At 56.8% G+C, this 57,671-nt stretch carries 38 protein-coding genes (2 of these 38 running past the window's edge); 16 read left to right on the top strand and 22 right to left on the bottom strand.

All coding sequences use genetic code 11. The features are described 5' to 3' along the window. The 6 genes from BCS36_RS09720 to BCS36_RS09695 all read right to left on the bottom strand — a co-directional run. Positions 1-80, bottom strand: the start of a protein-coding gene (locus tag BCS36_RS09720) for a sel1 repeat family protein (protein ID WP_291302696.1). 1,003 nt of this gene lie to the left of the window's left edge; the window shows 80 of its 1,083 coding nt (coding positions 1-80); it begins with the start codon at positions 78-80; the stop codon falls past the left edge of the window. A 2-nt stretch (positions 81-82) separates the two neighbouring features. Then, positions 83-2,710, bottom strand: coding sequence for a putative virulence factor (locus BCS36_RS09715; protein WP_291302695.1), 2,628 nt, complete (start codon positions 2,708-2,710; stop codon positions 83-85). Positions 2,711-2,725: 15 nt separating this feature from the next. Continuing rightward, a complete protein-coding gene (locus BCS36_RS09710) occupies positions 2,726-5,836 on the bottom strand; it encodes a virulence factor SrfB (protein ID WP_291302694.1) in 3,111 nt (1,036 codons plus the stop codon). Positions 5,837-5,838: 2 nt separating this feature from the next. Next, complete coding sequence (locus BCS36_RS09705) at positions 5,839-7,182, bottom strand: SrfA family protein (RefSeq protein ID WP_291302693.1); 1,344 nt, start codon at positions 7,180-7,182, stop codon at positions 5,839-5,841. Continuing rightward, positions 7,179-8,384 carry a serine protease gene (locus BCS36_RS09700; protein WP_291302692.1) on the bottom strand — a complete coding sequence of 402 codons (1,206 nt, stop codon included), beginning with the start codon at positions 8,382-8,384 and terminating at the stop codon, positions 7,179-7,181. The genes BCS36_RS09705 and BCS36_RS09700 overlap by 4 nt, the downstream gene beginning before the upstream one ends. A gap of 77 nt (positions 8,385-8,461) precedes the next feature. Next, entirely contained in the window at positions 8,462-9,259 is a 798-nt protein-coding gene (locus tag BCS36_RS09695; RefSeq protein WP_291302691.1) for a glycine zipper domain-containing protein, read from the bottom strand. A 451-nt stretch (positions 9,260-9,710) separates the two neighbouring features. On the opposite strand from BCS36_RS09695, the gene BCS36_RS09690 reads away from it, so the two are divergent. After that, positions 9,711-9,914 carry a dual CXXC motif small (seleno)protein gene (locus BCS36_RS09690; protein ID WP_291302690.1) on the top strand — a complete coding sequence of 68 codons (204 nt, stop codon included), beginning with the start codon at positions 9,711-9,713 and terminating at the stop codon, positions 9,912-9,914. Positions 9,915-10,050: 136 nt separating this feature from the next. Here BCS36_RS09690 and BCS36_RS09685 read toward each other — a convergent pair whose 3' ends face one another. Next, positions 10,051-11,271 carry an aminoacetone oxidase family FAD-binding enzyme gene (locus BCS36_RS09685; RefSeq protein ID WP_291302689.1) on the bottom strand — a complete coding sequence of 407 codons (1,221 nt, stop codon included), beginning with the start codon at positions 11,269-11,271 and terminating at the stop codon, positions 10,051-10,053. A gap of 348 nt (positions 11,272-11,619) precedes the next feature. On the opposite strand from BCS36_RS09685, the gene BCS36_RS09680 reads away from it, so the two are divergent. Next, positions 11,620-12,510 carry a YheT family hydrolase gene (locus BCS36_RS09680; RefSeq protein WP_367209377.1) on the top strand — a complete coding sequence of 297 codons (891 nt, stop codon included), beginning with the start codon at positions 11,620-11,622 and terminating at the stop codon, positions 12,508-12,510. A gap of 288 nt (positions 12,511-12,798) precedes the next feature. On the opposite strand, the gene hrpB is transcribed toward BCS36_RS09680, so the two are convergent. Further along, positions 12,799-15,540 (bottom strand): ATP-dependent helicase HrpB, encoded by a 2,742-nt coding sequence (gene hrpB, locus BCS36_RS09675; protein ID WP_291302687.1) that lies wholly within the window; start codon positions 15,538-15,540, stop codon positions 12,799-12,801. A gap of 110 nt (positions 15,541-15,650) precedes the next feature. Between hrpB and BCS36_RS09670 the strand changes: the two genes are divergently transcribed. From BCS36_RS09670 to BCS36_RS09640, 7 genes are all read left to right on the top strand, one after another. Continuing rightward, positions 15,651-16,781, top strand: coding sequence for a sigma-54-dependent Fis family transcriptional regulator (locus BCS36_RS09670; RefSeq protein WP_291302686.1), 1,131 nt, complete (start codon positions 15,651-15,653; stop codon positions 16,779-16,781). A 62-nt stretch (positions 16,782-16,843) separates the two neighbouring features. After that, positions 16,844-20,542, top strand: a complete 3,699-nt coding sequence (locus tag BCS36_RS09665) for a tetratricopeptide repeat protein (RefSeq protein ID WP_291302685.1) — start codon at positions 16,844-16,846, stop codon at positions 20,540-20,542. 89 nt (positions 20,543-20,631) lie between these two features. Then, a complete protein-coding gene (locus tag BCS36_RS09660) occupies positions 20,632-21,507 on the top strand; it encodes a DUF4851 domain-containing protein (RefSeq protein ID WP_291302684.1) in 876 nt (291 codons plus the stop codon). 336 nt (positions 21,508-21,843) lie between these two features. Beyond that, positions 21,844-22,242 carry a MucR family transcriptional regulator gene (locus BCS36_RS09655; protein WP_291302683.1) on the top strand — a complete coding sequence of 133 codons (399 nt, stop codon included), beginning with the start codon at positions 21,844-21,846 and terminating at the stop codon, positions 22,240-22,242. Positions 22,243-22,670: 428 nt separating this feature from the next. Continuing rightward, entirely contained in the window at positions 22,671-23,621 is a 951-nt protein-coding gene (gene bioB / locus BCS36_RS09650) for a biotin synthase BioB (RefSeq protein WP_291302682.1), read from the top strand. After that, positions 23,605-25,728, top strand: coding sequence for an adenosylmethionine--8-amino-7-oxononanoate transaminase (gene bioA / locus BCS36_RS09645; RefSeq protein WP_291302681.1), 2,124 nt, complete (start codon positions 23,605-23,607; stop codon positions 25,726-25,728). The genes bioB and bioA overlap by 17 nt, the downstream gene beginning before the upstream one ends. Continuing rightward, positions 25,725-27,080, top strand: a complete 1,356-nt coding sequence (locus BCS36_RS09640; protein ID WP_291302680.1) for a sodium:solute symporter — start codon at positions 25,725-25,727, stop codon at positions 27,078-27,080. Before bioA ends, BCS36_RS09640 begins: the two co-directional genes overlap by 4 nt. Here BCS36_RS09640 and BCS36_RS09635 read toward each other — a convergent pair. Both BCS36_RS09635 and BCS36_RS09630 read right to left on the bottom strand, forming a co-directional pair. Then, entirely contained in the window at positions 27,001-27,243 is a 243-nt protein-coding gene (locus BCS36_RS09635) for a hypothetical protein (protein WP_291302679.1), read from the bottom strand. The genes BCS36_RS09640 and BCS36_RS09635 overlap by 80 nt on opposite strands. Then, positions 27,237-27,620 (bottom strand): hypothetical protein, encoded by a 384-nt coding sequence (locus BCS36_RS09630; protein WP_291302678.1) that lies wholly within the window; start codon positions 27,618-27,620, stop codon positions 27,237-27,239. The genes BCS36_RS09635 and BCS36_RS09630 overlap by 7 nt, the downstream gene beginning before the upstream one ends. 352 nt (positions 27,621-27,972) lie before the next feature. Between BCS36_RS09630 and BCS36_RS09625 the strand changes: the two genes are divergently transcribed. The 4 genes from BCS36_RS09625 (at position 27,973) to pbpC (ending at position 39,647) form a co-directional block, all read left to right on the top strand. Next, entirely contained in the window at positions 27,973-29,748 is a 1,776-nt protein-coding gene (locus tag BCS36_RS09625; protein WP_291302677.1) for a formate--tetrahydrofolate ligase, read from the top strand. A 1,038-nt stretch (positions 29,749-30,786) separates the two neighbouring features. Beyond that, entirely contained in the window at positions 30,787-31,344 is a 558-nt protein-coding gene (locus tag BCS36_RS09620; protein WP_291302676.1) for a YqiA/YcfP family alpha/beta fold hydrolase, read from the top strand. A gap of 38 nt (positions 31,345-31,382) precedes the next feature. Continuing rightward, positions 31,383-37,067, top strand: a complete 5,685-nt coding sequence (locus BCS36_RS09615; protein ID WP_291302675.1) for an alpha-2-macroglobulin — start codon at positions 31,383-31,385, stop codon at positions 37,065-37,067. Between the two features lie 198 nt (positions 37,068-37,265). Then, positions 37,266-39,647, top strand: a complete 2,382-nt coding sequence (gene pbpC, locus BCS36_RS09610) for a penicillin-binding protein 1C (RefSeq protein ID WP_291302674.1) — start codon at positions 37,266-37,268, stop codon at positions 39,645-39,647. Between the two features lie 298 nt (positions 39,648-39,945). Here pbpC and brnQ read toward each other — a convergent pair whose 3' ends face one another. The 7 genes from brnQ to BCS36_RS09575 form a co-directional block, all read right to left on the bottom strand. Then, a complete protein-coding gene (gene brnQ, locus BCS36_RS09605) occupies positions 39,946-41,244 on the bottom strand; it encodes a branched-chain amino acid transport system II carrier protein (protein ID WP_291302673.1) in 1,299 nt (432 codons plus the stop codon). 524 nt (positions 41,245-41,768) lie between these two features. Next, complete coding sequence (locus BCS36_RS09600) at positions 41,769-43,214, bottom strand: sodium:solute symporter family protein (RefSeq protein ID WP_291302672.1); 1,446 nt, start codon at positions 43,212-43,214, stop codon at positions 41,769-41,771. A 359-nt stretch (positions 43,215-43,573) separates the two neighbouring features. Beyond that, positions 43,574-44,149, bottom strand: a complete 576-nt coding sequence (locus BCS36_RS09595; RefSeq protein ID WP_291302711.1) for a TetR/AcrR family transcriptional regulator — start codon at positions 44,147-44,149, stop codon at positions 43,574-43,576. 130 nt (positions 44,150-44,279) lie between these two features. Further along, a complete protein-coding gene (locus BCS36_RS09590) occupies positions 44,280-46,715 on the bottom strand; it encodes a Lon protease family protein (protein WP_291302671.1) in 2,436 nt (811 codons plus the stop codon). Positions 46,716-46,730: 15 nt separating this feature from the next. Then, positions 46,731-47,663 (bottom strand): hydroxymethylbilane synthase, encoded by a 933-nt coding sequence (hemC, locus tag BCS36_RS09585; RefSeq protein ID WP_291302670.1) that lies wholly within the window; start codon positions 47,661-47,663, stop codon positions 46,731-46,733. 12 nt (positions 47,664-47,675) lie between these two features. Then, entirely contained in the window at positions 47,676-47,912 is a 237-nt protein-coding gene (locus tag BCS36_RS09580; RefSeq protein ID WP_291302669.1) for a zinc ribbon domain-containing protein, read from the bottom strand. Between the two features lie 2 nt (positions 47,913-47,914). Next, positions 47,915-48,547 (bottom strand): D-sedoheptulose 7-phosphate isomerase, encoded by a 633-nt coding sequence (locus BCS36_RS09575; protein WP_291302668.1) that lies wholly within the window; start codon positions 48,545-48,547, stop codon positions 47,915-47,917. A gap of 150 nt (positions 48,548-48,697) precedes the next feature. Between BCS36_RS09575 and BCS36_RS09570 the strand changes: the two genes are divergently transcribed. Genes BCS36_RS09570 through gatB form a run of 3 tightly spaced genes read left to right on the top strand, consistent with a single transcriptional unit; the run spans position 48,698 to position 52,745 of the window. Then, positions 48,698-49,540: an NAD(+)/NADH kinase gene (locus tag BCS36_RS09570; protein WP_291302667.1), complete on the top strand. Its 843-nt coding sequence runs from the start codon at positions 48,698-48,700 to the stop codon at positions 49,538-49,540. Beyond that, on the top strand, positions 49,537-51,282 hold the full coding sequence (locus BCS36_RS09565) for an ARMT1-like domain-containing protein (protein ID WP_291302666.1): 1,746 nt from the start codon (positions 49,537-49,539) through the stop codon (positions 51,280-51,282). Before BCS36_RS09570 ends, BCS36_RS09565 begins: the two co-directional genes overlap by 4 nt. Before the next feature lie 26 nt (positions 51,283-51,308). Further along, positions 51,309-52,745 (top strand): Asp-tRNA(Asn)/Glu-tRNA(Gln) amidotransferase subunit GatB, encoded by a 1,437-nt coding sequence (gatB, locus tag BCS36_RS09560; protein WP_291302665.1) that lies wholly within the window; start codon positions 51,309-51,311, stop codon positions 52,743-52,745. Between the two features lie 312 nt (positions 52,746-53,057). Here the strand turns inward: gatB and pgl are convergent, their stop codons facing one another. The 5 genes from pgl to BCS36_RS09535 form a co-directional block, all read right to left on the bottom strand. Then, positions 53,058-53,807 carry a 6-phosphogluconolactonase gene (gene pgl / locus BCS36_RS09555; RefSeq protein ID WP_291302664.1) on the bottom strand — a complete coding sequence of 250 codons (750 nt, stop codon included), beginning with the start codon at positions 53,805-53,807 and terminating at the stop codon, positions 53,058-53,060. A 283-nt stretch (positions 53,808-54,090) separates the two neighbouring features. Next, positions 54,091-55,149 (bottom strand): translation initiation factor IF-2, encoded by a 1,059-nt coding sequence (locus BCS36_RS09550; protein WP_291302663.1) that lies wholly within the window; start codon positions 55,147-55,149, stop codon positions 54,091-54,093. A gap of 3 nt (positions 55,150-55,152) precedes the next feature. Next, positions 55,153-55,911 (bottom strand): class I SAM-dependent methyltransferase, encoded by a 759-nt coding sequence (locus BCS36_RS09545; protein ID WP_291302662.1) that lies wholly within the window; start codon positions 55,909-55,911, stop codon positions 55,153-55,155. A gap of 200 nt (positions 55,912-56,111) precedes the next feature. Next, positions 56,112-56,492, bottom strand: coding sequence for a Rid family detoxifying hydrolase (locus tag BCS36_RS09540; protein WP_291302661.1), 381 nt, complete (start codon positions 56,490-56,492; stop codon positions 56,112-56,114). A 13-nt stretch (positions 56,493-56,505) separates the two neighbouring features. Then, a protein-coding gene (locus tag BCS36_RS09535) for an aromatic amino acid transport family protein (protein ID WP_291302660.1) crosses the window boundary here: on the bottom strand, positions 56,506-57,671 show its 3' portion. It continues 64 nt past the right edge of the window; the window shows 1,166 of its 1,230 coding nt (coding positions 65-1,230); the start codon falls outside the window, past its right edge; it ends in the stop codon at positions 56,506-56,508.

Below are 57,671 nucleotides of genomic sequence, written 5' to 3'. Positions count from 1 at the left end.
GATACCTCACCCGCACCTTCAAATTCAATAATGCCGTAGCCGGGGCCACGTACGGGGTCCACTGCGATACTGGCGCGCATAGTTATCCCTTGAAAACCTGCAAAATATCACGCAGGCGGTTATTTTGTTCCGGGTCAAGAGTCTGTTGGCCGTCAAAATCCACATTGGCCATGATGCTGTAGGCCAGGGCGCGCAGCCAGTCCGTATACCAGAAGCGGTCATACGGGGCTTCCTGCTCGGCTATGTGCGGCTCGCCGGAGATGGCTGGCGGGGGATCAAACAGGCTGATGCTTTTGCCGCCAAAAAGAATGGTGCGCTGGCTCTGGCTTTTGAAGCGCGGGTCAAAACCCAGCCAGTCCACAAAGGCGTTGATAGCGTCAGCGGCCAGACTGACCTGCTTCCAGATCAGACGCTCACGGGCGATATTGCTGTAGGACATGCTGCGCCGCAGGCTTTCCTCAAGATTTTCGCGCAAGCGGCAGCGCGAAGCGGCCAGAATAATTTCATGGCACAACTGATCCAGCTCCAGCGCCGGCAAGCCAAGCTGGGCGCGTGCTTCGCCAGAAGCGCCAAGATCACGCAAGCGGCCTATCCAGTGCTCCATTACGAGCGACGCGAACACGCCAGCCATGTCTCTGGCCTGTGCCTCGTCATTTTCCTGCGCCGGAGGCGTGCTTTCCGTGCTTTCGCCAAAAATGTCGCCCAGAATGTCGTCAGCCGAAACGCGGGTTCCCACCACTTGCAGGCTTGCCACAGTCTGGCCCTGTTCCGGTATTTGCCGGGCGTTAAGGCAAAGTTCGTAAAGATCGTAGTCACGCACCTGCAAGCGGCGCAGAAACTCGCCAAAAAGCTGTTTCTCGGCCAGTTTGGCAAGAAGTGTGACAAGACTGCGCGAAAGCTGCTCCTTCTGGCGGCGCAACTCCTCGCGATCGTCTGTGCGGTAAAAGGGAGAAAGGCGCGTAACGATCTGCTCTTTTCTTTCATCAAGGCTTACGCGGATCTGTTGGCGTTTCAGCTCCGGATTGCAGAGGGGGCGCAGGCTGTCGCGCAACAGGCTGACGCCGCCGTCGTTGAGCGTCATGGCTGCCTGCCACACCTTGTCGGGCGAAGCCACATGGCGCTCCACCAGGGGAGACTGCAAGAATGACTGGCGAACTTCTTCAACAAAAGCCCGTTGATCCTGACGTACCCCGATTTCACGCCCGCCATCGTAATCAAAGATGGCCTCGCAGGTGAAGTTGGGGTTACGCAGCAAAAAGACGTTGTTGAAGGGGTGGATGCCGTCCCAGTTTTCAACCCAGTCATGTACCTGACCGAAAAACTTGACCAAAGAAGATTCAAGCCGGGTGGTCCAGCGTGTTTCCACAGAGGGCGAGCCCTTCTTTTTCTCAAACTCCATATCCATCTTTGTCAGCACAAAGAACAGGGCTGGCGCTTTGCCCGCGCGGCTTGAAGGCTTTTCGCCGTGTGTGGAGCAAATCCATTCGTAAACGGCATGGGGCAGGTCATGAACTTCCTGCGGGCCAGGCGCAATGCACAGAAGCATGCTGGTCAGTTCTTTTTCCTCGCGGTAGCGCTCGAAAAGATAGGCCACCTTGCCGCGCAGAAAAAGCTCCTTGAGCATTTCTTCCTTGCTGTCCAGCGCCGCGCGCAGATCGGTAAATTTGTAGCGCGAGCGGTAGCCGGGGAAGTCCAGCAGGTCTGTGTGGTCAAAAAAATCATCGGGTTTTTCACGCATGAAGATGGTGATTTCTGCCGTCAGGGCGGTGATCACGGCTCGTGGCAAATTGACCCTGACGCCATTGGGAGCAAGAATCGGCAGCGAGTCGTCCGTCGGGTGCTTCAAACCCTGCAGGCGCTCCACGTCAATGATGCTCCGTTCTCGCGGGATAAGGGCGTCAAGAGGGCAATTCACCTCTGCGGCATTGCCAAGGCTGTGGAGCGCGCCGCACAATTGCAGATAGACTGACTGAAACTCGTCAACCTCGTCCCACACAAGGCCGAACAGACGGGCGCGCCCTTCGAGGCCCAGGCGTGGAGCCAGAGCCGCAGCCCGCGCCCAATAGCCGTTCTGAAGCATCTGCACGCGCGGCCGGGAGCTGAAGTTCTTGTTCACGTAATCCCGCAGGTCTTCAACATCGTCAACGTCAAGGCTGCCTTCAACGGGCGCGGCGGGAGCGCTCGCTTCCAGCTGGTCAAGAGTTTTCACCAGCGCTTCGGCGCTGGGGGCGTCCTGATGGTCGCAGTCGGCATAGTACGTATTGGCCAGCACGCGGGCCACGTCCGTTTCAGACAGCAGGCGCAGGCGAATGGGAAACTCCGGCGTAAGCCCTTCTGGCTGCGTTGTGGTAAAGCGCGTCACAAGCCCAGTGGATTCCTTGCCGCCTTCTGGATTGATTTTTTTGAGAAAATCCTGACTTTCACCGCAAAAATCGGCCAGCAAAACTCCGTTGGCATCACTTGCCAGAGCGGAGATAAGGTAGGATTTTCCCGACTGGCTCGGCCCGAAGACGCCCGCGCACATCTTGCGTTCCGCGGCCTGACTGCATTTGCTGAAAAAACGACCCGCGTGGCGCATATCCTTGAGCAGGGACGCTTTTTCGCCGCCCACCATGTCGGCGTTATCCTGAAGCCAGGTTCCGGCCTTGCGGGCGGTATCCGCCAGTTGGCGACATTGCCGGGCGAGGTCCATATCTTGCTGCATAACCATAATATATTGCCTCACTTAACCGGCATCAGTCACAATGCCTGTGTCCAGCCAGTACCCTTCATCCAGTTTCAGCGTTTGCAAGCGTATCTCAAGATCACGTCTGTCAACGCCACGGCCTTGATTATCCACAATGGAAATGATGCTGAATTCGCCCTCGCTGCGGTCTTTTTCATCATCCGTTCGAGGGGCATCATCCCACACGTCATCAACGGTGAGGCGAACTTCCACTTCATAGGGCAGTCGGCCTGAAGCCCTGGCGCGCGCGTCCTCATTGGAAAAGGTCAGCAGATGATAGCGGGTGGTGGGCCAGCGCTCGGCATCCAGCTGCCGGTACCCGATGGACAGAGGCCCGCTGAAGGCCACCTTGCGTATTTGCTCCGTGCCCTCATTGCTGTCCACATCAACGGTAAACCAGACCTTGGGTTTTTTGAGCTGGCTGTTGATGTCCATCTCGCCAATGTAGCGGGCCGTTGAGGTAAGATGCAGCGCGCCGGAATCAAAGGAGAATCCCTCAAGGTGTCCGTCTGCCAGAGCGCAAAGGATGGCCCCCACGACCACAGTGGTCTTGGGGTCGGTGATGCGGCCCTGCGCGTCAGCAAAGGGATACCACGATCCGGCGTGGTAACTGCGCATGGGAATTATCCTGTCTGGCGGAACGGGCAGTTTGGCAAGAACGGACGCCACCACGCCGCTCCAGGAGCTTGGCCGCCCGGTGAGCAGCAGAACGTCGCAGTCATACATGTGCACGACCTCGCACAGGGCAGACAGCGTGGGGCCCAGAGTGGAGCGTATGGTCACGTCCACGGCAGCCGGACTGACCGTAATGGGCACGTTCAGAATGTCAAAGTTCTGGATGAGGGGGGCTCCCCTGCGGACCATGCTTTCCACCGCTTTCAGAATGGCTGGCTGCGGCCGGGGGGCAAGGGCCGCGGGTTCAAAACCCGCGACGTCTTCGTTGTTGTCGCCTGTACCGGGAGCGCCATTGGCTGATTCCAGCGGGTCAGGTTCAAAAAAGTCACGTATGGCGCAGGTGTAGCTGGCATGACGGATATCGGGATTTTCGCAGGCGCCCAGCAGGCCCAGGGCCACAGGCACGGCAATTTGCCGTACCAGGCGAACGCGGGTGTTGCGGTCTTCCTGGGACATGCCGATGGAGTCTCGCCCGAAAAGCTGCCCAAGGAGGGCGCGGGGCTCGGCCAGGCCCTGCTGGACCAAAGCTTGGCCGATGGCCGGGATCACATGGTTGGCCACCACCTCGCGCAGAACTTCATCCCCAGCGATGTTAAAGCCGTCCCTGAATTCCGTATGCGGCACTATGCGCGCCGTATCACCCTCGCCGCTTGCCAGTTCATAGGTGGTTATGGACAGGTCCGTCGTGCCGCCACCAATGTCAATGGAAGCCATGCGGACGCAGGGGTGCCCCTGGCACGAGGCGCGGGGTCTGCCCAAAAGGCGGAAAAGATGGTGGGCGTCGCCGTGCTGTTTGACGGCCAGTTCATTATACAGCAGCACAAGCTGCGAACAGCTGGCTTCATCCCAGTCACAGCGGACTTGCGGACTCTGGCGGTAGTCGCCGCTCTGTCCGCGCGTCAGCGCCTTGGGCGTGTACCATTGCCCCCAGCCCAGACCTGTCCAGATGACGCGCACGGCCCATACAACCCAACGCCGGAATATTCGTTTTTCCGCCACAGGCATGGCTGTGGGCACGGTAAAAATGAGTCTGCGCAAACGGCGGGGCAGGTTGGGCAGTTCACGGCGCGCCCGGGTTGCGGGGGAGTTTATGGTCACAAGGGCCTGGGTGAGAATTTCGCCAAGCATGAAGAGCATGAGCGACGAGCGCGTGAACAGGGATTCAAAAATGGGTTCAGCCTGCTGTTTTTGCAGCGCGGGACTTTTTTTGAACAGAGGATCGTCAAAACAGGCCAGCGGCGTGCCCAGCGGATTGAGCTGCCGTGGAAAAAGCCCGCGACTGACCATGGGTTCAGCCTTGCCGCCGGTATTGTACCGCCAGCTTTGTTGCCAGGGGCGCTCATCCCACAGGTAACGCTTGGGGCTGGACATGCCCGTGGTGCCTTCGGCGCAGACGGCCTGGGTCGCCAGGCGCGCGGCTTCGGGGCCGATACGCACGGCGGACGGCCAGGCAAAGGCCGGGGTCTGCCTGCCGGAACGCCGCGAAAGGGCATCGTTGCCAAAGGCGGCATCCACAAATTCCACCCGTGTTTCAAAGGGTTCAGAATAAATGTTTTCCGGATGGCTCAGGTCGCGCAATTCCAGAAGATAGCTGTCGTTGAGGTTGGTCACACGTTGCGGCAGGGTTTCCACCAGTATGCCAGTGGTGCGGGAATTGCCGATGTCGAGCACAAGATCCACATCCACAGGGGTATCGCGGTCAGGGTTGATGACCTGCGCCGCAAGATCATTGAGGGCTATGCGGACGACATCAAGCCAGGTGAGATAGTTGGCAAGATGTTCGAGCACATAGGGAGTGTCGTCCTTCCAGGAGCCTCGCCCCCGGTGCTGCGACTGCCGCCAGAGGTCGAAGATGCCGCAGAGCCATTCGTCCACCCAGGCCTCATTGAGAAACCATGAGTTGTCGCGAACAAGGTGGGCCAGCATAAAATGCCCGTGGGCGGCTACATCCTGAGGCGACAGGGCGTGATAGCGGTCCCCTTCAGCAGGGCGCTGCTCCACATTGGTGTCAAAGGCCAGCACAATGCGCAGCTGATCCGGGTGCCGTTCGGACTGCATGACGCGGGCGCGCGCCCAGTTGGACGGGCCGCATTCAAAGCGTTTGCCGCCATCAGGCCATGCCTGGTCAAGGGTGCGCAGAAAGGGAATGGGCAGCCAGTGGCCGTCCCATGCGGTCACGGCGCGGCGGGCTTCAACGCTGTAGTCCTCGTCGCAGGGCTGGCCCGTCAGTTGGTCGATAAACCCGTTCTCCGTCTCGCTCAGGCAGCGCAAATAGTGGGCATACCGCCCGTTGGCGTCGCCCTGATTCTTTTTTTCCTCACGGAAATACCGCCGCAGTCGGCGGATGGACTCCTCACGCAGTGAAAAGTCCAGAAACTGCGGGCAGCCCCCGGGAATGATGCTTACAGGGGAAAGGTAGCTCGGTATGCCATTCATGCTTATTTCCTTCTGAAGCGGGCGTCCCACTTGTTGTTGCCCGCGCCTTGCTCTCTGCCTTTGCACTGCGTGGTGTTTTCGCTGCCGGTGCACTCCACCTTCTGAGGAACATAGACGCCGCCGCGCGGACATTTGGCCTGTCCGGATTCAAAATTCAGCCCGTTGCCCTGGAAGCGGGCCGAGGCGGGGCCGCTGCACACCTGACCGTTTCGCTCACGCACAAAACGGCGGCCATTGCCCTTTTTGTCAAAGCAGTACTCCGCAATGATAGGCTCATTGGAAGGATGGGAATACAGACCTGTCTCGCTGGTCCAGCAGCCTTCAAGGAAGCTCAGATCGTTTTTCTTGGCCGCATCTTCAGGGATGGTCAGATCCTCATTCTTTTTCTTGGGCTTTTCCGGCTCTTTGGGAGGCTCCACCGGCTTGGGTTCCGGTTTGGTTTCCGGTTTTTGCTGTTTCGGTTGTTCCTTGGGTTTTTCGGGCTGCGGGGGAGCTACCGGGGTTTCCCCAAGGAAAGGTTCCACCATTTCTGGTTCCGGCGCAGGCTCCACGGGTTCCGGCTTCTTTTCTTCCACCGGGGGAGTCACAGGTTTCACGGGTTTGCACAGCGCGGCCCGTTCCTGAAGCTGGTTCCACAAAAGGGCCAGTTCGTCATCCAGGGAGGCTGCGCGTTGTTCTTCAGCGGCGAGCTTCTGGCGGTCTACAGGCATGCAGCCAGCAGGCAGGGGCGAAGGCAGAAAACCCAGTGCCGCGCCCAGAAGCCAGAGCAGAAGCAAAAGCAGTAATAGCGGCAGCAGCCAGGGCAGGCAGCCGCCCCTCACAGGGGCAGCAACTGGAATGACCGGGGCTGCAGGCGACGGGGAAGGTATGGCCGCGCCAAGACGCGTCAGGTCCTGGGGCAAAGCTCCCGGACTGCCGGGGGCAAAGCCCCAGTTGATCAGTACTGGCTGGCCGTTCACAGACCAGACGTCTTCATCTGAAGGGTGCTGCAAAGCCTGTTGCAGCAACTGCCCTGAAAGGGCCTGACGGGCCTGGACGTCGGCAGTAAGATTCTGCGCCAGGGCGGCGATATCCCGGGCAAGAGCCGCAGCCTTGAGGCGGAGGGCATTGGCTTCAGTATCCGCAAGGTCTTTGAGGGGAACCGCCTGACCCTGTCCCTCGGCATACCAGTCTACGGTATTGCCCTCGGCGTCGTGCTGCGGCTCGGCCAGCAGGGCTGCGTGCTCTGGCCCGAGCTTTTGCAGTAAAATGGCTTTAAGCTGGGCGTGGCAGTCTGTGGCCAGGATTCCCTGGCTGGCAAGCGCCCGCATGGGCCCGCGCTGGCTTACGGCTATGCGTATGCTCATGGCTTGCCTCCCTGCGCGCCCTTGACCCCGTCAGACGCTGTTTGCGCCTGATCGGACTTTTGCGCGGGTTTTACCCCATCGGCTTGAACGGCGGGTTTTGATGCCCCTTGATCTCCGTCAGACGGCGCAGCCATGGTGAAGGACACTCCGGCTGCCTTTAAAAATTCTGCCAGACTGGTGCTTACAATAGCCAGACTGGACTGCCTGTAGGATTCTTCGTCCAGTTTGATGAAGGTATTGATGCCCACAACCTCGCCCTTATCGTTAACAAGCGGGCCGCCGCTGTTGCCCTGAGACACCGTCGCCGTATGGACGATAAGGGCTGGCTTGCGCTCAAGAATGACGCTGACCACGCCGTCGGTGTAAACCACTTCGGGGGCCGCCGCTGCGTTGCCCTTGAGCAGGGCCAAAAACTGGGGATCGTCATTGGTTACTGCGCCAGGGAAACCCCACGCGCTGACTCTTTCAGTGCGCCAGACTTCGTTGGTCAGCGCCAGCGGAGTGACGGCAGGCCCGTCCTCTACCTCAAGTACGGCAAAATCGCGGCCATTGCTCTGAACTGCTCTCAAGACACGGGCAGGAAGGGGAGCGCCTGTGGCCTTGTTCACCACAACAGCCTTCTGGGCAGAGCCCACCACATGTGCATTGGTCACCACATGCCCCGGCGAGACAAAAAAACCGGAACCCATCGACAGACCTTCTTCACGCAAAGCCAGCACAAGAACAGTAGCCTGCTCCATAAGGGCGGCAAAGCCCTGAGGCGTTTTTGCCGGCTGTGAAGCCTGCGGAGTCGCGGGGGCGGTACGTGCCGCCGGTTCGGAAACTTCGGGCGAAACGCTGCCAGCTCTTGCAGCGCCATCAGCCAGAGGAGGCCATGCAATGCCGGGCGGTGGCGAGAGAAGGGGCAACTTTCGCTGCACTTCGCAGGGTTCTTCTTTAAGAAGCTGGCGCAAGCGCGCGATAAAGTCTTCGCGGGACTGGTTCTGCTTTTGCAACTCGGCGGTTTGGGACGCTATTTGTTCTTTAAGATTCTCCGCCGCTTGCCATTCTTTCCAGAAAAGCCAGGCAGCCAGAAGCAGGAGGCCCAAAAAGAATAATAGTCCCCAAAACAGGGGACGGCGATACCAGGGCACTGCGGAGGACGGTTGCCTTCCGTTTTGCGTTTCCTGCTCCGGGGCAGCGGGACTGGGCGTTTGACTCATGGTGACTCCGCGGCGTATCGCCGCAAAAATATTCACGCGCCCTGCCCGAAAAAGGGCAGGGCAACGCGAACGGGCGACTAACCAAGCAGGTTGTTGACGGTTTGTTCGTAGCTGTTCATGCGGGCGTCCACATCGGTACGCGTATTTTCAAGCTCTTTGCGCGAAGACTTCCATTCCGATGCCTGCGGGCTCAACGTGGCCTGCTTGGCGACAGGTTTGGACTTTTTGGAGCCAGATGCAGATGAAGAGGCGACCGGCTGTTCCGTGGTGGTTTCGCCAGCCAGAACGCGCTCGTATTCACTGTCTTTTTGCGCCATGGCAGTCGACGTGTCCTTGAGAATGAACGCCGTTTCTTCAAGACCACTGCGGATTTCATTGTAGCGATCCTGAAGGTCAAAGCGGGTGAGCTGGCCAGCCTTGAACTGATCGACCGCCAGCTTGAACTGCTGGTCGTAGCACTTGGCAGCCAGTTTGGCGGCGGCTGTGGCGCGGTTCATGCTGGCAGCCTCGGCGCCCATCTGGCGGTTGTATTGCGCCAGATAGGCAGCGTCACGCTGTCTTTCCTGCGACTTGCCGTAGATGTTGCCGCCAACAGCGCCAGCGGCGCCACCAGCCACAGCGCCAGCCAGCGCCCCCTCCACCTTGCCTGTGGCGAGCCCGCCGATGAGCGCGCCAAGCAGCGCGCCGCCAGCAGCGCCAGCAGCCGTGCTTTTGCCGGTGCTGTTCTCGTCCTGGCGCAATTGGGCTACAGGTTCATAGCACTGGGGATAGTAGTTTACCTTGGTTTTCTGCTCGCCGTAACGGCTGGTGCAGCCAGAAAAAAGCAGGCTGCCCGCAAGAAGCAAGATAAGAGGAAGATATACGCGCCGCTGCATGCCACGGCCTCCTGATTAGAGTTGAGGAAAGTCATCACTTCTTTAATGATACTGCAAATTCATGCAAAACAGCAAGTCCCGGCGGGGCAGGAGGTTGTGGGGGTGGGCGGACAGCCACGCAACCCCGTGGCCTTTGATGGTAAACTGCAGGGGGTATCAGAAGGGATTGGGCTTGCGAAGATTCATTCTCAAAATGTATCGCATGCTGGTTCCGGCGTTTGCGCGCCGGTTATCACCCCGCATCCATCACTTCCGTATTTTCTGTCATCATGGTTGCTGTGCTGGCGAGCCGTTACGCACAACATATTTGACAAGGGCCAGGCAGTGGTTAAACATCACGTTCGGCGTGTTTGGGGCTGAGTTGTTTAACGGTTCGTAAATATTGCCGACGGGTTCATTTGGACAGGCGCACTGCAGCCTTTTTTTGCAACATGCTACCTTGTGAGTCATCATGGCTTTTTCAGCTTCCCGCGATGCCAAAACTACCATTGCCTGCCCCAACTGTGCAGACAAACTTCATATCACGCGTACCTGCCATGAAGTGTTTATGCGCTGCCCATCCTGCAAGGCTGAATTTCCCTTGCAGGGATATATCAAACAGGCTGACGACGCCATGGAAAGCTTTTTGGAAAACGTATACTGCAACAGAATCTGAAATCAGCTTTGTTCTAGACCAGATTAACTTTGAAATGCTTCACATTTCAAAGTTGTCATTCGGCCGAAAAATGTGATTTTCGGCTGAATCCACGCCACGTTGTGGCGCGCTGCACTCTTGTACAGCGCTAGAGCATTTAAATTTTTTCAAAGTTAACATGCTCAAAATGCGGGTTGGTACTTTGCGGGCCGACTCCGGCCACCGCTCTGCCTGCGGCCACGCCGCTGGCCCAGGCCCAATGCAGGTTGTACCCCCCAAGCAGACCGGCCACGTCAAGGATTTCTCCCGTAATATGCAAATTGGGGCAGCAACGGCTGGCCATGGTCTGCGGGTCTACCTCACTGACGGGTACGCCGCCAAGACAGACTTCTGCTTTTTTCAGCCCGGCCACTCCTGCGGGCAGGATCCTGTGCCTGTGAACAGCTTCTTCCAGTGAAGCGCGGACAGCGCGTGACAGTTCTGCCGCCTTGCGTCGTGCGCTTTCCTGCGGCAACAGGGCATCGACCAGCCGTTGCGGCAGCAGCCGGGTCAGCAAGGCCCGCGGGGTCTGCCTGCCCGACTCGTGATCATCCAGAAGCGCCTTGAATTTTTGCGCAGGGAGAAAGTCGACGCAAACCTCCATGCCTTCTTCCCAGTACAGGGACGCCTTGAGCGCGGCTGGCCCGCTCAATCCTTCATGGGTGAAGAGGAGATGGTCCTGCCACTGCTGTTTCCCTACAAAGATGCACACCGGCAGGCTGATGCCAGTGAGGGCCGTCAGGGGATGGTTTTGAGGCAGAATCAGCGGGCTCAGGGCCGGACGTGGCGGCACCATGCTGTGCCCGAGGCTCTGGGCCAGTCTGTACCCCTGGCCGCTGCCGCCAACCTGCGGCCACGCCGGGCTGCCCATGGCAAGGATGACATTTTTTGCCTGCCAGACGCCCAAAGCCGTTTGCACTTCAAACATGCCGTCAACAAGGGTGACAGATTCCACAGAGTTCTTGCATTCCACGCGGCATCCGCGCTGACGGCAATCTTCCAGCAGAGCATTAACCAGTCTCTGCGCGGGAACCGTCAAAAAAAGTTGCCCGTGTTCCCGCTCTTCAAACGGTAAATGCCATTGGCGTACAAGGCGCATCATGTGCGCGGAAGTAAACGACCGCAGGGCAGGAGCGCAAAAATCACTGTCAGGCGCGCCACAGCAGCGATAACTTGCCGTATCAACCCGGCGATTGGTGAAATTGGCCTTGCCGCCGCCGCTGACGGCCAACTTGCGGCCAGGCACCGCCCCGCGTTCGATCACGACCACCTTCAGGCCACGCCCGGCAGCTTCTCTGGCGCACATGAGCCCGGAGGCGCCTGCCCCCAGAATCAGCACGTCTGCGGCGTTCTTGCCAGAGTGGCGGCTGCGCCCGCTATCAGCGTGCGGGTTACGCAGGGGTGTGGGAAGCGTGGATTTTGTTTCGCCGCTGAAATTTGACAGCGCTTTTCGGGGAGCGTTATGTAACTGGTTTGTCTGCATGGAGTAAAAGTATACGAGTCGGCAAGGTCTGCCAAGGCGTCTCATGCAGGGCCTGCCCCAGGCTGACAAGAAAAATGTTCACGGATAGAGAGGATCATGCCCCTACTTCCCCCAACTTACGCTTGCCCCTGGTTTATGACCAATGCCCATGTCAACACCATGTGGCCGTCGCTTTTCCGACCGCAGCCCCCGGCTTCTGCCAATATGTCGCGACAACGCATTGATACGCCTGACGGTGACTTTTTGGACATTGATCTGCATCCGGCCTCTGACGCGCCAGGTCGAAAATTCGGCATGGGTAAGGCCGTTGCCATTGTGTCGCACGGTCTTGAGGGCAACAGCCGCCGTAAGTACGTCCTTGGCATGGCTGCAGCGCTGCGGGCTTTGGATTTTGACGTACTGGCCTGGAACATGCGCTCCTGCTCTGGCGAGCCCAACCGCACGTCCCGCCTGTACCACATGGGGGAAATTGAAGACCTTTCCACGGTTGTGCGCTTTGCCGAGACCTTCAACCGTCCCTTGCTGCTGGCGGGTTTCAGCATGGGAGGCAACCAGATATGCCGCTACCTGGGGGGGGATACGGCGTCTTCACAGGTCAAGGCGGCGGTAGCCATTTCGGTGCCGTGCGACCTGTCAGCTGCTGCGCCGATTATGGATGGCCCTGCCTGCCGCATATATATGTGGTATTTTTTACGGACACTGCGCGAAAAAGTGCGCTACAAGGCCGCCCGTTTTTCTGGATATCCGTCTGTGGAAGGGCTGGAGTCCATTCGCACGTTTGCCGAGTTTGACAGGCGTTTTACCGCCCCAACATTCGGTTTTTCTTCTGCGGAAGATTATTGGAAAAAAAACACTGTGTTGCCTGACCTGCCGCGCATACGAGTTCCCACCTATCTTTTGCTGTCTGCGGACGACCCTTTCTGTGCGCCATCCTGCTACCCGTGGGACACGGCGCGGGCAAGCCGAGACCTGTTTCTTGAAGTTTCAGCGCACGGCGGGCATGTGGGTTTTGTCCAGGCTGGCGGCATGTACTACAGCGAACGGCGCGCGCAGGATTTTGTCCGTGGGCTGGTGGAGCAGGGCGTCTTCAACTGAAAATCCTGGGTCTAGCTGTACGTGCCCATGCCCCTAACCCGGCGGGAGTTTTTCAACAGGCCCGGCTGCGCCGCGACGCCTGAAGCAGCATGCCTTTGCAACAAGGCCGTGGCAGTCTTAAAGGTTGCAACGCGCCTGTTACTGAGCGCGATTGCCAACGCAGCGACAAAAATTGCCAAAGTTGCAACGTGCACGCTACTGCTGTTGCCAGCAGAGGTACATCGAGCCGCCGTTTTCACGCAAGGCCAGCTCAGGCAGCCGCCAAAGCAATGGTAACGGGAACCTGTTCTACCCCTTGCCTTTTGCCGCCAGTTTTTTCTTGGTCAGGCCAGTGGCCGTGGCTGTAAAAGGGTCTTCTGGCCAGGGATGGCGCGGGTATCGGCCACGCATTTCGCTGCGCACAGCGGGGTAGCCGTTGCGCCAGAAATGCGCTAGATCGCGGGTGATCTGCAACGGCCGCCCTGCGGGAGAGTTCAGGCGCAGGAGCAGGGGCACGCGCCCTTGGGCTATGGTCGGGGTATCCTTGCAGCCAAACATTTCCTGCAACTTTACGTCCAGGGTCGGGCCGCCTTCCTCGTCATATACAATGGGCTTTTGCGCGCCGGAAGGAACCTGCCAGTGCGTAGGCGCGAGGGTTTCAAGCTGTCGCCGCAAATGCCCCGGCAGCAATCCACGCAGGGCGTCGAAAAATGCGGAAGCTGACAGGCCCGCCAGGGACGCGCACCCTTTCAAAGCAGGAGCAAGCCAGTCTTCAAGGTTGTCCAGCAAGGCGGCATCGTCCACGAGCGGCCAAGGGTCGCCGTCCAACTGCCGCAACAGGCTCACGCGGGCGCGCCACTGGCGGCTTTGGTCGTCCCAGGGCAAGCAGTCCAGCCCCTGATCGCGCACGTACGTGCACAAAGCCGCTGCAGCCTGCTCCGGCTTCGGGCGTGGCAGGGGCGTATCCTCAAGCAGCAGGGCCCCCAGCATCCGTTGATGGCGGGCCGATACCTGGCCAGAGTCGCTGACGCGCACCGTGTCTTTCTCAATAATTTGCTGAGCAAAAAGCCTGTTGACAGCTTCTGAATCAAGGGCCGCAGCCAGACGAACGCGGCCATGCGGCAGCGCGCCATCCACATGCGCGACCGCCAAAAAATCCTGACGGGCCAGCGTGTCTGCTTGCGAGAGAAGGGCCGATCGCCCGTTGCGCATGCGGTAGGCAGCCATGGGCGAGCCCCCGCGATTCACGGTGTTGAGACTGCCTGCCTGAAGCATGGCCACCTGTTCCGGCCAGGCGACGGCAACCAGCATACCCACTGACTCCATATCCGAAAGGGCGGCAGCAAATAATGTCTCGGTAACTTCAGTCAGGCGGCCATCAGCGGAGGTAGCCGCAGAGCCGGACTCGCAAGCCCCTATGTAACGGGTCAGGCGAAGGCTTTGGCGGCGAATGCGTTGGCGAAGCCCCTGCTGTCCCCGATCATCTCTGTCCCGGCGTGGCTCCCGGCTGCCTGTCTGGCGGCTATCTGGCTGGCGGCACAGCCAATCAAGGCGGCGCGTCAGATCAGAGTCCTGCCTGTTCTCAGGAGAGCGCTTCTGGCCGTCAGGCGCGGCAGCCAGCGGATCCCTTTCTTCCAGCAATGCCGCGAGACAGCATGCCAATGGACCATGACCGTGCGATGCGCCCCATAGCAGCATGCGAGCGGTTCTGGGAGCGAGAGGCAATTGGGCCATGCGCCGTCCCACATCTGTCGGCTTTCCTGCGCAGTCGAGCGCCTCCAAAGATTCAAGGCACTGACGCGCCACGGCAAAGTGCGCCGGGGGCGGCACATCCAGCCATGCCATTGCGGCCGGGTCAGAAACTCCCCATACTGACAACTGCAAGAGCAGGCCCGTAAGGTCGGCATCCAATATTTCCGGGCGGATATGCGGACGCATGCCTTTTTCTGCTTCAGCGGGCCATAGGCGGCAGCAGATGCCGGGTTCTGTTCTTCCGGCGCGTCCGGCGCGCTGAGCGGCCCCTGCCAGAGATACGCGCTCCGTCACCAGTCTGGACATGCCGCTGGCCGGGTCAAACCGTGATAGCCGAGCCAGCCCCGCATCAACCACCATGCGGACGCCCTCAATGGTCAGCGATGTTTCGGCAATGGAGGTTGCCAGCACCACTTTACGTTTTTGCGCAGGGGCTGGCGCTATAGCTTCATTCTGGCTGGCGGACGACAGGTTTCCGTATAGAGGGCAGAGCAGAACATCCGGCGGCAGGCGGTCTTCCAGCAGGTTCATGACCTGTCGGATTTCACCTGCACCCGGCAGAAAGGCCAGTAAACTCCCCTTTTCTTCACGCAGCAGTGCAAGAATCAGATGGGCCATATGCTGCCACAGGGCAGACGCGCCCGTCAGACCAGCTGCAGCCCCGTTTATTCTTCCGGATCGGGCAGGCAGGGGGATGTGCCGCATCTCCACAGGATACGCGCGCGTTTGGCATTGAATTGCCGGGCAATGCCCCATCAGGCCGGAAACGGCCTGAACATCAAGCGTGGCGGACATAACCAGAACGCGCAAATCAGGACGCAAAACCGCCTGGCTTTCAAGGCAAAGCGCCAACCCGGTGTCTGCAGTAAGCGAACGTTCATGAAATTCGTCAAAAATGATGCAGCCAGCATGGGGCAGGTCGGGATTTTTCTGCAACAGGCGGGTAAGCACGCCTTCGGTGACTACTTCAATGCGCGTATGACGGCTTACACGGCTTTCATCACGCATGCGCAGCCCGATGGTGCGCCCAACTTCTTCATTGAGAAGAGAGGCCATGTACTGCGCAAGTGCCCGGGCCGCGACTCTGCGCGGTTCAAGCATAATGATGCTGCGGCCTTCAAGCCATGGCGCGCCAAGAAGCCATAGTGGAACGCGGCTGCTTTTGCCAGCGCCGGGGCTGGCGCTGAGAACAAGGTTGCAGCCCGCATCCAGCGCGGCAAGAAGCGCCTGACGCTCTGTATCAAGGGGGCAGGGCGGCAGAACAGGTAGGTGAGCGACGTGGGCGGCAGGTTCAGTCATTCGGTGCTGCGTACTGTATAAGAACGTAAAGTTCAAACAGCTTTTTTACTGGCAATCCTTCTCGCGTCAGTGTATTGACACAGGAAAGGATGACCGGCGGAGAAGAACTCATGGAGTTAAACAAAAGCGGCATTATCGGGCAGAGTACAAGTCTGGCCGAAGTATTTAAAGTTCTGGGCAAGGTTGCGCCCACAGACAGCACCGTGCTTGTAACCGGGGAATCGGGAACAGGCAAGGAGTTGCTGGTGCGTGCCCTGCATTCCAACAGCTGCCGGCATGATAAACCCTTTGTGCCCATCAACTGTGGGGCCATCCCCAAAGAATTGCTGGAAAGTGAGCTTTTCGGGCATGAAAAGGGCGCTTTTACCCATGCAATCCGCTCCCGCCCAGGCCGTTTTGAAGTCGCGGACGGGGGCACCATCTTTCTTGATGAAATAGGCGAGATGGACCTGAGCCTTCAGGTCAAAATTCTGCGCGTACTCCAGGAAAAAGAAATAGAGCGCGTTGGCGGCAGCGGCTGCAAGAAAGTTGACGTGCGTATTGTGGCTGCCACCAATCGTGACCTTGAGGTTGAGGTCGCCGCCGGGCGCTTTCGCGAAGACCTGTACTATCGCCTTAACGTCATTCCCCTGCACTTGCCGCCCTTGCGCGAAAGGGGCGGGGACGTGCTGGTGCTGGCCAAATATTTTCTGAACCTTTTTTGCTCCAAAAAAAAGCGTCCTACCCTCGTGCTTTCGCCCGACGCGCGCCGCGTGCTGGCTGCGTACGCCTGGCCCGGCAATGTGCGTGAACTTGAAAATTTTATGGAACGCCTGAGCATTCTTGTTGACGGCGATAGTGTTCGTCCAGAGGATTTGCCCAGAAAAATACTTGATCATGTTGGCGATATTGCAGCATTGCCTGAAGTTGACGAATGCGTTGAAGAAGTGGAAACCGTGGCGCACGAAGAATCCCGCCATGCCGTACCTGCTTCAAGCCAAGCTGCGCCGGTAATGGAAAATGATGTTCCAGATTCGCACTCTGCGCAGGTTGCCCCGCACAAGCCAGGGAGCTTTGTCTGGCCCGACCTGGCAGTGCTTGAGGCCCAGGCATTGAATCTTAAAGATTTTCTTGACGCTGTGGAAAGTCGTCTGATTGATGAAGCGTTGGGACGGGCTGAAGGCGTCAAAAACCAGGCCGCTGAGCTGCTTGGCATAAAGCGCACGACCCTTATTGAAAAGTTGAAGAAACGTAATGCATGACGGCGCATTTTTTGCATAATGCATGGCGGTTCCAGGTGCTTCAAACTTTCCGTGAAGTGTACGTGAATAAAAAGATACCCGCTGGCATAAGCCAACCTCATCTTCCTTTTAGCGAAGGTTTTGTCGTCAATCTGCGCCGTGTTCTGTGCTGGTTCGGGCGATCTTTTTGTGTTTTTCTTCTGGGGGTCGGAATCATCGGACTGAGCCCCTTTAACGCACACGCCCTTTCGTGGAGCTGGTCAGCGGCTGAAAATGGCGCTGAAAGGCTGCACCTGCAACTGGATGCTCCGGATCAGGTCAGCAGTCTGGCCCGTTCAGGCGGCAATTCCTTAACGCTTTACTTGAATTCTGATACGCACTCTGCGCCTGCTTTCAATCCTGACGGCCCAGTGCCTGCCCAGGGGGCTTTGCTTGAAAATGTCGGTCTTGTTGACGGCCACCTGCGTATTCTGCTTTCTTCCCGCACCGTGCGGCATGCTGTGCACCGCACAGCGCCCGACAAGCTGGATATAGAATTTTTTGCCGCCGGAATGGGGGTATCAGCCCCGTCGGATAAAGCCGCCAGTCTGGCAAGGGAAAAAAACTCCCAGGCCGCAGGCGCGGCCCAGCCCTCCGCGTCAGATGGGTTTGCTCATGACAAAGACTCCTTGGGCGTCCTTCATGACAAGGCGTTTGGCACAGCTTCAGGCACGCAAGCGTCAGCCTTTGCTACTGCTGGAACTACTGCAACTGCTGCAATTGGCCGCTTTGACAAAGCTTTTGTTGCAAAGCCGTCAGGCAGCCTGGCGGACGGCCTTGGCGAGACCTTACGGCGCACGCTTGGCAGTGAATCAACCCCGCCATTTTCGCAGTTGGCGCAGCTGAGCGAAAGCGCGTCTTCAAAAAAATCATCCCCATCCCGCCTTGAAGAATTTTCTGACAGGATCTGGGACTTCTTGGGATTTTCCGAAGCGTACGCGGCGCAGCAATCCGTTGATCCGACGGCTGCGGCCCCGGCCGACGCAGCCTCCGTGGCCCCGCAAAAGCTTGGAGAGCGGGGGAGCATGGTTGACCGGCAAACGGTGTTCGGTCAGATCAACACCGGGGGGCCTGAAAACTGGCCGGAAGACAAAGCGCTTTCCACTGTGACGGAGTCTCTGCACAATGCTGAACCCGCACGCGGCGACCAGCCCCAAGGCGAACCCGCCGTGCCCGCGCCGCAAACTACCGGTGCTGTTGCACGGCAAGAAAATGGAACTGATGGGTTAGCTGCCCATAATGAAGCGGCAGCCAATACTTCAGCAGGAGGCAAACTGCCTTCCGCCACTGATGTCCCCTCGTCAGGGGCTGCGCCAGCTTCAGGAGCGCCCGCTGAACCACAGAAAGGTGAAGCGCTGAAGGCTGAGCCACAAAAAGTTGAGCCGCAGAGGGAGGGACTGGCGCAAAAGAACGAACAGGCGCAGCCTGAAGCCGCAGGCGGCACTCCGTCTGCAACCGCTGCTGTTCAGCCGTCAGCTGCGCCAACTTCAACCCCTGCGCAGCCTGTGGAAAAAACGCCGCAGCCCGGTCCTGCCAAACAGGACAGTCCGTCTGGCTCTGTCGAGGTGTCCGGCAAGGTGAGCGAACAAACTCTGGGCCTGCCCTCGGGTCAGCATGCGCCCAAAGCCCCCGCCAAAGAGGCGGAAGAGCGCCCCGTCATTTACGTGGACGAACAGGGCAATCCAGTATCAAAGCCCATCAAGCCTGAAGTTGTGATGGAGGAAGCCGAGCGGCTCCTTCGCGAACGCAAGTATGTTGAGGCATTGCCGCAGCTTGAAAAGCTTAAGAGTCTCCCCGGAATCAGCCCGGAGATGCTTGAAAAAACACTCTACTATATAAGTGATTGCGCGTGGGCGCGCTATGCGGATAATCCGCTTGCGGGATATGAAGCCATTGTGTCCGCCACCAGTGAGGCAATGAACGCCAACCTGCGGTCTCCGCGCGTGCCCGAAGCCTTGCTGCGCCTGGGCCTGGCAAATGTTAACGTGGGCAATCTTGTGGATGCAGGCGGGTACGTTGTAGCCCTGTTGCGCCGCTATCCTGACTATCCTGGCGTTGCGCAGGGGTTCACCGCGTTGGGCAAGGCCCAATTGAAGCGCGGCCTCAATGAACGCGCGGAGCAGTCTTTTTCCATCGTTCTGGATAAGTACCCGGAATCTTCCTACTTGCAGGAAGCTTCCGTGGGGCTGGCCGAGGCCTTAAGCAATCAGAAAAAATTTCAGAATGCCCAGCTCATACTTGACTTCATAAGCAAGCGCTGGCCCCGGTACTATATAGACCAGCCAACGTTTTTACTTTTGCAGGCAGCCACGGACAAGGCCCTGGGTAAAATGCCTGCAGCCCTCAACCTGTACTGGCTTTACTACAATCTTGTGCCCGGTAATTCCGGCAATGACGTTCTTTTGCTGGAACTGGGCGATATTTACGCCCGGCAGGGCGTCTGGCCCACGGCGGAATTTGTTTACCGCTATGTCGAACGTCAGTATGCCGGGACGTCACCCGCAGCTCTGGCCAAGCTCCGCCTGGCAGAGAAGGGCATTTATGATTCGCCCATTTCTTATGCCGAGATGAGCACGGTGTTTGCCAAGGCAAGCAGTGGGGCATTGTGGAAGATATATCATGAGTTGGCCGCGAGCTCCAAAACGACGCCAGAGGCTGTACTGGCCCGTCTCAAAGAAGCCATGTGGCTGTATTGGGATAAAAAGTACACCGAAGCAATGGGCAAGGCCGCCGATTTTATCGACGCCTATCCTGACAATGCCAATGTCCCCGAAGCCCGTGACCTTATCTGGGAGGCCTTTCAGAAAGAACTGGCCAACTCCCTGGCCGAGAACAATTACGGGCGCATTCTGATACTTTGGAACGGATTTCCGCTTGTGCGCGAACGCTACGGCGCTCCTGACCCGCGCATGCGCTATGTTTTGGCCCAGGGACTGCTTGAGCGTGGAGATGAAGCGGCCGCACTGGCTATGCTGGCGGATTTTTTGAAAAGTCCTATGGATCCCAACTACGGCGAAGCGGCTTTTACGGAATTTTTCAACCGGTACCTCAAAGCTGGCGCATGGGATAAGGTGCTTGATCTTGGCAAACTCGTTTCCACTTGGCCCATGAACAAGCAGTTGCGTAACCAGCTTGACTACGCCATGGCCCTTTCTGCCCAAAATCTCAATCTTTCCGGCCCGGCGCTGGCCATGTGGGCACAACTGGCAGACAGGCCGGATATTCCACTGTATCAACGCGCCTACGCGACGTACTTTTTGGCGCGTGACGCTGAGGAACGAAAGGACATCAAGAACGCTTACGCGCTCAACCGCAAGGTCGTGGAGCTCTTTACCCAGTTGCAGGACGAACGTTCGGACAAGGCTGATCCGCAGCGCATCAAGGACGCTCTGGCCGCGCTTATGGACATCAGCGAAGTTGCCAATCGAGTTCCTGAAGCGCTGGAATGGGTCGAGCGCTATAATGCCTACGCGCCCCCGCAGTCGCCGGAATACCCCGGCTTGAGATTCCGCGAGGCGCGACTCTACCGCAAGCTTGGCGATTCCGCGCGTGCGCAGGCCCTGCTGGAAGATATTGTGCGCAACTATCCCACATCGCCGTTTGCGCAGGCTGCTGCCAGCGAACTGCGAACTTTTGAGGTTTCGCGCGACCTGCAGAATTTTCTGCCAGGCGCGGCCGCAGCGCCACAGGGATCCGCTACGCCACAGGGCACGGCTGCGCCACAAGGCGCTTCCGGACAATAAGAAGTTTTGCGCGAGCCCCGGCGCAACAGTATTTGTAGTTTTACAAATTATACCATTTTATTATGGTTTATTGCCAGATCTGGCGCCTCATGCAGGCGGTTATTGCCCCTTCGCATGCGTTGCCAGGTCTTGGCTCATGGCATATTGTCGTAATAGATATTGTTATTGCGCGTCTTGTTTATGTAAATCTGACAGGAAATGCCGTGTTAAAGGGGATACGTATGAAAATATTGCGTCGCGTTTGTTTTATGGCGCTTCTGGCGACTCTTCTCGCCGGTTGCAATGCGGCCTTGCAGCGCGGGATGGTCGGGCCGATGTATGTGTCAACAGCGCGCCCGGCGATCAGTCTGACGGCCAAGGATATGCCTTTGCTTGAAGGCGGCCAGGGGCAATGCAACCTTACCTGGACAAGCGTTATGGGCGGACTGCCCGTGTCTGTTTGGCTGGCCGCCTACGGTCAGGGCACGCCGCAATCACCGCTTGCAATTGTGGCGCAGGCGGAATTGCCGCAGCGCTGGTACTGGAACAGCGATTCCACGCCGCCGTTCAGCGTGGATCACGCAACCGAGATAATCGGCGACACCGAGTTTTCAGCCAGCACCTTTATAGTCAACAGTTCGCGCGATCCCTTTTCGCTTCTGGCCGGTGTGCAACCTGACACTCCTCCGGTGCGCTGGCTTGTGCGCAGTTTTAGTTCCCGGGTCAACTTCAACCTCGGCAAGGTTATTTTGGAGTACCGCGAGCCTCTTCCAGAACAGATGGCTTTTCTCGATGTGCTGACCATTGCACAGACGGACCAGTTGAAAGCCTTTGAGCAACGTGCCAGAAATGCCTTTGTTGTCGGCGGAGTACCTGAAAATTTGACCGGACTTACCGACCCTTACCTGAAAAAAGTCCTTTGGCAGTTCATGGATCAACGGTTTTTAGGAACTGTATCACAGTACGATAGTTTTAGGGCCAACTGATTTATTATTAATAATCAGTTCTCGTTATCTTGAAATCTTCTGGCAACGGCCTTCCAAAACTCACGTTCTGGAAGGCCGTTGCACATTGAATACTGCCAAGTTGTATGAAATTTTTGCCATTACTGCGCCAAAATAGCCAACATATTTAAAATGCCTACATTAAAGTTTGTTTAATGATTTTTTTAATACGTATTAGTACATTGACGAAATAATAAGCCCTGTGTATGTTCGGCCAATTGGGACTGTGGATTTAACAACTCGATCTGTTTTAAATATAAACGCGCCCCCCACTGTTGCGCGTTTGGCGGATCATAAAGATGACCATAAGGGGTAATTATGGACGACTATTTGAAAGAAGCTCTGGAGATCACCAGGGCGCAGGCCGGTGTGCGTGTGATGAGCGAGGAAGAAATCGCTACTTTCATTCAGAGGGTGGCTCTTGGCATTCGCGCCGTGGCCGAAGGTGAAACGCCGGTTGAAATGGACAGCCTTGAAATGGCTCAAGAAGCCCGTAAGTCTGTCAAGGAAAAGTCCGTTACCTGCCTCGAGTGTGGCAAAAGCTTCAAAATTCTCACCAAACGCCACCTCGCTGGCCACAGCATGAGCACTGCGGAATATCGCGAAAAATGGGGCTTCAAGAAAGACGCCCCGCTGGTCTGCAAAGCCCTTCAGCGCGAACGTCGCAAAAAGATGAAAGACATGAAGCTGTGGGAAAAAAGACGTAAAGTCCAATAATGCACAGGCCCGCCGCGCAGGCGGGCTTTTTGCATTTGGGCGCCGCAACCATAATCTGAAGTGCCTTGTGAAGCGATCTGTCATGTGCGCGCGCAGGCATCTGCAAGAAGACACGGGCGTCCCCCTCGGCCGTTTCTGCAGGGTCTGCGGTTGAGAACCATATTGCCAGTTATTGGCGCATGCACATACCGTAACGGGCTTGACCTGCATTTTGGGAGTGATTTTTTTACAGCTGATCTGCTTGAAGGAACGCCTGCCATTTGTGATGGCGCTTTTTTGAAGCGGCTACGAATCCATTTTCATGAAAACATTGCAGACAATTCCTGGCGCAGATGTTTCTGCGCCAGGATGCCCTGCTTTTTGTGAAACGGCAGGCAGGAAGAGTAGCCGCCGCCTGGTTATGGTTTTTCAGGTTTCAGGATCAAGGTATGACTGTATATTACACGGCGAACACTCCTGCGGAGGCGTTGGAGCTTTTATCGCTTACAGACGAACAGCTTTTTGCCAGCGCCTCCCATCTTCGTACAGTAACATTCGGCAACAAGGTTACGCTCTGCGCCATTATCAATGCACGAAGCGGAAACTGCGGCATGGACTGCAGGTTTTGCTCGCAAAGCAGGCACAACCATACCCCTATCGATGTATTTTCCCTGCTGCCGGATGAGGATTTGCGCGCCCGCATCCTGGCGTTGGCTGAACAGCCTGTTGCCCGCATCGGCATTGTGACCAGCGGGGGCGCGCTGAGTGGTGAAGAGTTTGAGCGCCTGGCTGGCGTACTGCAATCATTGCCCGAGGGTGCGCGTAAACGGGTTTGTGCCTCGCTTGGCAGACTTGACGCTGACCAGCTGGCCCTGCTGGCTGACATCGGGCTTGACCGGTACCACCACAATCTTGAAACCTCACGTGAATTTTATCCAAGCATTTGCACCACGCAAACCTGGAACCAACGTAAGGATACTGTCTCTCGCGTGCAAAAGGCGGGCATGACGACCTGTACCGGCGGCTTGTTCGGCCTTGGCGAAAGCTGGCGTGACCGCATCGATTTTGCCTTCAGCCTTAAAGAAATGAACGTGGGCAATGTGCCCATAAACTTCCTGCATCCGCATCCCGAGACGCCCCTTGCCGGACAGGCGCCGCTATCAGCGCGCGAAGCCCTGCGCATCATTGCTCTTTTCAGGCACATCCTGCCCAAAGCAACACTGCGCGTGTGCGGCGGCAGGCCTTTGGTGCTTGGCCAGCGGCAGAAAGATATTTTTTATGCCGGAGCCAACGCGCTCATGACTGGCGACTATCTTACTACCCATGGCAGAGGATTGGCCGATGATCTTGCAATGATTGCTGATCTTGGGCTGGAGGTTGACTGTGTTCCCCTTTGCTGATCCGGATGTGTTCGAGCAGGGAGCACGACCGCTGCGTGGTCTTTTTGTGGCTGGCTCCGGCACGGATGTGGGCAAGACCGTATGCATGGGCGCGTTGCTGCGCTGCCTGCGACAGGAAAACGTGGCCGTTCAGGCAGTCAAGCCTGTGCAAACCGGCGTGCGGGCAGATGAAGCTGCGAGCTCGCCCTTGTCCGACGCTTTCGTCTACGCCAAAGCCATGCAGGGCATTAAAGCCATGCCTGGGTTGCAACCATCAGCGGTTCTTCACTGTTTCGCATTGCCAGCCTCGCCGCACCTTGCGGCCGCCAAAGAAAACAGGCGGCTGAGTTGCCGAAGCCTGCGTGCGGATATCCTTGCTCACTGGCGGGCTGTTCCGGCCAGGGCGCTTCTGTTGGAAGGTGCGGGAGGATTGCGCGTTCCCCTCAATGAAGATGAGGATATGCTTGATCTGATGTCCATGCTGGGCTTGCCCGTTCTGCTGGCTGGCGGCAACTATCTTGGCGGACTTAACCATATTTTGCTTTCAGTTGAAGCTCTGCGGCATCACGGACTTCATCTGGCTGGTATTGCCCTGACACCCGCCGCTGACCCTGCCATGAACTGCCCAGGAGTGGATGTGTCGGGCCTGCTGGCAGACAATGCCCGTATTTTGCAAAAAAAGCTTGAACGTATGGGCTGTGATGCGCCTGTAGTTGATCTGCCGCGCCTTGAAAAGCTGGACTGGTCGGGATGGGAAAGGCTGACAGAGCTGCTGAGGCCCATAGCGCTGCAAGTGGGCCAGTGCTGGTCTGAAAATGGCCAAGACGCTTCTGGGCTTCTGGAAGAAGAACGCCTCATGCAGCGAGACAGAAAAACGGTCTGGCATCCCTATGCCTCGGCCACGGATGTTCCGCCCCTTAACGCTGCCAGCCGTACCTTTGCCAATCGCATTGTACTTGCTGACGGGAAAGATCTTATTGACGGCATGTCGTCCTGGTGGGCGGCCATCCACGGGTATAATCATCCACGCCTGCTTGATGCCCTGCACTCACAGGCTGGACGCATGCCCCACGTCATGTTCGGCGGCCTCACGCATGAACCGGCCGTGGGCCTGGCAGAACGCTTGCTTGAGCTTATGCCCGCGGGATTGGAAAGGATTTTTTTTGCTGATTCCGGTTCGGTTGCCGTTGAAGTGGCCCTGAAAATGGCCCTGCAGTATCAGCAGAGCAGGGGAGAAATTCAGCGTACCCGTTTTTTGGCCCCACGCGGGGGCTACCATGGCGACACGATAGGGGCCATGTCTGTCTGCGACCCGGTTACAGGCATGCACAGCCTTTTTTCGGGCATATTGCCTGAACAGCTTTTCATGGAGCGCCCTTCGTGCCGCTTTGACCAGCCTTTTGACCCCGCATGCCTTGATGATGCCCGCCGGATGCTCACGGAGCACGGCGAGGAGCTTGCCGCAGTTATCCTTGAACCTGTGGTGCAGGGGGCGGGCGGCATGTGGTTTTACCATCCAGATTATCTGCGCGAACTGGCGCGATTGTGCCGGGAAGCCGACACGCTTTTGATTTTTGATGAAATTGCTACAGGCTTTGGCCGTACGGGCAAGATGTTTGCCGCTGAGTGGGCCGAAGTGAGCCCCGATATTCTTTGTTGCGGCAAGGGGCTTACCGGGGGAATGCTCACGCTGGCGGCCACTGCGTGCAGCAGGCAGGTTGCTGAAGGTATATGTCGGGATGGCGGCGTTTTTATGCACGGGCCTACCTTTATGGCCAATGCCCTGGCTTGCGCCGTGGCCGGAGCCAGCCTCGACATGCTTGCGTCTGGCGGCTGGCGAAAGCAGGTGGATGATATTGAGCTTGCCTTGTGCGAGGGATTGGCGGGCTGTAAGGGGCTGCCGGATGTCGCCGATGTGCGAGTGCTCGGGGCCATAGGTGTGGTTGAAATGCACGAGCCCGTGAACACGCGCGCCCTGCAGAAGTTTTTTGTCGAGCACGGGGTGTGGCTGCGCCCCTTCAACCGTCTTATCTATCTCATGCCGCCATATGTGACTCCCGTAGAAGATGTGGCGCGGCTGTGCGCCGCCGTTGAAAAGGCTTTGCACCTGGGAGTGTATTTGCCGTGATTTTTCTGCTGGCGTACGTTGTCGTTCTGTTTTTGCACGCATGGCTTATGGCACGGCGCCGCCCCGACAAGGATACCTATTTTGTTAATGGACGGAGCAGCTCCACCGGTTTGGTGGCCTTGTCCATTGTGGCATCCTGCGTGGGCGGTTCCGCCACTATGGGAATGGCCGGGCTGGCCTGGCAGGTGGGGGTTCCCGCCATCTGGTGGCTTATGTCGGGCTCGCTCGGGCTGGTTTTGCTGAGCCTTTTTCTGGCCCGCAAGGTGCGTCGCAGCGGGGCCATGACCATGCCGGAAATGCTCACCACATTTTTGGGGGCTCCCAGCCGTTCCCTGGCCTCTGTCATCATTGTAACGGCGTGGCTGGCCATTCTTGCGGCGCAGTTCAGCGCACTGGCCACAATTATTGCCCCGCTGGCGAATATTGATAAAAATACGGCCATGTTCGTGGGGGCGGCTGTGCTGGTGGGGCACACACTGGCTGGCGGCCAGGCATCGGTAATGAAAACCGACATCTGGCAGTTCGGGATTTTGTTGTTTTCTCTCGCCATCGCACTGCTGCTGGCGCTTCACCTTGGAGGCGGGCAGGCGCTTTCTACCGTGCAGCTGGAAGTGTTCAATGCGCAGTTTCCCATTTCAAAGCTGCGCTATTTTCTTCTCATTCTTGGCGGAAGTTACGTGGTCTGCCCTATGCTTTTCGGGCGCATGCTCACGGCTCGTAATGAGCGGGCGGCCCGCAACGGCGGGCTCGTGGCAGCGGCAGGGCTCACGCTCACCGCAGCCTTGATTGTGGCTCTGGGCATTGCCTGCCGTGACCTTGTACCTGCCGGAACAGCCCCCGAACAGGTGCTGACCACAGCCTTGCTGACCCACCTGCCTTCATGGGCGGCCACACTCATTCTGCTCGGCATTTTCAGCGCCATTTTTTCCGCCGCTGATTCCTGCCTGATCACCGCCGCCTCGGTATGCAGTAACGACATTTTGCGCAAGCCCGGAGTAATAACGTGCCGCCTGTGCCTGATCCTGCTGGGGGTTATGGGACTTGTCCTGGCGCTGCCGGGCAAGGGCATTCTTGCCCTGCTGCTTATGGCCAACGATATCTACGTGTGCGGCGTGGTGATCCCTGTTTTTATCGGCATGCTCCTGCATGGCAAGGTGCATTTTCGCCCCTGGGGAATGGCGTTGGCCATTATCGGAGGCGGGGGGCTTGGGCTTACAGCCGCGCTTACCGGCGTCAGCGACTGGAGCTTTGCCGGCCTGGCTTTCTCACTGGTTATGAGTCTTGCGGCTGCCCGCCGTTTTCCCCGCCCTGTACAGACGGCGGCATCGGCACAGGCAGACCCCGGAATATGAGCCTTGTGGCTGTGGCATCGGCCAATTCCGCGATGTCCATAAGCTTTTCAAGCAGTTCAAGAAGGTAAAAACGGTCATGCTCGCAGCCGTCTTTGAAGTCCTGTTCCAGTTGGCCTGAATTTATGTAGGTTTCCAGATCTTCCAGGTCTTTGACAGTCAGCATGAGCACTCCTTCGCGGCTTGTTTCATTCTGGTCAGGCAACGTTCTGTGAGGGTATCAGCCAGGGTGAGCACTCGCTCTATTTCTTCTTTGGTGATAGAGTCAAAATGAATGCCGGCAGTCACACACACTACGCAGTTGAGTTCATCCGCCAAACGGCGGGCCATACGGGCAGCCAACACGTCTTCGCGGTGCCCGGACACGGCAAGCAGACCATCCGTTTTTTTCCCATCCGCAGCATCAGTTGAAGGATGTGGACTGGCAAGGGCGACAGCCCCGATATGGGCATCGCCGCCACTACATATGACCTGCAGATCCTGCCCTTGACGCAGCACGCTCAGGGTGACGGCAAGTCTGCCGTGTTTTGCGGTCAGGCGCATGTGTTCCCTCGCTAATGGTAGCAATCTTGGTTATGGCGGGGCCAACATAGCGCAGGGGGCAGCCCCTCGCAAGCAGCGCATCGAACAGTTAATGGTGTTTTTGGGCATGACGACACGCAGTTGCCGATCAAGGCGTGTTTGCGATTTAATGTGCGCTGATCTCTGTTAAGTGGTTAAAACTTGAATGTTGCGTTGTTTTTTTACAAAAAATATCGTACTGTCGTTATATTTAAAACAGAAGAGAGCCGGGCACGCAGCTGAACAACGTTCCTTTCGTCTATCTTCTTTGGTTTGAAGCTCTTTGTGCCGATCATAACATTATGAACTCAGAAAACCATATTTTGGAGATGCCATGACTCTAGATCCCACCAAGCACCCTGATTGGAAAATCGCTCAAGATGCGGAAAGTCGCATGAAAACCATTGAGGCCCTGGCATCCGATCTGGGTCTTGAAGGCCCAGAATTGCTGCCCTACGGGCACTATATGGGCAAGGTTGAGCAACAGGCTGTGCTGCGTCGTCTGGAAAATCGCCCCAACGGCAAATACATTGATGTCACGGCCATCACGCCCACTCCTCTTGGTGAGGGAAAATCCACTACAACAATCGGTCTGGTGCAAGGTCTTGCCAGGCGCGGCCAGCGCTCTTCGGCGGCCATTCGTCAGCCCTCCGGCGGCCCCACAATGGGTATGAAGGGGTCTGCTGCCGGGGGCGGGCTGTCGCAGTGCATTCCCCTGACGCCGTATTCCCTCAACTTTACGGGCGACCTTCATGCCGTGGGCGCAGCACACAACCTGAGCATGACCGCGCTTACCGCCCGCATGCAGCATGAACGCAATTATGACGACGCCACGCTTGAAAAACTTTCAGGAATGGCCCGCCTGAATATCGATCCCACGCGCGTCAACACGGGCTGGGTTATGGATTTTTGCGTTCAGGCGCTGCGAAATATCATTATCGGCATTGAGGACGACGGACGCCGCAATGACGGCTTCATGATGCGTTCGCATTTTGATATCACCGTGGCTTCTGAAGTCATGTGCATTCTGTCCATAGCCCGCGACCTTGCCGACTTGCGTGAACGCATGGGGCGTATGGTTCTTGCGCACGACCGCAACGGCAAGCCTGTGACCACAAGCGACCTGGGCGTCGCCGGGGCCATGACCGCGTGGCTTGTGGAAGCGGTGAAGCCCAACCTCATCCAGACCATTGAAGGGCAGCCGGTATTTGTGCATACCGGGCCTTTTGCCAATATCGCCCTTGGGCAAAGTTCGGTCATTGCGGACAGGGTTGCCCTCAAGCTCAGCGACTACCATGTGACCGAATCAGGCTTCGCTTCTGAAATGGGCTATGAGAAGTTCTGGAACCTCAAGTGCCACTACAGTGGTCTTACCCCGGATGCTGCTGTGGTCGTGGCCACGGTGCGTGCCCTCAAAAATCATGGCGGCGCGCCGCAGCCCAAGCCGGGACAGCCCTTGCCCGAAGCCTACACTCGTGAAGATGTGGGGCTTGTGGAGGCTGGTTGCGCCAATCTGCTGCACCATCTTGGCGTTGTTCGCCGCTCTGGCGTGCCTGCGGTGGTCTGCATCAACAAGTTCCATACTGACACCAAAGCGGAAGTGGACGCCATCCGGCGCATATGCGAACAGGCTGGAGCCCGTGTAGCCCTCTCCGAACATTGGGAGAAGGGCGGAAGCGGCGCGCTTGAACTTGCTGACGCCGTTATGGACGCCTGCAGGGAAAAGAATGAATTCCGCCCCTTGTATGACTGGAAGCAGCCCATAGCCGCGCGTATTGAAAGCATCGCGCGTGAAGTTTACGGGGCTGACGGCGTGGAATTTGAGTCTCTTGCGTTACAGCGGCTCAAGAGCTTGCAGGAGCGCCCGGACGCCGACAATCTTGGCGTGTGCATGGTGAAGACCCAGTACTCCCTGTCTGACAACCCTGCACTCAAGGGCGTGCCCACAGGTTGGAAATTGAACGTGCGCGATGTCCTCTTCTTCGGCGGCGCTGGACTTGTGGCCCCTGTGGCTGGGGATATCAGCCTGATGCCTGGCACCGGGTCCAAACCTTCTTTCCGCAACATTGATGTTGATGTGGAAACTGGCAAGGTAACTGGCTTGTTTTAGGGAAACGCTGAGTTATTTCGTTTGACGGCGTTGCTTCACTTTTTTGAAACAGTCGAGGACGGAAGAGTCCACTCCTGCTTCAAAAAAAGATCGCGCCTTGCCAAACGAAATAACTGCGCGTTTCCAGGAGGCTCTTTAATCAGTGCTTCCCTAGCAAAAAAGCATAGGCTTTTTATTCCATATCTGATCCGCCGTTAGTGTGCCGCTTGCCAGCTGTACGCTAACGGCGGAAATTTTTTGACGTATCGCGCTCGTTCTTGCAAGACATGTTTTTGTATGCAAGTTTATAAGCTTGCATGTAAAATTGACATGTATGCAAGCAGAGTATAGCGTTGTAACGTATGAACTGAATGTTCAGACAAAATTGAGCGCTTACGCCACAAAAGCATCAGTCACCAGTGTGGCAAAAGCCTGCTCTGATTGCCGCATCTATGCCTTCTTGCAGCATTTTTGTTTTCCATACAACTGTATCCGGCTGTTTCTTGTCCAGGCCAATTCTGAAAAGTGTTCTGACGCAGCCGTAAATGTTCTACGAGAGAGCAAATCTCCCGTATGGTTGCCAGTATGGTCACTGCGTTGCCAATCCTGGCGGCAACCAGACTGACTTCATTTTGAAATTGCTCTGGTGGTTGCCTGAGCAGCCGCTCGACGTGAAGGCGCACGCAGGACTTCAGCCGTGCGCGCAACAATACGGCGAATTCCTGCCAGCTCTCTTGATAATGTAACACGTGAAATGCTCGCGTGCGGCAGGCAAAAGCCTGTATACGAGCATTTCGTGGCAAGGATTTTCAGCAAAGTCCCTCGGAGCAGTTAACTCATTTCATTTGTATACTGCTCCAACCTTCATTCGCCCGCACGACTGCCTTTGCTAGCATGTTCCTCTGTGCCGCAACGGGCAAGGTTCCTGCGTCGCTATGACCGCCGCAATGACAGCGCCGCTGGATGGTTGGGAGTAGCGTTGCCGGTAGCCGTAGCGTGTGCGCCTCAAAACCTGGCCAATGGATATTTTCAAAAGCAAACCGCTCTTGGAGAAAGTGAATGATAGCATATATTCACGGCTTTAATTCCAGTCCCGCAAGCAATACCTTTGGCATGCTGCGTAAGGTTTTTCCTGACGCGCATGCGCTGGAATATCCTTCAAGCGGCTTTTTTCCTGAAAATCTGGCGCGCCTGCAAAAGCAGGCACGGGATATCATAGATGCCTCATCTCCTTTCGTTCTTGTAGGCGCGTCTCTTGGCGGATTTTACGCCTCCCAGCTGTCCGCGCTGCTGCTTTGCAACTGCGTTCTTATCAACCCGGTAGTTCGGCCTGCCCAGTCATTGCGGCAGTTTTTGGGGCCAAACACCTATTTTTACGGGGGACAGCACTGGGAATTCACGCCCGAAATGTGCGACAGCTATTCCATTTTTGCCGATGCGCGCTCTGCTCCCGTTAAGCGTATGGTGGTTCTGGGGCTGGCCGACACCCTGCTGGATCCCGAAGAGGCGCGCGCCTACTGGAAAAATTACGCATTTATTCATGAAACCAACGATGGCCATAGCCTGACGGCACTGGATGAGACAATCGTGCGAACACTGCGCGATTGGCAACAGTAACGTACATATTCGGCCGCCTAGTAACACGCGGAGACACCATGCTTCATAAATTCATTGTATACAGCATTGCAGTGTGCATGCTTATAACAAGTCTTGCTGGCGCTGCTATTGCAGGTCCGGCATACCGTATAGCCCAGCCCAGCCGGCCTGAAGCCGACAGCTGGAAACGGACAGACGGGTTTTCCATAAGTTTTGAAGTCGATGTTGAACGCTGCAAAAAACAGTACGGGTCGGACTGGTCCCGCCAGTGCTCCGGCCCGCCTGCCGGTCAGGAAGGGCGCCTGGTGGAAGGTGTGCGCATGACTCCGGATGTGCCCGGGCAGTGGCGCTGGAACTATGGTTCCACCATGTATTTTCAGCCTGAAAAATCATTGAATCCCCAGACCACATACACCATCTCGCTTGATAAGGTATCGTTGCCGTCCCGGTTCGAGGTTAACCGTCAGGTTCGCTACACAACGCAGCCGCAGGCCGTACGGATTGGCAAGGAGACCTTCTGGGTTGACCCATCCCCCAAGGGGGCGCACGCCGTTTCTGTTCCGGTCTATTTTATGTGGCCGGTCAATCCCCAAAGTATGGAAGGCAATATAACCCTGCGTCCCAGCGATGCGAAGAGTGGCCTGGCTCTTGGCGCTCCGCGTTTTGTATGGAACGAACGCCGCGATGAGGTTGTGGTCTCTGCCGCTGTTACAAGCCTGCCCAAGGATAACGCTGCTGCCGTCATATCTGTTAAGGCTCTGCCTGGATTTATTGAAAAAAACAACATGCGTATTGTGAAAGCTTCTGCCGGTAAAGCATCGGGAAATACCGAGGCGCTGCTTTATGTCACCGGGCGCGACCGCATTATGAACGTCAGTGATATCGGCGTGCGGGTTGCGTATGACAAAGGGCTGGACAAGGAATACCATCTGGTGGTGAAAACCAGCCTGCGCGTGCTGCCTTCAGAGGTGCTGCGCTATCTGGATGTCGTCCAGTTGCCGCGCACAATAACGCCAGAGGCAGGGCAGGAAGCCAATTGGGCAAAGATGCCCGCCATCAGCGCTGCGGATATCGCTAATGGTGAAAAGCTGCAGCCGCAGCTGGTTCAGGCTGCTGACGAACCCACAGATCAGGTTGTCCTGCGTGTAAAAGCCGTAAGCGGGCGGGGTCTGATGGCCGCTGTAAAGCCCGGCCTCACGTCCACAGGCGGGCTTTCACTGTCGGATGCGCGGCGCTTTATCCTTACAGTTCCCGGTATGGGAGCAGAGCTGTCTTTTTTGCAGCCTGGCAACATCCTCGCGCTCAGCGGCGATAAAAAACTTGATATTTACGCTCTGGGCCTGACGGAAATTGACTGGCGCGCCGAGCGTGTGCGTGAACCCTTTATGGCCCTTTTAGCCAAGGATAGCAGCTTTGAAGAACCGGAGGCTGACTTTACGGTTCTGAGTGATGTGGTCCAGGGGCATATCAATGTGCGCAAGGGCGAGCGTGGGGACATGCCTGGTCAGGCGTTTTTTGGCGTCCTGGATCTGGCCCCGCTGCTGCAAGGGCAGGGTGGTCTGCGTCACGGTCTCATGCGCATGGTGCTCACAGGGCGCAATGGCGAGAAGCAAGTGGCTGAAGCCTCACGCCTGCTGCTGGTCACCGATATGGGACTCAGTGTAAAAACAGCTTCTGACGGAACCCGGGCGGTGTTTGTGCAGAACATTGCCACAGGCAAACCCGTGTCCAATGCCGAGGTGCGCCTGCTGGGGGCCAATGGTTTGCCCGTATGCAGCGCTGTGAGCAATGCCCAGGGGCGTGCCGACCTGCCCTCCACGGTGGGGCTTGAGAGGGAAAAACGCCCGGTGGCCCTTGTGGCCCTTGCGCCTGCCCAAAGCGGGGGGCAGGACATGGCCTGGCTTTCTCTTGACGATGGCTCCCGTACTGTGGATTACAGCAATTTTTCCGTGTCGGGCCGTCATGCCGCCAGTAATGGCCTGAGCGCTTCGGTTTTCAGCCAGCGCGGATTATACCTGCCGGGGGAAACTCTGCACTTTGGCTGCGTGATACGCAGGTTTGACTGGCAGGCCCTGCCCGAAAACCTGCCGCTGGAAGCCGTGCTGACAAGTCCTGCCGGAACGGAAGTCATGCGCCGCTCCTTTACTGTTGGCCCCGAAGGGCTTCTGAATTTCAACTGGGCCAGTTCCGAAGACGCCGCCGTCGGCCAATACCGTTTGGACATCCGTCTTGCCTCGGACAAGCCCGGTTATGGCGGCCCTGTTCTGGGCAGCACGACTACGCGGGTTGAGGAATTTCAGCCCGACACCCTGGCTCTTGCCGCCAGTTTTGAATCCAGTGCGCCAAAGGGCTGGATACGTACTGGCGAAAACATGCCTCTCGCAATGGTGCTGGCACGGCTGGACAATCTTTACGGTGAACCTGCCGCCAGCCACCGCATTCATACGGCCTTTCATGCGCGAAAAGGGCTGCTGCGCTTTCCGGGATATGAAGACTATGCCTTCTATGACGCCTTGTCCGCGAGTGTGCAGGATCAGTACATGGATCTGCCCGACGTGTTCACCGACAGCAAGGGGCTTGCCAAGCTGGCTTTGCCCTTGGGCAAACTGCAAGGCAGCACGTTTTACGGCACAGTGCTGATTGAAGGCTTTGAACCCACAGGCGGCAGGGCCGTCACACGGCAGCTGTCAGCCCTGTTTTCGCCGTTGGAGGTAGCCCTTGGCTACAAGCCCGAGGGGCAGGCCAACAATCTTGATTACGTGCCGCAGAATGCCAAGGCTTCATTGCGTTTTCTGGCCGTCAACAACGACCTTGCGCCCACCGCCCTGCGTGACGCCGAGATCGTGTTTTCTGCCCGGCGCTATGTGAACAGCCTTGTGACGGATTCCCGCGGTGAATACCGCTATGACGCCACCCCCGTTGATACGGAGATCACGCGCCAGACTGTAAACCTTGACGCCAAGGGGCTGGTCTGGCCCCTGCCCACAGCCGAAGCGGGAGACTATCTGGTCACAGTACGCCAGAACAACGGCCATGTGCTGGCTCTTATTCCGTTCTCCGTTGCGGGCACGCGCCTTGCTGAACCTTCTGACCTTTCCCCCCGTTCTCTGGCCAAGGGCAATTTGCGCCTGAAGCTTGAAAAGGAGCAGTACGCTCCCGGCGATACCATCAAGATGAGCCTTTCCACGCCGTATTCCGGTACAGGGCTTATAACCATTGAAAGGGAAAATGTGCTGACCCACGCATGGTTCACGGCTCAGGCCGGTGAAAGCGTGCAGGAAATACGCATTCCTGAGGGATTTGAAGGGCGCGGCTACGTTAACGTTTCCTTTGTGCGGTCCCTTGGTTCTGAAGCCATATACATGAATCCCCATTCCTTTGGCGTCGCGCCCTTTACCGCTGGCGTCAGTCAGAGAAATATGGGGCTTAAGCTCAATGCCCCCGCACGTGTGCTGCCCGGTGAAAAAATCATTGTGCGGGTAAGCTCGCGGGTGCCGGGCAAAGCCCTGCTTTTTGCTGTGGACGAAGGCGTGTTGCAACTCACCGGCTTTACCACGCCCGATCCCCTGAATGATCTTTTGAATGACAGGGCTCTTGATGTCGCCACCATGCAGGCCTTTGACCTGCTCATGCCCGACCATGCGCGCCTGCAGGGCCGTATCCCCGGCTTTGGCGGCGACATGGCGGGGGTGGGCGGCCGTTTTCTCAACCCCTTCAAGCGTCGCGGCGAACCTCCTTTTGCCTTCTGGCAGGAACTGGCGGCCGTCAATGCGGATGGGACGGATGTAACCCTTACCATTCCCGAATATGTGAGCGGGCGCATCAGGATAATGGCTGTCGGCAGCAGCGCCGCGCAAGGCGGAGCCTCTACGGCGGGCAATGCGCAAACCAGCACTGAAGTGCGTGGAACGCTTATCCTGAAACCTCTTCTGCCCCTGGCTGTCGCTCCTGGCGACGAGTTTGACGGAGCATTGGTTATTGCCAATACCGTCGAGGGAAGCGGCAAGGATGCCAAGGTTACCATAAAGATGGAGTGCGGCCCCGAACTGGAGTTCCTGAGCGGCCAGAAACCGCTTCCGCTTGAAATCAATGAAAATGGCGAGGCTGTGGTACGTTTTCGCATGCGTGCGCAGGACCGCCTTGGTTCGACGGATGTGCGTTTTACCGCCAGCCTGGAGGGCAAGGGCAAGGCCGGGAGCGTTCGCAACCAGAGCCTTTCTGTGCGCCCTCCTGCGCCTCGCGTGCGCACCGAGCAGGTCGTGCCCCTCAAGGACAGTATGAACGTGTCTGTGAACAGAGACGTCTATCCTTATGAAGCGCAGGGGCAGGCGAGCATATCCGCTCTTCCCCTGCTTGGCCTGCGTTCCTTGCTGGACCGTCTGGATACCTACCCCTACGGCTGCACCGAGCAGCTCATCAGCCGGGCAATGCCTTATGTCTCTTTGTTGGGCAATCCGGCATTGCGCGAAAAGGTTCTGCTTGATCCCAAAGCCTCGCCAGAAACGCTGGCAAAGCGTGGCAATGCTGTAATCAGCGCCGCTCTAGCCACCATACGCAGCAACTTTTCCTACTACGAGGGGGTTCGTCTCTGGCCTTCAGCGCCAGCCAATGATTTTGTGACGGCCTACGCCGGGGACTTCTTGCTGACGCTGCGCGAAAGCGGGGTAGCCGTGCCTGACGGTCTGGCCCGTAACATTCTTGATACTCTGGAAAGCACAGTGCGCAGCGCTCCGGTAGATATCGACGATGGCCGCGTCAAGGTCTATGGCGCATGGGTTCTTTTGCGCGACGGGCGCATAATGACCCAGGAAGTCGAAAGGCTTGAGCAATGGTTCAGAGAAAACACCAATGGCTGGGACAGAGAGCTTGTGGCGGTGCTTCTGGCAGACTGCTACAAAATGCTGCGTATGGAGCGCCGTGCCCAGCAGCGCATGCCTGTGACGTTTACTGCAGTTACCAGTGACAACATGCTGGATGAAGGATCTGCCAGGGCGCTTCATGCCGCTGTCATCCTGCGTCACTTCCCTGAGCGTCGCAAAGAAATCAACGTTGAGGCCCTGCTTGATGCAGCGTTCAACACCACAGCCACAACGGTTGATATGGGGCTTTTGTCCCGCTCCCTGATACTACTGGCTGAAAAAAATGCGCCTGCGCCTGAGGGCATCGAGCTTGTCTGCGCCCGCTATGGTCAGGATTTTGCGCCTGCAGCGGGCAAGGCTGAACTGCTTGGTTCTGTTCTTGAACTGAACGCGCCCGGCTGCCTTGAGTATAGAGTGAAGCTGCCCAAGGGCGACTCGGGCTGGAACCTTCATACCGCGACGGAAGGCTTTGAGCGCAAGCCGCTGTCTGCCGCCTCCAACGGAATTGAATTGCAGCGGCGCTATCTTAATGGCAATGGCGAGGCGGTTACCAGCGCCAGACTTGGCGAGGTTCTCACTGTGGAATTGACCGTGCGCTCTGCCGATGAGTACAGCAATGTGGTTCTGGTAGACCTGCTGCCTGGCGGTCTGGAGCCTGTGCTTGAAAAAAGCGGCAAAGATCCCCAGCAGGGGCTTATACGCTATGAACGGCGCGAAGATCGGGGCATTTTCTTTGTAAACTCCGGTTTTGGTCCGCGTACGTTCACTTACAAGGTACGCGCGGCCACCAGAGGGCGCTTTGTATTGCCTTCGGCAACGGCGGAAGCCATGTACGAGCCTGCCATCAATGCCCGTCTTGGCGGTGGACAAATGATCGTTGACTAGCACTGACGCTGAGCAGAAAAGTGGGGCAATGTACTGGATCCGTAAACCGGCCGGTCATTGCCCTGCTTTTCCTGTTGGCCGGTATGCCGAAAGAGCAGTTTTATGCTGAAATTACTCTGGCGGCTGTGTGTGAGACGACGCAAAACATCCCCATCTGTCCGTGCAGACGGGAAAATAGAAATCAATTATCTTATCACTATGGCAGAAAAAACAACAACAGAACCCCCGCAGGGTGAATCCGGCCGCAAAGGAGCGGGCAGCGCGCTGTCACGGCGTGCGTTGTCTGTTTTCCTGTGCAAGGGGCGCTGGTGGTTTATGCTGCCTGTCGCCTTGCTGGCTCTGTTTATGCTCTGGTTGCAACTGGCGCCGTGTCGGCATCCTCTGGAAGGCGTCAGTTTTTCTCGTGTGGTGCGTGACAGCAAGGGCGGGCTTATGCGCCTGAGTCTGTCAAAAGATCAAAAATATCGCGCATACACACGCCTTGCTGATATACCCCCGGCAGCGGTGGACGCTGTGCTGCGCTATGAAGACCGCTATTACTGGCATCATCCTGGCGTCAACGCGCTGGCGCTGGCGCGGGCGGGCTACGGGCTTCTGACAGGCAAGCGCCTCATGGGAGGGTCAACCATCACCATGCAGGTGGCGCGCCTCACCTATGGGCTGGAAACAGGAAAAATCGGAGCCAAGCTGCGCCAAATCCTTCTGGCTGTGCAACTGGATTGGAACTTCAGTAAGGAGGAAATTCTTGAGGCCTATTTCAACCTTGCCCCGTATGGCGGCAATATTGAGGGCCTTGGTGCGGCGGCTGCTGTCTATTTCCACAAAACTCCTGAGGAGTTGACGCCAGGGGAGAGCATGTCCCTCATGCTGGTGCCGCAAAATCCCGTTCAACGGCGTCCTGCGCAAGACAACCCGCATTTCACTGCCGCACTGCACAGGCTGGAGGCTGCATGGCATGGTCGTAAAGAACACGCTCCGCTCCGCGTATTCGGAGTGGGTGATCTGCCTTTTGCCTCTCCGCATCTGAGCACGGAGTTTTTGCAGCAGCCACAAGGCGGCAATCAGTTGCGCACGACTATTGACCCTGCCAGTCAGAAAAAAATAGAACGCCATTTGCGCCTCTTTACAGCCAGGCAGCGCGCGTATGGTCTTACCAACGGCGCAGCGCTGCTGGTGCACTGGCCCAGCATGGAAGTGCGCGCTCTTGTAGGTTCCGCTGATTTTTTCAGCGACGGCATTATGGGGCAAATGGACGGCACCCGCGCGCGGCGTTCACCGGGTTCCACGCTCAAGCCCTTCATTTACGCTTTGGCTCTGGATCAGGGGCTGATCCATCCCCTGACGCTCCTGGCCGATACGCCGCGCAGTTTTTCGGGCTATGACCCGGAAAACTATGATGGAAGCTTTCGTGGTCCCATAGGGGCGGCTGACGCCTTGAGGAGCAGTCGCAACGTGCCAGCCATAGCCTTGGCAGCCCGCTTGAAAAATCCCAATTTTTACGGATTCTTGCGCAGCGCTAGCGTCGAGTTTTTATCTGATGAAAGTCATTACGGGCTCAGTCTTGTGCTTGGCGGCGCGGAAGTGAGCATGCGCGAACTGGCTGGTCTGTATGCCATGTTGGCCAACAAGGGTGTATGGCGTCCCCTGCTTTTACTGCACGGCACAGGTCGTGAAGACGCCGCTTTGCCCCTGCTGTCGCCGGAAGCCGCCTTTGTTACACTTTCCATGCTGGAAGAAGGTGATCCGGATCGTCAGGTCCGCTCGCAACGCGGCGCGATGCTTCCGCTTCGTCTTAAAACGGGCACGTCCAACGGCTTTCGTGACGCCTGGGCCGCAGGCATCGTGGGGCCTTACGTGTTGGTGGTCTGGCTGGGCAATTTTGACAACAGGCCGAATCCGCTTCTTGTGGGAGCGATATCAGCGGTGCCGCTGTTCACGCAAATTGCGCGTGAACTGGCTGCCTCCGAGCCGATGCAAGACCATTTTGCCGAACCGGCGCACGGGTTGAACGTGGAACGTATTGAGGTTTGCGCCGCTACGGGCGACCTTGACACCTCGCTGTGCGCGGACACCGCAAAAACCTGGTTCATCCCCGGTGTTTCGCCTCTCGCGCCATCAGGAGTATTCCGCTCCATACTCGTTGATAAAACCACCGGGCTGCGGGCCTGCATGCCACAGGAAGGCCGTACGGAAGCACAGACTTGGGAGTTCTGGCCGACGGATCTTGCGCAGATGTTCGCACGCGCTGGCATGCCCAAGCCTGAACCGCCGCCTTTTGCACCCGAATGTGGGGATAAAAACGCCGCATCGGGCAATCCCCCGCGAATTGTCCAACCCAAGGACGGCTTGGTGTACAGGCTGAGTCTGAGCGACAAGGGGCATGAAAAGCTGGCGTTTATCGCTCATGCGGAAGCTGGCGTCAAACATCTGCACTGGTTTGTTAACGGGAGCTACCTGGGCAGCAGGGCTCCGGGCGAAATTCTTTTGTGGCAGGCTGTGCCTGGGGACGCCGAAGTCCGTGTGGTGGATGATGCCGGGCGGGCAAGCCAGAAGCGTCTGCGCGTCCGCGTTTCGCAGTAACAGGCAGGTTATCGCCAGCACAATGAGAGTAGATACACTTTGAGATGGTGTACTGCCTGGAAGGCACGTTTGCTGTAAGCCCTCTTCAGACCAGAAAGCTCGTTGTACTGACTAAAACGCGCTAAGAGTTTTAGGGGGTGGGGGCATGGGTCCCTTTTGCAAAAAGGTCTCTCCCCCACAGAGCATTTCAAAAAATACCCTGCTGCGCCCCTTCCCCACAGAATATTTCAGGTGAAATTGCTTCAGTCCATCTGCTTCTGATGCCGCCATGCTGCCCGCAGCGCCATCTTTTATTACACTATGGCCGTTGGGGGCGGCGCACAAAGTAGCCGACCATACCCAGAACGCAGGCTGGCGCAATCCAGCCAAGACCGGCAGCGCTGAAGGGAAGGTGCGGCGTGATAACCAGGGGCAGGCCGTAATCTTCCAGAACGTTGAGGCCGCTGGTGAGAAGGGCTCCTGCCGTGGCGAACCTGAAGATGTTGTCATTGGCGATATGTTTGTCAAAGAGCGAAAGCACAATGACCACAAGGGTTCCAGGGTAGAGAAATGTCAGGATGGGCGCTGCAAAGGCGATGATATTGTCCAGGCCGAAGTTGGATACAAACATGCTGAAAAGGCCTGTGCCGATCACAATGGTTTTGTAGCTGAGCCGTCCCTTGCTGAACTGGGAGATGAAGGTTCCCGTTGTTCCGATAAGCGCCACAGACGTGGCCATACAGGAAACCGTGACAATGACGGCCAGCAGAACCGTGCTCGCGCTGCCAAAGAGCCTGCCCACCAGTTTGGTGACCAAGGTACCTTTTTCCATATCCACAGGATAATAGGTCGAGCCAGTGGCCCCCAGATAGCACAGTCCGAAGTAGATGACAAAAAGCAGGGCGCCGGCAACCAGGCTGGCAATACCCACGGAAAGAGCCTTCTGACTGCCAGTCTCATAGCCCTTGTTTTTCAGGGCGGTGACAATGATCAGGCCGTAAACCACAGCCGCCATGACATCAAGGGTCTGATAGCCGGAAAGAATACTGTGCCACGCCACATTGTCGTCGCGTACGACATCGCTGATGGGGCCAATGGGCATATACAGGGCGGCCGCCACAATAAGCAGAAAACCGCCGATCTTGATAGGGGAAAGGTAACGGGCAATGACGTCTACCATGTTGGATTCCTTGAATGCCAGCATGGTGGATATGCCGAAAAAAGCCAGTGAATAAATGACCTTGGCGGAGCTTATACCCTTGGAGGAATACCCCAGAGGCGAAAAGGAGATGGCAAAAGCTGTGGCCCCGGTGCGCGGTATGGCAAGCAGGGGGCCAATGCAAAGGATGATGGCGCACATCATGAGCATTGCCGCCGTGCTTCCAAGGCGGTGCATGATGCCTTCCTTTTTGTCGATGCAGGAAGAAGCCAGCATGGCGTAAATGGCCAGAAAGGCAAGCCCCACATCAGCCATGTAATAACAGAGAAATCCCAAAAACCATTCCGGTCCTGCCGTCAGCCCTATATATGGGGGAAATACCACGTTCCCCGCGCCAAAAAGCATTGAAAACAGCGCTGCGCCAACAATTATGGAGTCGCGGACAAGGGATGGTTTCATTATGTGTACTCACAGGCTATGCCAAAATGGCGCGCGTTAGGCCGCGCACTTCTGGACGCAGATTACGGGTTTGGAGCGATTTAACCTTGAAACTGCGCTGGCGGCTGCGCACGCAGCGCACGCCACGAAAGCACAAACGCGGTTTTTCCCCGCTATGAACGCCCGAAGCGGGCGAAGCGAAAACATCTGGAATATCTTTTCTCAATATTGATCTGTTCCAGGCGGGTGGCCATTGTGCCTCGCTGCATGCCTGGAAAAGGCAGAGCCAGAGATAGCAGAAGTCGCATCAGCATGCCAGCGCTCATTTTATGAAACAGGACTGCCTAACGTGCAATTTGGGCGTGAAAAAGCGCCCGCAGTGTTCCGTAAAATGGTTCTGCGGGCGCTTTGTGCGCATGAGGCTTATGGCGCGCTCGTGCTTGCCGTGAAGGTCTGAGCGCGGTGTCTCTGCGCTTTCAAGCTTCGAAGCCGGTGTATCCTGAACTTTAAGGATTTATGTTCCCAAAGTTCAAGCTCTTCCGTAATCAGGCGTTGGGCGCTGGCCAGAATGTGGAAGCCTTGCGGCCTTCGTGGTCCAAAGCCCAGCCTGCGAACCAGCCCACCAGCGAGCAGGCCAGCCCCACAAAGAAGGGCGGAATAAGCGCAGCCTGCATCCCCAAGACAGGGGTGGGGGAGACGGCCTTGTTGGCCAGCAGATACCAGAGCAGACATGAGGTAAAGCCGAAACCGCAGCTCATGCACGCGGCAAGAGAGCTGCGTTTGCCAAAACGCACCAAGGCCACATAGCTGATAAGCACGGTTGCGCCTACTATGCTCCAGCTGGTGGTGCACAAGAGAGCGATAAGCTGCCCCTTGATCTGCGCGCTGCCGCCGGAAACCACAACGCAAAAGACAATGCCCAGAAACCAGGAAAATCTGGTAGCGGGCTTGCCCGGCAAATCTTCGGCAATGGCTGATACCGCAATATGATAAAGGGCGGTAGCCGTTGACAAAGAGGCAGACACAATGGCCAGCACAAAAACCTGAAGCCCGGCGTTGGGCAGCAGCATTTTTACAAGATGGGGAACAACCTCGTCGGCCGAGGCAATTTCCGGCAAGATAATACGTGAAAGGGCCGCCACAAAATAGGTTCCGCCCACAAGCACGGTGAGCACAAGCATGGCCAGCGGGACGATGCGGTTGATCTGGCGAGGGGAATTAAGGGCAAAGTGCCGCTGCATCATCTGGGGCTGCGACCACACCGCCACGGATGTGACCATGACAAGGGAAATAACAAACCAGCCTTGTTCACCCATGGATAGCGCAAGAAAACCCTCATTGGCCCGTTGCGTAGGGGCAAGTTGAGCCAGCTGTGCAATGCCTTCAAGAGGGCCGCCCACCTTGTTGAGCACAGCCCAGATAAGCAGGACAATACCCACCAGCATAACAACGCCCTGCATGGCCTCGGTGTAGAGGACACCGCGCAAACCGCCGATGAAAACCACAACGCCAACGACCGCAGCCGCGATCCAGACCAATGCCCATACGGGAATGGGCAATATCTGGGCAAGCATGAGCGCCGCGCCTTTAATAACCGCAGACGCGTACACGCCAAGAAAAATGGCGAATATCAGCGCAAGAGCCTTGCCGAGCATGGGGCTTTTGTGCCCCCTGGCAAGAAGTTGCGTGGGCGTCCTGGCTTGCAGGTTGCGCTGGCATATCCTGGTCGGCCATGCCAGATAGCGGTAAACGAACCATGTTCCCAGCCATACGTTGCCGGCAGCCACCAGCAGCATCTGTAAGCCGTACAGATATGAAAGTCCGCCGAAGCCCACCAGGGCAACGGCGGAAATGTAGGTCGCCACATAGGCCAAAGCCTGTATGACAAAACCCACACGGCCCGTGGCCATGGCATCATGTCCTTGTCCCTTGCGCGCAAGCCAGATGAAGGCCGCGATGTAACCGAGCCAGATGAGAGCGTCGCCCAGCATGTCTATCCCCTTTGAGTCTGGCGCACCAGGTTGATGAGCGCCAGAAAAAAGGAGCCGACCAGTAATGCCATTGCGATGAGCACCGCGGTATCCATCAACTGTAGCGTTGAAATCAGGTCCATGAGCCCTCCGGCAGATAAAAAAGCGCAGCATTAAAAAAGCCGCCGACCCCTTTGGTCGGCGGCTATGTTGCCTGAATCAGCAAAATGGCCATAACTCCGCGATCCTGGGGTCAGTGTATGACTCCGGTAAAATAATATCGAAAGTCGCGGGTGGCGCTTAGTAGTTTCATGACTGAGATCTACATTTTCTTCATGCCACTGTCAATAAAACCATGCAGGGCATAGGCAGTATTATGCTCAGGCTTTTATGGACCTGGCCACGAAATCAAGCACATCCTTGTACAAGGTGGGCATGGCGTAGGGGGTGAGCACGCGGGTACGGTTGGCGCCGACCATTAACGAGATGATGACCTGCGCTGTGGAGCTGCTGTCAACCGTAACAAGGCTGCCATCCTCGATGCCGCGTGCAATGACTCTTTCCAGTTCCTGATGCACCTGCGAAAACATGGAATCCATGATATCGCGGTCAGTCTTGGTCTTCATGTCGCTATATGGTGAACAGCGCACAAGCACCAGCCAGTTTGAGTCCTTGTCGATGGAAAAATCAAGATAGGCCTTGCAAAAGCGCATGACGCCATCAAAGCCCGAATCAGCCTCGGCTGTGGCCTGGCGTAGCCTTTTTAGAAAATGCTCAAGTACATCCAGCCCACAGGCCAGAAAGAGCTTTTCTTTGTTGCCGTAATGATGGGTTAGCAAGCCTAACGCAACTCCGGCCCTGTCTGAAATCTTTTTGAATGTGGTTTCCACATAGCCACATTCGCCAAACAAATCCTTGGCCGCCTGAAGTAATGATTCTTTTTTACTTTTGTTCATCATAGTTTTCGCGGGCACCGGTTGAATGGTCATGCATCATTTTTACTGCTACTTTATCAAGTTAGCTGCAATTGTGCGTAAAGTCAATACAGAACTACACGTCCGTGAATCCTCTGGCGCGTCTCAGTGCTCAGCTGCGCTTGCTGCGCCGGAAGGCGTTTTGCGCATAGTCACCCAACCGTTCGAGCCTTCTGTCCACAAGGTCATACAGGCTGCCGCGTGAGAAGCCGCCATTTTTCAGTCGACGTCCAGCGGCGATGCCAGTGAGCAGCAACAGGGCTTCTTCAATGCGGCGCACGGCATAAATGCTGAACTGTTTATTTTCAACAGCCTTGAGCACTTCGGGTGAAAGCATGAGGTGGTCGACATTATCATTGGGTATGATGACGCCCTGTGTGCCCGTAAGCCCATGCCTAGCGCAAACCTTGTAAAAACCTTCAATTTTTCGGGTGACGCCGCCCACGGCCATTATTTGCCCCGAATGGCTGACCGCGCCTGTAAAGGCCAGGTCAAGGCGTACCGGCACTTCGGCCAGCGCCGAGAGCAGGGCGACAAGTTCCGCACCTGAGGCGGAGTCGCCTTCAATGCCCGCGTAGCTTTGCTCAAAGTACAGCGAGCCGGAAAGCACAAGAGGTTTTTTGCGGGCAAAAAGGTCAGTCAGGTAGCTTTTAAGAATCATCATGGCCTTGGTGTGGATAGGCCCGCCCAATTCTGCCTCGCGCTCAAGGTCAATAATGCCTTCATGCCCCACGCCCACAGTGCAGGAAATGCAATGGGGCAGACCAAATTCGAAATCCCCGTGCAGGGTGACTGAAAGCCCGTTGACCTGTCCAATGGCGGAACCGGAGGTACGAACCTTGATCATCTCGCGGTCGTATTCCTCCATAAAGATTTCTTCCACAAGGTTGGCGCGGTAGGTACGCGCCGTATAGGCTTCCTCCAGAATGGGCGCGGTGATGATTTCCTCTCCGCGCATGGTTGCGAGGGCAGAGGCTTCAATCATCAGTTCCCGCAGCAGTGGGAACTTGAGCGAAAGGCGGCACTGGTCTTCACACAGGTGAGAGCCCAGATCCACAAGCCATGCAAGAGCCGTGCGGTCAAAGGGCGGCAGTTCACAACCCTGAATGATATGCGCCACATTGTTGAGATAATGTCGGATGTTGGTCGCGTTGCGGTCCGCTTCGTCAGCCATGTGCGCCTTGATGCGAAAAAGCTTGGGAAAGCGGTCGTCGTTGACAAGCAGGCCTTCGTACAGCTCTTCGCCGCCAATGAGCACGACTTTCAGATCCAGCGGCAGCGGGTCGGGGGTCAGGCCCTTGGTACGGATGGCAGTATCCGGAGCCTCGCCCGAATCCTCAATGCGGGCCTGGTTGGAGCGCAACGCGCGCAGCAGTCCCTCCCAGGCCGTTGGGTGCTGCAACAGGTCTTCAACATGGAGGACAAGAAAGCCTCCGTTGGCTTTATGCAGGCTTCCCGCACGGATGAGCGTAAAGTCTGTCACCAGCGCGCCCATCTCCGACTCCCGCTCTATGCAGCCAAGCAAGTTCACGGCGGTGGGGTGGTCATCCACCACAATGGGCGCGCCCTGCTGGTCGCAGTTGTCAACCAGCAGGTTGACCGCATAGCGGTACAGCACACTGTCCGCGCCTGATGCGCCGTGGATTTCGACCCCAAGTGAGGGCGGCACGCCGTCTCTTTGCAAAAACGCTTCGGTATTCTTCAGCATATCTTCGCGCAGGCTGGCAAAATAGCTGATCAAACCATCGCAGGCGCATGCCTTGAGGGTTCGTTGCTCAAGAGGAGCAAGCAGGGCGTCAAGCACCTGCCCCATGGCTTCGCGCTCCAGCCCACGTTCATCATCCTGAAAACTTTCTTCAGCCTTGTTCAGCTGACGCATGAAGCCAGCCATGGACTGCACCAGATTGTCGCCCCGGCTTTTAAGCTTTAAGCGGATTGCGCTGTCAAGATTGTCGAACTCCTCTTCATTCAGGCGCTTGCCCTCAACCAGAGGATAAAGGGTCAGCCCGCCGTTTTCATCCATATCAAGGTTGAATCCCTTGTCCACGGCAACGGAGTTCATTTTGCGCAAAAGCCCCATGCGTGCGGTCTGGAACTTGTCCACAAGTTTGGCGCGGCGCTTCATATAGGCGCTGGCTTCAAAGCGGCGGGGCAGTTCCTTGACGATGGCGTCTACCAGCTCTTTAAGGCTTTGCTTGAACTTTTTGCCTTGCCCTGCTGGCAGGGCAAAAAGCAGCGGCCTGTCAGGGTCGGCGAAATTGTGCACATAAATAATATCCGGCGGCGTAGGCGCTTTGCGCGCCTGTGGCCGCAGGTAGTTGAGCAGCATGTGCGTACGCCCGAGATCTGTTTCGCCGGAGAGATATACATGGTAGCCGCGAGCCTTGATCTGCAAAGCAAGATCCAGAGCCTGCATGGCGCGCGGTTGGAAAGGGTTTTTCCGGCCGTTGCGCTGGGGAGGGATACCCCGGCTGTCGTCCCAGGGGATACGGACCGGGTCCAGCGTGGCATGCAGCCTGGAACCGGGCAAAGGTGAGATTTTAGACATATTTATCTGATATACCTATGACTGTCGGTAAAGTTTTTCAAGAATGGTTCGGCCGCCCTGGTCAAGAATTTCACTGGCAAGCTCAAGACCCCATTGGCGGGCCTGAGAAGTATGGCCCTGCTTTTGCGCTCTTAAGATGCGGCTTCCGTCCACTTCGGCCACCAGGCCTTCGAGAAGGAGCGTGTCATCATCGAGCAAACGCGCGTGCCCGGCTATGGGCACCTGGCATCCGCCCTCAAGACCAGCCAGGAAACCCCGTTCAGCTTCAACGCATACACGGGTGGGCGTGTCTTCCAGTTGCGCCAGAAGCGCAAAAAGCTCGTAATCATCCTCACGGCATTCGATGCCCAGAGCTCCCTGCCCGACGGCAGGAAGAAAAACCTGCGGGTCAAGCGAATGCATGCAGGGGGCGGTCAGCTCCAGCCGGTTAAGACCGGCCGAGGCCAGAACTATGGCGTCGTACACGCCGTCCCGCAACTTACGCAGCCGCGTGTCAACGTTGCCGCGCAGGCTCTCGATGCGCAGGTCAGGCCTCTGGGCCAGAAGCTGCGCCTGTCGACGCAGGCTGCTGGTGCCGACGCAGGCATTTTGCGGCAATGCAGCCACAGAATCGTACTTGCAGGAAAGCAGGCAATCGGTGGGGTTTTCGCGCGGGGGAACGCAGCCAAGCAGAAGCCCCTGGGGCAGCTCCATGGGTACGTCCTTCATGCTGTGCACGGCGAGGTCAGCCTCGCCGTTGAGCAGGGCTTCTTCAATTTCTTTTACAAAAAGACCTTTACCGCCCACCTTGGCCAAAGGAACATCAAGGATGATGTCCCCCTTGGTCTTGATGACGTTTAACTGAATTTCAAGCTCTGGCGCTATGGCCTGAAGACAGCTTTTGATATGTTCAGCCTGCCAGAGGGCCAGGCGACTGCCGCGTGTGGCGATTGTAAGGGTGCTGCGCATGCTTTTCACCACCTAATGGCCACAGCTTGCACAGTTGCCGCCGGAACAGCCGGCGCAGCCGCCGCCACTGCCGCCGGAAGATGGCGCGTAATCACCGCCATGAGCGCCGCCGCCGTGATGGGCGCAGCAAGACATGAGCTTATGCGTTGCGTCAGAGCCGCAATACGGGCAGACCGGGGCCGCATCGCCGTAAACCAGTTCTTCAAATTTTCGGTCGCATTTTTCGCAACTGTACTCATAGATGGGCATGATCAATCCTCTTTTACAGTATCCGCGTGCAGATAGGGCGTCAGGGCCGCCACATTTTCAAAAAGATAATGGTCTGTGAGCTGGCATAGCAGATGCCCGGCAGCAATATGAATTTCCTGAATCAGTGGCGTATGCGGACTGGGCACATCTAGCAGCATGTGGCACAAAGAGGCCATTTTTCCGCCGCCGCGTCCCGTAAGGCCAAGGGTGCGCATGCCCGCGTTTCGCGCGGCCTCAAGGGCCGCCACCACGTTGGGGCTGTTGCCTGAGGTGGAGATGCCCATCAGAATATCGCCCTTGCGCCCCAGCGCTTCTACCTGCCGGGAAAAAATCTGGCTGAAATCCAGATCATTGCCTATGGCCGTGAGCGCGGACGTATCCGTTGTGAGCGCAATGGCGGGCAGGGCGGGCCTGTCAATCAGGAAACGGTTTACAAATTCCGCAGCCAGGTGTTGGGCGTCAGCCGCACTGCCGCCATTGCCACAGAGTAAAATTTTTCCACCCTTGGCCAGGCAGACCGCAAGTTGCAGCGCCGTGTCACGCAGATTGACGGCCTGATCAGAAAAAAAACTTTCTCTCAGCCTGGCGCCGTCGCGTGCATGGGCGGCGATGATGTCAAGTGCGTTGTCATTCATGGGTGCTACGGCCTGTTGGGTTTGTGGCGTGGAAGATTCTGTTCATATGATAAAGCGCCTGCCCTGACAAGCAAGGTGCGGGCTTGCGATAAAAGCCTTGATAACGTAAATTGTTGACTTATGCAAAATCAACACAAATGCCACGTCCTTTTGGTTTGCAAAGCCCGCCATGACCGCGCTGCCGAGCTGGGCGAAGAAATTGGCGTATGGCTGAAAGGGCAGGGACATCATGCGGATGTTGTGGAGGCTGGCCAGGCCTCTTCTTTTTATGCTGCCGATGATCTTGATTTTGTGGTGGTGCTTGGCGGTGATGGCACCATGCTCGGGGTTGCGCGTCGGCTTGTGGGGCGCAACGTGCCCGTGCTGGGCATCAATTTTGGCCGTGTGGGCTTTCTTACTGACGCCCAGCCGGAAAACTGGCGTGAGAAGCTTGAAGAGTGCCTGCAAGGCCAGGAGCGCGTTCGCTCCTGCATGGCGTTGCGCTGGCTCCTAATCCGTAACAATATGCTGCTGGCCGAAGGCGCGGCCATCAACGACGTTGTCGTGAGCCGCGGCTCCCTGTCGCGCCTGGTCTGTCTTGATATATGGGCTGACGGGCATCGCATGGGCCCCCTGCGCAGCGACGGCGTCATTCTGTGTACGCCCGTCGGCAGTTCCGGCTACAGCGTCTCCGCAGGCGGCGCGCTTCTGTATCCTGCAATGGACGCCATCGGCTTCACGCCGATCTGTCCTTTCCTCAATATCATATCCCCGATGGTTTTCCCCGGTAATACCGATATCCAGCTCCAGGTGTTGCACGGCTCCACCGACTGTTACCTGACTGTTGACGGGCAAGAAGGGCAGAAGCTGGAAAAGGACGACGTACTGCGCATTTCGGGCTGGTCTGGCGCCGTGCAGTTTCTCGGTGAAGGCGCTTCGTTTTTTGAACGTCTGCGCAGCCGAGGTTTTGTTTTACAGGGGGCGGCGGGTAGCTACACGGGGGAAAATCAATGAACAAAGGGCTTGTCCCCATGAAGGTCCGGGATGTCCGTCTGGGGAATGATGTCCGCTTTGACGCATGGCTGTACAGCATGCTGATGGACAACAATATTGCGTACCGCATGAATCCGGACCTCATCGCGAGCCCCGAACAGATGTCCTTCATGGTGCATCTTGGCCCTGACCAGGTGTATCTGCCGTGCTCGGACGCCACGTTTTCCATGCTGTGCGCCACGACCCCCTCTGTGGATCTGCGCAACCAGTATAATCGTTCATGGCGCATCATCATGCGCCTGGTACGCTCGTTTGTGCCCGACAAAGCGCAACGCAGGCGCATTTTGCAGTTTTGCCGCTATCGATTTTCGCAGTACATAGCGCAGCATACCCTTATTCCATCGAGGCTGGTCAAAAGGATGACCGGACTTGTGCTAGCGCAGGGGCACATGCTGGACGATCCGTGGGAAGACAGACGACGGGAATCAACGGCGCAACAACTTGAACTGCTTGCCATGCCGGAGATTATCGCCAATCTTGAAGCCATGCCCAAGGGGCCGACGGCATCCAGCATTTCTGAGGCGCGCCGCCGCATGGATTATGCGGAGGTGACACGCTTGCTCAGTCTTTCTGCCATGTCGCGCGACTGGCTTGAAAGCGCACCGTCCACTGAAGAAATACGCAAAGCAATGGATGAGGCCTATACTGCCTGTGAAAGTCTGCGCCTCTATTTTGAGGCCAGCGCCGGGCGATCTGGCACCGTGCTTTGTCTCTGCGACGCCGACGGGGGTACCCTTTTTGACCTTGTGATGGTTCAAAGCCTTATTCGCATGGGACATAGGGTTATTTTTGCCGTCAAGTCGGGTTTTTATTTTTACGCGCCCACTCTGGAAGATGTGGAAACCGACCCGTCACTCAAGCCATGGCTGCGCGGAGGCATTGTTTTGCGTCAGGACAAGCTGAGCAAGAATGACCTGTTGCGCCATTTGCGGGAGCACCGCCTTGTGGTGATCGGCGACGGCACGCGCGAAAGGCTCAACCTGTACCGCGTCTCGGTGACGTTTTCCCGCGCCTGGAAAGAGGCAGACCTTATCCTCGGCAAAGGCTGGCGTGCCGCCGACGTCCTGCTTGGCACCAGCCAGGAATTCACGCGCGATATCATCTGCTACTGGCGCGACGCCAACGGCTTTCACATCAAACTGCGCAAGCACGCCCGTGAGGCCCGCAAATTCAGTGAAGAGGCCATTGCCACCCAGGCGGAAAACATCATTGCCAACATGCGCGAGGCCAAAGACCAGGGCCTGACAATCATGTTCTACAGCTGCATCATTGGCAGCATCCCCGGGGAAACGGCCACTGCAATCAGCCTGGTGCACGCCTTTGTGGACAATTTGCGCAAAAAAATGGATAATATCCTGATTATCAACCCCGCTGAGCACTTCATTGAAGGCATGGACGGGGATGACCTCATGTACATGTGGGAGCGCGTCCAACGAAGCGGTCTCATAGATGTATGGCGCTTTCAAACATTTGAAGATATTGAGGAAAGTTTTTCGCTTCTGGGGCGTAAGGTGCCCCCGCAGTGGTCCGGAAAGGATGCGACGTATTCCACCGGCTGCACCAAGGAGATGCGCATCGCTCTTGATGTGCAAGGCAAAAACCGTGAAATGCAGATCATTGGCCCGGAAGCCAGACTTTTTTTCCGCAGGGGAGAGTATGGCGTGGGCAAGTACTTTGACGCAAGCATTCCTCATCAGAGCTGATCACCTAAGAGGGAGTAAGTTGACTTATGGCCGCTTATGAAGCCGTTATTGGCCTGGAAGTGCATGTGCAACTGGCCACGGCCTCCAAACTGTTCTGTTCCTGCCCGACCATGTTTGGCCAACCGCCGAACTCCAATGTATGTGAAGTTTGCTCTGGCATGCCTGGTTCTTTGCCTGTCCCTAACAAGCAGGCCATACACTTTGCCGCCCTGGTAGGTTTGGCGACCGACTGCACCATAAATGCACGGTCCGTCTTTGCCCGCAAAAACTATTTTTATCCCGACCTGCCCGCTGGCTATCAGATTTCACAGTTTGAACTGCCCATCTGCGAACACGGCCATCTGGATATCACTGTTGATGGCGTGACCAAAAGGGTTGGGATTACCCGCATCCATATGGAAAACGACGCGGGCAAAAACATTCATGCGCAGGGCGAAAACGTCAGCTATGTTGACCTCAACAGGGCCGGCACGCCGCTGGTGGAAATCGTTTCCGAGCCGGACATGCGCTCCGCCGCCGAAGCCGTGGCCTATCTCAAGGCGCTGTACAGCATAGTCACCTATCTTGGCGTGTGCGACGGCAATATGGAAGAAGGCAGCTTTCGGTGCGATGCCAACGTTTCCTTGCGGCCTGTGGGAGCTGAGGCCTTTGGCACACGCACGGAACTGAAGAACCTCAACTCGTTCCGCAACGTGCAGCGCGCCATCGAGTATGAAATTGCCCGTCAGCAGGATGTCCTGGATGACGGGGACAAGGTCGTGCAGGAAACGCGCCTTTATGACGCGGTCAAGAATACTACTGCGTCCATGCGCAGCAAGGAAGAAGCGCACGACTACCGGTATTTCCCGGACCCGGATATTCTGCCTGTGGAAATTTCAGCCGACGAGATGGCCCGCTGGAAGAAAGAATTGCCCGAACTGCCCAAGGTTAGGGCCGCTCGCTTTACGCAGATGACGGGCCTGCCCGAAGCCGAAGTTGAAGTGCTGGTGCAGAGCCGTGGTCTGGCGGATTTTTTTGAAGCCGCTGCCAAGCTCTCTGATGCGCGCAAGGCCGCCAATTTTGTGCTTGGGCCGCTGCTGCGCGAATGCAACGCCCGTGGCGTCAGCGCTGCGGACCCGGCCCAATGGGGCATGAAGCCCGAGGCCCTCGCCGAACTGGTGCGCATTGTGGATCAAGGGCTTATCAGCGCCAAGATCGCCAGCGATATTTTTGGTGATATTTTTGAAAGCGGAACCATGCCTGAAGCGTACGTGAAGGAAAAGGGGCTGGTGCAAATTTCCGACACATCCGCCATTGAAGAAGCAGTGGACGCTGTTATTGCCGCCAATCCCTCTGAAGTGGAAGCGTACAAAGGCGGCAAGACTAAGCTCATAAGTTTCTTTGTGGGCCAGATCATGCGCGCCACCAAGGGCAAGGCCAATCCTGCCCTTGTGAACGAACTGCTGGCGAAAAAACTGCAGTAGAGTCTGTCGCGCTGAAATGTTTGCGGGAAATGCTTTGTGGGGGAGGGACCCTTTTGCAAAAGGGTCTCCTCCCCCACGCCCCACCCCCTAAAACTCTTTGCGTTTTAGTTAGTACAACGAGTTCTCAGGTCTGGAGCAGAGGCAGCTACGCCTGAAGCATCTACCCCTTTTCAACGTCACAATCTCAGGCTATCTGTGTTCGTGTTTCTGGCATGACAAAACAAGGCCCCTTGCACGCAAGGGGCCTTGTTTTATGCTTTCAGAGATGATCGGCCTGGAGTGATTGGTAAAATTGCTCGGGTGCGCTGTCAGCTATTTCATGCCAGTGGCTGCGGCCTCGTCAACAACCCACACAAGATCGCCAAAGCCGGGCCGCACCATTTGTGCGGGCAACGTGGGCTGGGCCAGTAGGTTGAGCGCGCGTGAAAGGACTGCGTGCTTTTCCGCCCCTGTCACAAGAAACATGCAGCAGCGGGCATTGTTGATAACCGGAAGCGTCAATGTGAGCCGGTCTGCCTTGCGTTCGGGCACATACTGATCAATGACGAGACGTTTTTTTTCGGCCAGGGCCGGAGAGTTGGGAAAGATGGAGCCTGTATGGCCGTCTTCGCCCATGCCGAGCAGCACAAAGTCAAAACGGGGCATCTCCTGAGGGCCAAGATCAAATTCTGTGCGAAGCTGATTCTCATACTTGGTGGCAGCCTCGACAGGGTCTTCTTCACCACGCATGCGGTAAAAGTGCGTGGCGGGAACATAGCTCAACAGTTCTTTACGGGCCAGACCATAATTGCTGTCGGCATGTTCAGGCCCGACGCAACGTTCATCCACCCAGAAAATACTCATTTTATCCCACGGCAACCTGTCTGCCCAGTCATCTCCTGCCAGCAGGCGGAAAAGTGGAATCGGCGTCTGACCGCCAGAAAGGGCTATGCGAAAAACACCTCTGTCGGCAACGGCCTCTTCGCATGCGGCGGCAAGGATATGCGCGGCGCGTTCTGCCATGGCGGCCGGATCTTTATGAATATGTACCGTGAGATGGATGGATCGGCTGAGGCCCGACATGTGGCGGCTCCTTCAAAGTTGACGATGGGGACGACCCGGCATGCGGCCAGACCGTCCTGCGAGAATTTGCCTGCAAAACAGCAGCCGTAGTAGCGCCGGGACCCGAATTTTCGGGCAGGCGAAACGGTACGGCAGAAAGTCTATATTTCTGACGCACGCACCGAGGCAACACGTCAGTCGTATGTTGTAAATTGCTGGCTCCAGCCTGGCCGGAACATCAGTCCCACTATGGCACAGAAGCACAGGAGAGAAAAGTCCTATTTGTGTCAGCAGGGTGCCGCGATTATTGAAATTCTTCAATCGGAGCCGGTGCTTCAGAAATATGCAGCACTTCGCCGTTATCAAGGCCCAGGGTTTTCCAGGCGGCCTTGCATTGCAGGGGTTGGCCGTTCAAAACGCGACGACCAAGCTCACTGCCGCCATCAAGTTCGATTGTCCAGTTGCGTTCAAAGTCTTCACCCGGGTGCGTTGGCTGCACAGCATTCAGATGGCGGGACAGCAGAAATTCACCTGTGGCAGAGCTGAACTCGGCAAAAAGATTCATGTTGTTAACGCTGACGGTGCCTATGTTGCGCGCAAGAACATGCACAACGAGAAGCAGCGTATTGCCGTCCGAAAGAAGTCCGGCGCTCGCAGAACAGGGCTGGAGCGGAAAAAGATCCTTGATGCGTTTTTCGGTGGCGGTATTTTTGTCCAGTATCATCTGGCGCTGGGCAGTCATGCGCTCCAGCTGCGCCTCACGGAACTGGCGGACCAGTTCGGGGCTGTTCACCAACTTGCGCACGTGCCACCCTGTAGGCGTTTGATCCATGCGCAGAATAAGCAGAAAGTTTTTATCAAGAAGCGGATGCCGTGCCTTGGCGGTCAGCAGCGCCGTGCCTTCGCTGGAGGTTTGCAGGCTGAGCGTGGAGGCCAGCTGTGCGAGAAAATCCGGCGGTAAGGCATAAAGGGGGGTTCTTAGTCGTATTTTAAGGTCAGGCTCATCTTTTACGGGTTCTTGCTTGGTGCGGATTTGTTTGAGCAGGGCAGTTTGAATCATGTCGTCGACCTGTCGTATTTGATCCTTCCCTGCTTTAAGAAATGGGTAATTTTGTACCAGATCTTTGGCCAGACTGCCTGAAAGCGAATTGAAGTCCACCAGTGCAGCAATGGTTTCGGTGTCGGCCGTTTTCAGCGCGTCCCGCAAAATTTCATAGGCGTACTGGCTGGATTGGCGGTACTGGTAATAGCGCCACCCGCTGAAACTTATCACAATGACAATAAGCACCAGTACGGAGGCGGCCAGAGCAAGCGTGTGCTGTCGGGCAAAGGCCACTATTTTAGGGATAAATTGAAAATTCATGCTCTACCCACGCAAGGACGCCTGACGCGAATTCAGTGAGTTTTTTGAACCGCATTCCAGTGCCGGTTCAGGGCCGCGCAAGCGATGACGCTTTACCTTGAGCGGCATGGGGGTGACGGTGCGCGCTGGTTCCAGATCAACACGTATGATGCCCCAGGCTCCGAAGGGCGTACGCAGCCTGCGTGTGTAGCAGCTCAAGGGGCAGGTGCCGTCCCAGGATTTGCGAGGACCGGTCAGCGTGCTCATGCCGCAGAGTTTCCCCACGTTGGCGCTTCGGATGATGCGCCAGACCTGCCACCAGCTATGGGGCGGGCCAGGCCAGGGGGATTTGCCGCCCTGAAGACGGTGCAGGCCGTATGCCAGAGACATGCTGTTCCAAAAGGTAACCGCGATACCTCTGGAGGAAACGCGCAATGCCTCATGTACCGCAGCATCGATTTTTTTGGCGTCGCCAGCGGCAAGATGCAACACCGCGCAGTCAAAAAAATCATCCTCAAACGGCAAATAATCGTCCGCAGCGGCCAGTATTTCTGCGCGGGCGCCCATAACTGCCGCAGTTTGCGTCCGCTGTTCAGGGCGTACTTCAGTGACGGTCAGATCAAAGCCGCATTCCCACAGCAAAGGCGAAAAAACACCTTGGCCGCAGTTGATTTCCAGCAGTGTTTTTCCTCGGCGTGGCCAACCTGCCAAACATTGCTGCAACAAATTCTGCTGCTTGCTCAGGGCAGAGGAGCCCTTGATGTTCCCATTCCACCACTTCATGCAACCTGCCCTTCCTGTGCCCGCTAACCGTTTACTACGTCACTATTTTGCAAAGCGGCCAAAATGGCAAGAAAAACCTGTCACAAATCCGGAACCAATAAAAAGAGTTTCACGCACACACTACTGAAAAAATGCTGAAGAAGAAAGATGGCGGGGCGCGTCTGCGTACCCCGCCACGTAAATTCGTTCAGCAAAAAAGTTTAAACGGCGGCTATGGCTTCAATCTCTACTTTAGCGCCAAGGGGAAGTGCGCTGACTTCAACGCAGGAGCGCGCCGGGCAAGGTTCCGTGATGTATTGCTTGTAGATTTCATTAACAGACCCAAACGTGGTGATATCAGTGATGAATACAGTGACTTTCACCAGATTGGCCGCTGTCATGCCCTGCGATTCAAGAATGGCCAGCACATTTTTGCAGCACTGGGCGGCCTGAGCTGCAGCATCACCCTCTACCAGTTTACCCGTGGCAGGATCAATAGGCACCTGGCCGGAAAGAAACATGAAGTTTTCGGTTTTGATAGCCTGGCTGTATGGGCCGACGGCGGCAGGGGCCTTGGGAGTGCTGACGACTTGCTTGTTCATGTGATGCTCCTTATCAGCGATACATGGGTAAAAGATTAAAGACAAAAAGTGTATGACAAACAGCTACAAAGCAGCCATACAATAGCAGCATGGGAGCGGTGAGCCTTCCGCCAGGCGTGGTGTAGCCGCTGCTTACGAATTTTTTGCGGCCCGCAGCCAGCAAAAGAGCCGGCACAATGACGGCCCAGAATGCAGATGCCAGTCCGGCCCAGCCAATGGCGGGCAAAAATCCGTCGGGCCATATGATGCCGCCAAGAATGGGCGGAGCAAACGTGACCAGAAGCGTCTTGGTGCGACCTGCTCGGCTGTCGTCAAATTTGCACAGGTCAGCCATATAGTCAAAAAGTCCCAAACCCGCACCGAGGAAGGATGTGGCCACAGCCAGTAGAGAGAAGCTTTCAAGCATCCGCAGGATGAAAAAGCTGCCAATGTTGTTGCCTGCCGCGCCCATGAGGTCGCCAACATTGCCGCCAGCGGCTATAACGGCCTTGAAGTCTTCACGGGAAATGTTTCCATCCGCCGCTGTCAGCCATGAAATGTAACAAATCAGAGCTACGATCGTTCCATACCGCAGGCTTGCGTTGATAGTATGCGGCTCCTTGCCCATATACTTTATCAGGCTTGGAACTGAAGCGTGAAAACAGAATGATGTCAGATAGGTGGACACCGCCCCCCACAGAAAGATCATTTCTCCGCCCGTGCCCCGGCTGTCCGTCAGGATTTCAAGCCGCAGGTGGGTCATCATGCCGCTGATGGAAAAGAGATAGGTTATGACCATGCCGCCCACAAGGAGAATGGAAAACCTGTCTACGGCTTTGGAGCTCCACCAGATGAAGACGGTAAGCAGCAGGGCGAAAGCGAGGCTTGCAAGCGGACGCGACGGCATGTTTCCTGCTATGGAATTGATGCTCTGCCCAATAATTGAGCCTCCGCCGCTGACATAGGCATAAATCAGGGTATACAGCACAAAGGCCACAGCGCAGCCGTTGGCGAGGCTCCACCTTGGTCCAAGCAACTCCCGCACGATAGTGTGAAAACTATGGCCAGGCTCAAAGTGCAGGCTCACTTCCAGCAGCGCCTGACTTGAGCGCAGCATGACAAGCCATGAAAGCAGCATGAGGCCAATGGACCAGAAAAACCACATTCCAGCCGATGCCATGGGCAGGGCCAGCATGCCAG

The organism is Desulfovibrio sp. MES5, assembly GCF_002237645.1.
Taxonomy (GTDB): Bacteria; Desulfobacterota; Desulfovibrionia; order Desulfovibrionales; family Desulfovibrionaceae; genus Desulfovibrio.
Note: the sequence above shows the minus strand (reverse complement) of the source record. Positions and strands in the feature narration are given on the sequence as shown.

Coding starts and splice junctions, on each gene's coding strand:
- BCS36_RS09715 (WP_291302695.1), bottom strand. CDS start 2,710: ATGGTTATGCAGCAAGATATGGACCTCGCCCGGCAATGTCGCCAACTG.
- BCS36_RS09710 (WP_291302694.1), bottom strand. CDS start 5,836: ATGAATGGCATACCGAGCTACCTTTCCCCTGTAAGCATCATTCCCGGG.
- BCS36_RS09705 (WP_291302693.1), bottom strand. CDS start 7,182: ATGAGCATACGCATAGCCGTAAGCCAGCGCGGGCCCATGCGGGCGCTT.
- BCS36_RS09700 (WP_291302692.1), bottom strand. CDS start 8,384: ATGAGTCAAACGCCCAGTCCCGCTGCCCCGGAGCAGGAAACGCAAAAC.
- BCS36_RS09695 (WP_291302691.1), bottom strand. CDS start 9,259: ATGCAGCGGCGCGTATATCTTCCTCTTATCTTGCTTCTTGCGGGCAGC.
- BCS36_RS09690 (WP_291302690.1), top strand. CDS start 9,711: ATGGCTTTTTCAGCTTCCCGCGATGCCAAAACTACCATTGCCTGCCCC.
- BCS36_RS09680 (WP_367209377.1), top strand. CDS start 11,620: ATGTCGCGACAACGCATTGATACGCCTGACGGTGACTTTTTGGACATT.
- hrpB (WP_291302687.1), bottom strand. CDS start 15,540: ATGACTGAACCTGCCGCCCACGTCGCTCACCTACCTGTTCTGCCGCCC.
- BCS36_RS09670 (WP_291302686.1), top strand. CDS start 15,651: ATGGAGTTAAACAAAAGCGGCATTATCGGGCAGAGTACAAGTCTGGCC.
- BCS36_RS09660 (WP_291302684.1), top strand. CDS start 20,632: ATGCAGGCGGTTATTGCCCCTTCGCATGCGTTGCCAGGTCTTGGCTCA.
- BCS36_RS09655 (WP_291302683.1), top strand. CDS start 21,844: ATGGACGACTATTTGAAAGAAGCTCTGGAGATCACCAGGGCGCAGGCC.
- bioB (WP_291302682.1), top strand. CDS start 22,671: ATGACTGTATATTACACGGCGAACACTCCTGCGGAGGCGTTGGAGCTT.
- BCS36_RS09635 (WP_291302679.1), bottom strand. CDS start 27,243: ATGCTGACTGTCAAAGACCTGGAAGATCTGGAAACCTACATAAATTCA.
- BCS36_RS09630 (WP_291302678.1), bottom strand. CDS start 27,620: ATGCGCCTGACCGCAAAACACGGCAGACTTGCCGTCACCCTGAGCGTG.
- BCS36_RS09625 (WP_291302677.1), top strand. CDS start 27,973: ATGACTCTAGATCCCACCAAGCACCCTGATTGGAAAATCGCTCAAGAT.
- BCS36_RS09620 (WP_291302676.1), top strand. CDS start 30,787: ATGATAGCATATATTCACGGCTTTAATTCCAGTCCCGCAAGCAATACC.
- BCS36_RS09615 (WP_291302675.1), top strand. CDS start 31,383: ATGCTTCATAAATTCATTGTATACAGCATTGCAGTGTGCATGCTTATA.
- pbpC (WP_291302674.1), top strand. CDS start 37,266: ATGGCAGAAAAAACAACAACAGAACCCCCGCAGGGTGAATCCGGCCGC.
- brnQ (WP_291302673.1), bottom strand. CDS start 41,244: ATGAAACCATCCCTTGTCCGCGACTCCATAATTGTTGGCGCAGCGCTG.
- BCS36_RS09600 (WP_291302672.1), bottom strand. CDS start 43,214: ATGCTGGGCGACGCTCTCATCTGGCTCGGTTACATCGCGGCCTTCATC.
- BCS36_RS09595 (WP_291302711.1), bottom strand. CDS start 44,149: ATGAACAAAAGTAAAAAAGAATCATTACTTCAGGCGGCCAAGGATTTG.
- BCS36_RS09590 (WP_291302671.1), bottom strand. CDS start 46,715: ATGTCTAAAATCTCACCTTTGCCCGGTTCCAGGCTGCATGCCACGCTG.
- hemC (WP_291302670.1), bottom strand. CDS start 47,663: ATGCGCAGCACCCTTACAATCGCCACACGCGGCAGTCGCCTGGCCCTC.
- BCS36_RS09580 (WP_291302669.1), bottom strand. CDS start 47,912: ATGCCCATCTATGAGTACAGTTGCGAAAAATGCGACCGAAAATTTGAA.
- BCS36_RS09575 (WP_291302668.1), bottom strand. CDS start 48,547: ATGAATGACAACGCACTTGACATCATCGCCGCCCATGCACGCGACGGC.
- BCS36_RS09565 (WP_291302666.1), top strand. CDS start 49,537: ATGAACAAAGGGCTTGTCCCCATGAAGGTCCGGGATGTCCGTCTGGGG.
- gatB (WP_291302665.1), top strand. CDS start 51,309: ATGGCCGCTTATGAAGCCGTTATTGGCCTGGAAGTGCATGTGCAACTG.
- pgl (WP_291302664.1), bottom strand. CDS start 53,807: ATGTCGGGCCTCAGCCGATCCATCCATCTCACGGTACATATTCATAAA.
- BCS36_RS09550 (WP_291302663.1), bottom strand. CDS start 55,149: ATGAATTTTCAATTTATCCCTAAAATAGTGGCCTTTGCCCGACAGCAC.
- BCS36_RS09545 (WP_291302662.1), bottom strand. CDS start 55,911: ATGAAGTGGTGGAATGGGAACATCAAGGGCTCCTCTGCCCTGAGCAAG.
- BCS36_RS09540 (WP_291302661.1), bottom strand. CDS start 56,492: ATGAACAAGCAAGTCGTCAGCACTCCCAAGGCCCCTGCCGCCGTCGGC.